General features: G+C 50.9%; 54 protein-coding genes, 1 other RNA gene and 1 riboswitch. Of the genes, 33 read left to right on the top strand and 22 right to left on the bottom strand.

Going from position 1 to position 57,671, the window contains the following annotated elements; genetic code table 11:
- Positions 1-127 precede the first annotated feature (127 nt).
- The 3 genes from ACQY8X_RS03345 to ACQY8X_RS03335 all read right to left on the bottom strand — a co-directional run bounded on the left by ACQY8X_RS03345 (position 128) and on the right by ACQY8X_RS03335 (position 3,423).
- A complete protein-coding gene (locus ACQY8X_RS03345) occupies positions 128-1,183 on the bottom strand; it encodes a PA2778 family cysteine peptidase (protein WP_428033725.1) in 1,056 nt (351 codons plus the stop codon).
- Positions 1,161-1,568: a PA2779 family protein gene (locus ACQY8X_RS03340; protein WP_428033724.1), complete on the bottom strand. Its 408-nt coding sequence runs from the start codon at positions 1,566-1,568 to the stop codon at positions 1,161-1,163. The genes ACQY8X_RS03345 and ACQY8X_RS03340 overlap by 23 nt, the downstream gene beginning before the upstream one ends.
- A 259-nt stretch (positions 1,569-1,827) precedes the next feature.
- Positions 1,828-3,423, bottom strand: a complete 1,596-nt coding sequence (locus tag ACQY8X_RS03335) for an ABC-F family ATPase (RefSeq protein WP_428033723.1) — start codon at positions 3,421-3,423, stop codon at positions 1,828-1,830.
- A gap of 142 nt (positions 3,424-3,565) precedes the next feature.
- Between ACQY8X_RS03335 and ACQY8X_RS03330 the strand changes: the two genes are divergently transcribed.
- The 4 genes from ACQY8X_RS03330 (at position 3,566) to ACQY8X_RS03315 (ending at position 7,189) form a co-directional block, all read left to right on the top strand.
- Complete coding sequence (locus ACQY8X_RS03330) at positions 3,566-4,048, top strand: transcription elongation factor GreAB (protein WP_428033722.1); 483 nt, start codon at positions 3,566-3,568, stop codon at positions 4,046-4,048.
- Between the two features lie 68 nt (positions 4,049-4,116).
- A complete protein-coding gene (locus ACQY8X_RS03325; RefSeq protein WP_428033721.1) occupies positions 4,117-4,599 on the top strand; it encodes an FKBP-type peptidyl-prolyl cis-trans isomerase in 483 nt (160 codons plus the stop codon).
- Between the two features lie 356 nt (positions 4,600-4,955).
- Positions 4,956-6,173 carry a bifunctional alpha/beta hydrolase/OsmC family protein gene (locus ACQY8X_RS03320; protein ID WP_428033720.1) on the top strand — a complete coding sequence of 406 codons (1,218 nt, stop codon included), beginning with the start codon at positions 4,956-4,958 and terminating at the stop codon, positions 6,171-6,173.
- An 89-nt stretch (positions 6,174-6,262) separates the two neighbouring features.
- A complete protein-coding gene (locus ACQY8X_RS03315) occupies positions 6,263-7,189 on the top strand; it encodes a sensor domain-containing diguanylate cyclase (protein WP_428033719.1) in 927 nt (308 codons plus the stop codon).
- 59 nt (positions 7,190-7,248) lie between these two features.
- Here ACQY8X_RS03315 and ACQY8X_RS03310 read toward each other — a convergent pair whose 3' ends face one another.
- Entirely contained in the window at positions 7,249-7,731 is a 483-nt protein-coding gene (locus ACQY8X_RS03310; protein ID WP_428033718.1) for a MarR family winged helix-turn-helix transcriptional regulator, read from the bottom strand.
- Between the two features lie 249 nt (positions 7,732-7,980).
- Between ACQY8X_RS03310 and ACQY8X_RS03305 the strand changes: the two genes are divergently transcribed.
- Positions 7,981-8,526 (top strand): VOC family protein, encoded by a 546-nt coding sequence (locus tag ACQY8X_RS03305; protein WP_428033717.1) that lies wholly within the window; start codon positions 7,981-7,983, stop codon positions 8,524-8,526.
- Positions 8,527-8,567: 41 nt separating this feature from the next.
- Here the strand turns inward: ACQY8X_RS03305 and ACQY8X_RS03300 are convergent, their stop codons facing one another.
- The 3 genes from ACQY8X_RS03300 to ACQY8X_RS03290 all read right to left on the bottom strand — a co-directional run bounded on the left by ACQY8X_RS03300 (position 8,568) and on the right by ACQY8X_RS03290 (position 10,894).
- A complete protein-coding gene (locus ACQY8X_RS03300) occupies positions 8,568-9,596 on the bottom strand; it encodes an ion transporter (RefSeq protein WP_428033716.1) in 1,029 nt (342 codons plus the stop codon).
- 195 nt (positions 9,597-9,791) lie between these two features.
- A complete protein-coding gene (locus tag ACQY8X_RS03295; protein ID WP_428033715.1) occupies positions 9,792-10,121 on the bottom strand; it encodes a hypothetical protein in 330 nt (109 codons plus the stop codon).
- Positions 10,122-10,162: 41 nt separating this feature from the next.
- Positions 10,163-10,289: riboswitch (SAM-I-IV-variant riboswitch) on the bottom strand.
- 89 nt (positions 10,290-10,378) lie between these two features.
- Entirely contained in the window at positions 10,379-10,894 is a 516-nt protein-coding gene (locus ACQY8X_RS03290) for a retropepsin-like aspartic protease family protein (RefSeq protein WP_428033714.1), read from the bottom strand.
- A 133-nt stretch (positions 10,895-11,027) separates the two neighbouring features.
- Here ACQY8X_RS03290 and ACQY8X_RS03285 point away from each other — a divergent pair, with 133 nt between their 5' ends.
- The 3 genes from ACQY8X_RS03285 to ACQY8X_RS03275 all read left to right on the top strand — a co-directional run bounded on the left by ACQY8X_RS03285 (position 11,028) and on the right by ACQY8X_RS03275 (position 14,294).
- The gene (locus ACQY8X_RS03285; RefSeq protein ID WP_428033713.1) at positions 11,028-12,308 is read left to right on the top strand and encodes a DUF3422 family protein; all 1,281 of its coding nucleotides are present in this window, start codon (positions 11,028-11,030) and stop codon (positions 12,306-12,308) included.
- 144 nt (positions 12,309-12,452) lie between these two features.
- Positions 12,453-12,549: signal recognition particle sRNA small type (gene ffs / locus ACQY8X_RS03280), an RNA gene on the top strand.
- Positions 12,550-12,818: 269 nt separating this feature from the next.
- Positions 12,819-14,294: an HDOD domain-containing protein gene (locus tag ACQY8X_RS03275; RefSeq protein WP_428033712.1), complete on the top strand. Its 1,476-nt coding sequence runs from the start codon at positions 12,819-12,821 to the stop codon at positions 14,292-14,294.
- A gap of 56 nt (positions 14,295-14,350) precedes the next feature.
- On the opposite strand, the gene ACQY8X_RS03270 is transcribed toward ACQY8X_RS03275, so the two are convergent.
- Positions 14,351-15,874 (bottom strand): tetratricopeptide repeat protein, encoded by a 1,524-nt coding sequence (locus ACQY8X_RS03270; RefSeq protein WP_428033711.1) that lies wholly within the window; start codon positions 15,872-15,874, stop codon positions 14,351-14,353.
- Positions 15,875-16,267: 393 nt separating this feature from the next.
- Here ACQY8X_RS03270 and ACQY8X_RS03265 point away from each other — a divergent pair, with 393 nt between their 5' ends.
- Positions 16,268-16,408, top strand: a complete 141-nt coding sequence (locus ACQY8X_RS03265; protein ID WP_428033710.1) for a hypothetical protein — start codon at positions 16,268-16,270, stop codon at positions 16,406-16,408.
- Positions 16,409-16,651: 243 nt separating this feature from the next.
- On the opposite strand, the gene ACQY8X_RS03260 is transcribed toward ACQY8X_RS03265, so the two are convergent.
- Positions 16,652-16,834 (bottom strand): hypothetical protein, encoded by a 183-nt coding sequence (locus ACQY8X_RS03260; protein WP_428033709.1) that lies wholly within the window; start codon positions 16,832-16,834, stop codon positions 16,652-16,654.
- Positions 16,835-17,050: 216 nt separating this feature from the next.
- Between ACQY8X_RS03260 and dnaX the strand changes: the two genes are divergently transcribed.
- From dnaX to ACQY8X_RS03230, 6 genes are all read left to right on the top strand, one after another.
- Positions 17,051-19,177 (top strand): DNA polymerase III subunit gamma/tau, encoded by a 2,127-nt coding sequence (gene dnaX / locus ACQY8X_RS03255; RefSeq protein WP_428033708.1) that lies wholly within the window; start codon positions 17,051-17,053, stop codon positions 19,175-19,177.
- 102 nt (positions 19,178-19,279) lie between these two features.
- Positions 19,280-19,606 carry a YbaB/EbfC family nucleoid-associated protein gene (locus ACQY8X_RS03250; protein ID WP_428033707.1) on the top strand — a complete coding sequence of 109 codons (327 nt, stop codon included), beginning with the start codon at positions 19,280-19,282 and terminating at the stop codon, positions 19,604-19,606.
- Positions 19,607-19,619: 13 nt separating this feature from the next.
- A complete protein-coding gene (gene recR, locus ACQY8X_RS03245) occupies positions 19,620-20,219 on the top strand; it encodes a recombination mediator RecR (protein WP_428033706.1) in 600 nt (199 codons plus the stop codon).
- A gap of 7 nt (positions 20,220-20,226) precedes the next feature.
- Positions 20,227-21,393, top strand: coding sequence for a ribonuclease D (gene rnd / locus ACQY8X_RS03240; protein ID WP_428033705.1), 1,167 nt, complete (start codon positions 20,227-20,229; stop codon positions 21,391-21,393).
- Positions 21,394-21,404: 11 nt separating this feature from the next.
- Complete coding sequence (locus ACQY8X_RS03235; protein ID WP_428033704.1) at positions 21,405-21,695, top strand: YcgL domain-containing protein; 291 nt, start codon at positions 21,405-21,407, stop codon at positions 21,693-21,695.
- Positions 21,695-22,135 carry a YcgN family cysteine cluster protein gene (locus tag ACQY8X_RS03230; protein ID WP_428033703.1) on the top strand — a complete coding sequence of 147 codons (441 nt, stop codon included), beginning with the start codon at positions 21,695-21,697 and terminating at the stop codon, positions 22,133-22,135. Before ACQY8X_RS03235 ends, ACQY8X_RS03230 begins: the two co-directional genes overlap by 1 nt.
- 135 nt (positions 22,136-22,270) lie before the next feature.
- On the opposite strand, the gene ACQY8X_RS03225 is transcribed toward ACQY8X_RS03230, so the two are convergent.
- Positions 22,271-23,041 (bottom strand): hypothetical protein, encoded by a 771-nt coding sequence (locus ACQY8X_RS03225; protein WP_428033702.1) that lies wholly within the window; start codon positions 23,039-23,041, stop codon positions 22,271-22,273.
- 19 nt (positions 23,042-23,060) lie between these two features.
- Entirely contained in the window at positions 23,061-25,145 is a 2,085-nt protein-coding gene (locus tag ACQY8X_RS03220; protein ID WP_428033701.1) for a carboxy terminal-processing peptidase, read from the bottom strand.
- Between the two features lie 191 nt (positions 25,146-25,336).
- Between ACQY8X_RS03220 and ACQY8X_RS03215 the strand changes: the two genes are divergently transcribed.
- Complete coding sequence (locus ACQY8X_RS03215) at positions 25,337-25,837, top strand: FKBP-type peptidyl-prolyl cis-trans isomerase (protein WP_428033700.1); 501 nt, start codon at positions 25,337-25,339, stop codon at positions 25,835-25,837.
- Positions 25,837-27,132, top strand: coding sequence for a M18 family aminopeptidase (locus ACQY8X_RS03210; protein ID WP_428033699.1), 1,296 nt, complete (start codon positions 25,837-25,839; stop codon positions 27,130-27,132). The genes ACQY8X_RS03215 and ACQY8X_RS03210 overlap by 1 nt, the downstream gene beginning before the upstream one ends.
- Before the next feature lie 105 nt (positions 27,133-27,237).
- On the opposite strand, the gene ACQY8X_RS03205 is transcribed toward ACQY8X_RS03210, so the two are convergent.
- Positions 27,238-28,797, bottom strand: a complete 1,560-nt coding sequence (locus tag ACQY8X_RS03205; RefSeq protein ID WP_428033698.1) for a methyl-accepting chemotaxis protein — start codon at positions 28,795-28,797, stop codon at positions 27,238-27,240.
- Between the two features lie 599 nt (positions 28,798-29,396).
- Positions 29,397-30,293: an NAD(+)--dinitrogen-reductase ADP-D-ribosyltransferase gene (locus tag ACQY8X_RS03200; RefSeq protein WP_428033697.1), complete on the bottom strand. Its 897-nt coding sequence runs from the start codon at positions 30,291-30,293 to the stop codon at positions 29,397-29,399.
- An 87-nt stretch (positions 30,294-30,380) separates the two neighbouring features.
- On the opposite strand from ACQY8X_RS03200, the gene ACQY8X_RS03195 reads away from it, so the two are divergent.
- The 10 genes from ACQY8X_RS03195 (at position 30,381) to ACQY8X_RS03150 (ending at position 39,615) form a co-directional block, all read left to right on the top strand.
- Complete coding sequence (locus ACQY8X_RS03195) at positions 30,381-31,310, top strand: ADP-ribosylglycohydrolase family protein (protein WP_428033696.1); 930 nt, start codon at positions 30,381-30,383, stop codon at positions 31,308-31,310.
- A gap of 187 nt (positions 31,311-31,497) precedes the next feature.
- Positions 31,498-32,814: a (Fe-S)-binding protein gene (locus ACQY8X_RS03190; RefSeq protein WP_428033695.1), complete on the top strand. Its 1,317-nt coding sequence runs from the start codon at positions 31,498-31,500 to the stop codon at positions 32,812-32,814.
- A 594-nt stretch (positions 32,815-33,408) separates the two neighbouring features.
- Positions 33,409-34,575, top strand: coding sequence for a homocitrate synthase (nifV, locus tag ACQY8X_RS03185; RefSeq protein WP_428033694.1), 1,167 nt, complete (start codon positions 33,409-33,411; stop codon positions 34,573-34,575).
- Between the two features lie 81 nt (positions 34,576-34,656).
- Positions 34,657-35,460, top strand: coding sequence for a serine O-acetyltransferase (cysE, locus tag ACQY8X_RS03180; RefSeq protein WP_428033693.1), 804 nt, complete (start codon positions 34,657-34,659; stop codon positions 35,458-35,460).
- 2 nt (positions 35,461-35,462) lie between these two features.
- Positions 35,463-35,987, top strand: coding sequence for a hypothetical protein (locus ACQY8X_RS03175; RefSeq protein WP_428033692.1), 525 nt, complete (start codon positions 35,463-35,465; stop codon positions 35,985-35,987).
- A 9-nt stretch (positions 35,988-35,996) separates the two neighbouring features.
- Positions 35,997-36,323, top strand: coding sequence for a nitrogenase-stabilizing/protective protein NifW (nifW, locus tag ACQY8X_RS03170; protein WP_428033691.1), 327 nt, complete (start codon positions 35,997-35,999; stop codon positions 36,321-36,323).
- A 6-nt stretch (positions 36,324-36,329) separates the two neighbouring features.
- Entirely contained in the window at positions 36,330-36,833 is a 504-nt protein-coding gene (locus ACQY8X_RS03165; protein ID WP_428033690.1) for a nitrogen fixation protein NifZ, read from the top strand.
- Positions 36,826-37,704, top strand: a complete 879-nt coding sequence (gene nifM, locus ACQY8X_RS03160; protein WP_428033689.1) for a nitrogen fixation protein NifM — start codon at positions 36,826-36,828, stop codon at positions 37,702-37,704. Before ACQY8X_RS03165 ends, nifM begins: the two co-directional genes overlap by 8 nt.
- Complete coding sequence (gene clpX, locus ACQY8X_RS03155; protein ID WP_428033688.1) at positions 37,701-38,993, top strand: ATP-dependent Clp protease ATP-binding subunit ClpX; 1,293 nt, start codon at positions 37,701-37,703, stop codon at positions 38,991-38,993. The genes nifM and clpX overlap by 4 nt, the downstream gene beginning before the upstream one ends.
- A 265-nt stretch (positions 38,994-39,258) precedes the next feature.
- A complete protein-coding gene (locus ACQY8X_RS03150) occupies positions 39,259-39,615 on the top strand; it encodes a DUF3135 domain-containing protein (protein ID WP_428033687.1) in 357 nt (118 codons plus the stop codon).
- A gap of 269 nt (positions 39,616-39,884) precedes the next feature.
- On the opposite strand, the gene ACQY8X_RS03145 is transcribed toward ACQY8X_RS03150, so the two are convergent.
- From ACQY8X_RS03145 to ACQY8X_RS03105, 9 genes are all read right to left on the bottom strand, one after another.
- Positions 39,885-40,541, bottom strand: coding sequence for a Bax inhibitor-1 family protein (locus ACQY8X_RS03145; protein WP_428033686.1), 657 nt, complete (start codon positions 40,539-40,541; stop codon positions 39,885-39,887).
- A 76-nt stretch (positions 40,542-40,617) separates the two neighbouring features.
- Positions 40,618-41,496: a DUF2167 domain-containing protein gene (locus tag ACQY8X_RS03140; RefSeq protein WP_428033685.1), complete on the bottom strand. Its 879-nt coding sequence runs from the start codon at positions 41,494-41,496 to the stop codon at positions 40,618-40,620.
- Between the two features lie 477 nt (positions 41,497-41,973).
- Positions 41,974-42,594 (bottom strand): LysE family translocator, encoded by a 621-nt coding sequence (locus ACQY8X_RS03135; protein ID WP_428033684.1) that lies wholly within the window; start codon positions 42,592-42,594, stop codon positions 41,974-41,976.
- A 63-nt stretch (positions 42,595-42,657) separates the two neighbouring features.
- Positions 42,658-43,488, bottom strand: a complete 831-nt coding sequence (locus tag ACQY8X_RS03130) for an AraC family ligand binding domain-containing protein (RefSeq protein WP_428033683.1) — start codon at positions 43,486-43,488, stop codon at positions 42,658-42,660.
- Between the two features lie 757 nt (positions 43,489-44,245).
- Positions 44,246-45,253 carry an MsnO8 family LLM class oxidoreductase gene (locus ACQY8X_RS03125; protein ID WP_428033682.1) on the bottom strand — a complete coding sequence of 336 codons (1,008 nt, stop codon included), beginning with the start codon at positions 45,251-45,253 and terminating at the stop codon, positions 44,246-44,248.
- A 165-nt stretch (positions 45,254-45,418) separates the two neighbouring features.
- On the bottom strand, positions 45,419-47,362 hold the full coding sequence (locus ACQY8X_RS03120; RefSeq protein WP_428033681.1) for a putative bifunctional diguanylate cyclase/phosphodiesterase: 1,944 nt from the start codon (positions 47,360-47,362) through the stop codon (positions 45,419-45,421).
- Positions 47,362-47,859, bottom strand: a complete 498-nt coding sequence (locus tag ACQY8X_RS03115) for a molybdopterin-dependent oxidoreductase (RefSeq protein ID WP_428033680.1) — start codon at positions 47,857-47,859, stop codon at positions 47,362-47,364. Before ACQY8X_RS03115 ends, ACQY8X_RS03120 begins: the two co-directional genes overlap by 1 nt.
- A gap of 210 nt (positions 47,860-48,069) precedes the next feature.
- Complete coding sequence (locus tag ACQY8X_RS03110) at positions 48,070-48,456, bottom strand: VOC family protein (RefSeq protein ID WP_428033679.1); 387 nt, start codon at positions 48,454-48,456, stop codon at positions 48,070-48,072.
- Between the two features lie 11 nt (positions 48,457-48,467).
- Positions 48,468-48,980 carry a DUF2937 family protein gene (locus ACQY8X_RS03105; RefSeq protein ID WP_428033678.1) on the bottom strand — a complete coding sequence of 171 codons (513 nt, stop codon included), beginning with the start codon at positions 48,978-48,980 and terminating at the stop codon, positions 48,468-48,470.
- A gap of 294 nt (positions 48,981-49,274) precedes the next feature.
- On the opposite strand from ACQY8X_RS03105, the gene ACQY8X_RS03100 reads away from it, so the two are divergent.
- The 6 genes from ACQY8X_RS03100 to ACQY8X_RS03075 all read left to right on the top strand — a co-directional run bounded on the left by ACQY8X_RS03100 (position 49,275) and on the right by ACQY8X_RS03075 (position 57,492).
- Complete coding sequence (locus ACQY8X_RS03100) at positions 49,275-49,772, top strand: hypothetical protein (protein WP_428033677.1); 498 nt, start codon at positions 49,275-49,277, stop codon at positions 49,770-49,772.
- A gap of 256 nt (positions 49,773-50,028) precedes the next feature.
- Positions 50,029-51,381 carry a TolC family protein gene (locus ACQY8X_RS03095; protein ID WP_428033676.1) on the top strand — a complete coding sequence of 451 codons (1,353 nt, stop codon included), beginning with the start codon at positions 50,029-50,031 and terminating at the stop codon, positions 51,379-51,381.
- Entirely contained in the window at positions 51,374-52,927 is a 1,554-nt protein-coding gene (locus tag ACQY8X_RS03090) for an efflux RND transporter periplasmic adaptor subunit (protein ID WP_428033675.1), read from the top strand. The genes ACQY8X_RS03095 and ACQY8X_RS03090 overlap by 8 nt, the downstream gene beginning before the upstream one ends.
- Complete coding sequence (locus tag ACQY8X_RS03085; protein ID WP_428033674.1) at positions 52,924-56,055, top strand: efflux RND transporter permease subunit; 3,132 nt, start codon at positions 52,924-52,926, stop codon at positions 56,053-56,055. Before ACQY8X_RS03090 ends, ACQY8X_RS03085 begins: the two co-directional genes overlap by 4 nt.
- 38 nt (positions 56,056-56,093) lie before the next feature.
- Positions 56,094-56,648, top strand: coding sequence for a hypothetical protein (locus ACQY8X_RS03080; protein ID WP_428033673.1), 555 nt, complete (start codon positions 56,094-56,096; stop codon positions 56,646-56,648).
- A gap of 313 nt (positions 56,649-56,961) precedes the next feature.
- Positions 56,962-57,492, top strand: a complete 531-nt coding sequence (locus ACQY8X_RS03075) for an REP-associated tyrosine transposase (RefSeq protein ID WP_428033672.1) — start codon at positions 56,962-56,964, stop codon at positions 57,490-57,492.
- The last annotated feature ends 179 nt before the right edge of the window (positions 57,493-57,671 follow it).

The raw sequence follows: 57,671 nt of genomic DNA, 5'->3' as shown, positions 1-57,671 counted from the left end.
GCTTAATAATTATCAAGTTATATATTGTTAATCGTTGTTACCAACTTTCTGGCTGCAGAGGGTAACAGGCTGTTACTGCTGGCCAGGCTTATTGCTTCCCAGGGCTTGGTGGGCATATACGCATTTTTTACTGCGCAACGCTACAGGAGGGGAGTGATGAGCAGTTGACCTTACCATTCTGTGTCGCGTTGACATTGCTGAGTTCGTTCAGACTATCGCGGTAGGCTGGTTGCTCCGGAGCAATTACAACCGCACAGTAGATCGACTCCATCGCCGCCTGGAGGCAGCCTGATTGCATCAGTGAATAAGCCAGATTATTCCAGCCTGCGGCGGGAGTGGTGCTGTGATTAATATAGCGGATAAAATAATCAGCAGCGGATTGGAAACGTTGTTGGGTATAGCTGATGTTGCCCAGCCCCATCAGTGCAGCAGCATTGTCGGGCCACTGCTTTAACGCGGTCTGATAGGCCTGGGCTGCCGCTTGCTGCAGCGCTGGGGTGCGTGAACCCAGTTGCTCAAGTTTGTTGACGGCGGCAGTATAACCCAGAGGTGTAGCGGTTGCGGGTAGCTGATCCGGAGGTAGTATCACTCTGGCCCAGTGGTCAGCCCTTGACCAGGTTTTTTCAAACAGGGAGAGGTCAGCTGGGTAGCGTTTCTCTGGTCCCGAGCGTAACAGTATCTGTTGTGCGTTCAGGTCATAACCGATAGCTACCGCGAAATGCCACTGGGGTAGCCAGCTAAATCCCAGGTTTTGCATCACCAGTACCGGATGTCCGGCATCCAGCTCCAGTAATATATTCGTCACTGCAGGCTTCAGCGGGTAGACAATCAGATTAAACTGTCGTGCGCGTGCTTCCATCTCAACCGCCAGCGTGCCGCCCTTTTTTGGTATGTAGAGCGAGGGACGCAGCTGTTCCGGCGTAATTGTTATCTGATTATAAGCCAGCATGGTTGCCAGTGAAGCGGGGCCGCACTGGTCATCCTGCTGCGGGAAATAGGCGAGCTCATCAATCTCAGTGGCTCCCCGGATGCCGGGGGTGGTGGTTAATGAGTCGATCAGTCGCTGGTTGCTGCTACAACCGGTTATCAGCACTGTGGCTGTTAGCAGAATGATTGCCAACAGCTCAGCGGATAACCGGCTAAACAGAGTGTCAGCCCGGTTAGCGATTAATGCAGTGAACAAAGCTGAACAGGTCGGTTGCACACAACATATCGGTGATGACAAAAATCACGAACACCAGGCCAACTAACCCCAGAATACCTTCGCCAGCAGGTTGCGAAGCAAGGTTAGCATTTAACTGGCTGATCTCATCCGGTGTCAGGCTGGCAACCCGTTGTTGCAGATCCTGAGGATCGACTCCCATATCGACAAGCTGTTGTTGCAGTTCAGTTGATTCCAGCTTCTGTAGCAGATCACTTTTCGTGTACTGTTGGTGTTCTGTCTGGATAATAGTCTCGGTTGAAACCATTGCGGCATTCACGGTCACGCTTTGAAAACTCATTATCAGCATCAATGCGATAACTATCCTGCCTATCCAGGTGCGCTTGAGAATGTTGTGTAGCATCATGATCTATATCCTTTTTATGAGCAGCTATTCCCCCCCGGCAAAGCGGCTTTATAAATAAACTGATTCAGCTGTTTTGCTAAATCGCCTGAGTTGACAAACAGTTGACCCTAGCAGTGTAGTTCAGTTTGTATGAAGTAGCCCGGTAAGTGTAAAACAGCAGGCGTAAATACAACAACCCGTATCGATTGCGCGCCTCTAAATAAAAAGCCAGCAGGATAACTGCTGGCTTTACGGCGCGGTAATTGGGAGAGGCTGTGCTTTAGCCAGCAATACCCTGCTTTTTCAGATACTCTTCGTAACCGCCGCGGAAGTCAGTCAGACCATCCTCTTTCATGTCGATGATGCGGGTCGCCAGAGAGGATACAAACTCACGGTCATGGCTGACAAAAATCAGCGTGCCATCAAAGTTTTCCAGCGCCAGGTTGAGGGCTTCGATCGATTCCATATCCATATGGTTAGTCGGTTCGTCCATCAGCAGGATGTTGGGTTGTTGCAGAATCAGTTTGCCCAGCAGCATCCGGCCTTTTTCACCACCGGAGAGTACTTTTACCGACTTCTTAATCTCATTCTGAGAGAACAGCATCCGTCCCAATGCCGCCCGGATAACCTGCTCATCAGAGCCTGATTTTGTCCACTGGGCCATCCAGTCAAACAGGTTGCTCTCTTCAGCGAAGTCGTGGGCGTGATCCTGAGCGTAATAGCCGATGTTGCTGTTCTCAGACCATTTTACCAGTCCACTATCCAGCTCCAGTTCGCCCAGCAAACTTTTCAGCAGCGTGGTTTTACCGATACCGTTGGGGCCGATAATTGCTATCCGCTCGCCTACTTCAACCATCATATCGAGGTCTTTAATCAGCGGCTCGCCACCGTAGCCTTTGGTCAGACCTTCCACTTCCAGAGCCAGACGATGCAGCTTCTTCTCCTGGTCAAAGCGAATATACGGGCTCTGGCGGCTGGAAGGTTTGATATCGTTGAGTTCGATCTTTTCAATCTGGCGTGCCCGCGAGGTTGCCTGCTTTGCCTTCGATGCGTTGGCTGAGAAGCGGCTGACGAAGCTGCGCAGTTCAGCGATCTGGGCTTTCTTCTTCGCATTGTCCGACTGCAGACGTTCCTGCAGGGCGGTGGAGGCGATCATATAATCGTCATAGTTGCCCGGATAAATCCGCAGTTCACCGTAGTCCAGATCGGCCATATGGGTGCAGACCGAGTTGAGGAAGTGACGGTCGTGGGAGATGATGATCATGGTGCTGTTACGGTCGTTCAAAACGCCTTCCAGCCAGCGAATCGTGTTGATATCCAGGTTGTTGGTAGGCTCGTCCAGCAGCAAGATATCGGGATCGGCAAACAGTGCCTGTGCCAGCAATACCCGCAGCTTCCAGCCGGGCGCGACTTCACTCATCGGGCCAAAATGCTGTTCTGTCGGAATATCCAGTCCCAGCAGCAGCTCACCGGCACGGGACTCGGCGGTATAGCCATCCAGTTCGGCAAATTCGACTTCCAGTTCGGCGACTTTAATGCCTTCCTCTTCGGTCATATCGGCCAGCGAGTAGATACGATCACGTTCCTGTTTAATAGCCCATAACTCGGCATGGCCCATGATCACTGTGTCGATAACGGTGAACTCTTCAAAGGCAAACTGATCCTGGCGCAGCTTACCGATTCGTTCATTCGGGTCTTTGCTGACGTTACCCGCAGAGGGTTCCAGGTCATTACCCAGAATCTTCATCAGGGTGGATTTACCGCAGCCGTTCGCGCCGATCAGGCCGTAGCGGTTGCCCTCACCAAATTTAACAGAGATATTTTCGAACAGTGGCTTAGCGCCAAACTGCATAGTGATATTAGCGGTAGTCAGCAAAACAGGAACCCATCAGTCTAAGCGTTGAGGTATAAATATGCGCAGTATTGTCCCACAGATCGGGCTTGAAGTGTGTGAATAGAGTGTTTCTTTTTGATAATTTAATGTAGATACTTCACCTGTTCTGTAACAGGTCGGGTATATGGATAAGAAACAGCTTATAGCACAGATCATCTGCAAGCTTCAGGCAGATCTCGATATCAACATAGCCGCAGCAAAAGAGGCTCATGACGCGGCGACGCACGAAGAGAGTGTGGCGGAAAATCAGTATGACACTCTCGGTCTTGAAGCCTCTTATCTGGCCCACGGACAGTCAAAACGGGTGCAGGCGCTGGAAGTTAATCTGGCGGATTACCGTGCTATGCCGGTGCGAGAGTTTACTGAAGACTCCGCTGCTGGTCTGGGGGCACTGATTACCCTTGAAGGGGTTCAAGAAGACAGTGCCAGCATCGTGAAACATCTGTTTATTGGTCCTGCAGGGGGCGGTATTCAGATTAACGATGGCACTTATACGGTTGTTGTTATTACCCCGGAAGCACCGATTGGTCAGGTGTTGCTCGGTCGCTATCTGGGGGATTTGGTTAAATTGCCGCAGGGTGAATTTGAGATTACGGCGATCCGCTGATGACGTATAATCGCCGTCAACTTTTAAGCGGGCTCAACAGCAGCCCTGAAGTACATTAAGGAATAACCATGAGTGTTACCAAAGATAAAGTTGTGCAATTTCATTACAACCTGACCGATGCTGATAACAGTGTTGAAGAAACCACCCGGGGAGGCTCTCCCATGGCATACCTGCACGGCCACGATAATATGATCAGTGGTCTGGAACAGGCGATGGAAGGGAAAGCGGTAGGGGATACTTTTTCGGTCACTCTGGAGCCAAAAGATGCCTATGGCGAGTTTCTGCCAGATTGTGAACAGCGGATTCCGGTAAAACACCTGCAAGGCGCGAAGAAATGGCGTCCGGGCATGGTCGGCACCGTGCATACAGAGCAGGGGCTACGTCAGGTTAAAGTGGTTAAAGTCGGTAAGTTCATGGTGACGGTGGATAACAACCATCCACTGGCGGGTAAAACACTGACCTTTGATATCGAGATCGTTGATATTCGTGATGCCTCTGCAGAAGAGGTATCCCATGGGCACGCCCATGGTGATGGTGGGCATCATCACTAAAACGCCTCTGGCGTTTTAGTGCAGAACGCAGCTGCGCTGCTTGCTAGACGCTACGCTTGTTAGTGGCTAGAACGGAAACTGCGTTTCCTGCTAGAAAAAGCCAGGACAAAATATAAACCGCCGCGAGGCGGTTTTTAAGTTTTTGTAGGAGCCCCTTTAGCATGCCCTCTGGGTATCAGGGGCGATGGAGTGTCAGGTAGTTAGGGCGCTAGCAAGCAGCGTAGCTGCGTTCTGGCAAGCGACGAAGTCGCGTCTGTGTTTTGATTTACCCGCACAATCCCCCCGATAGAGAAATTCTAATGGCTCCCTTCTGAAATCTGATTGATACTCGTTGGTAAATCAGATCAGGGGGATCTATGAAAACTGAACGTTTAGAATTTACCGGCCATGACGGCTCTTTATTAGCCGCAAGTCTTGATCTGCCCGTTGGTAAACCTGCGGCGTATGCGTTATTTGCGCACTGTTTTACCTGCTCCAAGGACTTACAGGCTTCGCGGCGTATTGCGCAGCGGCTGGCTTCTTTAGGTATTGCGGTGCTGCGCTTTGATTTCACCGGGCTGGGGCACTCTCAGGGAGAGTTTGCCAATACCGGCTTTAGCTCAAATATGCAGGACCTGTTGCTGGCGGTAGATTTTCTCCGGCAGCACTATGCTGCGCCACAGTTACTGATTGGTCACTCCCTGGGCGGCGCAGCCATTCTGGCTATTGCGGCTGAAGTGCCTGAAGCCCGAGCGGTCGTCACTCTCGGTGCACCAGCTGATCCGCAGCATGTGTTACACAATCTGGGTGAACAGTTAGAAACAATCTGTGCCGAAGGTGAAGCCCGGGTCAGCCTGGCGGGGCGCGAGTTTACTATTAAACGGCGGTTTGTTGATGATATCGCTTCGGTTTCTCTGGAACAGGCGGTTAAGAGTTTGCGCAAGGCGTTACTGGTGATGCATGCACCGCTGGATACGGTGGTCGGGCTGGACAATGCCGCCCGGATTTTTCAGATGGCAAAGCATCCGAAAAGTTTTGTCACACTCGATTCTGCCGATCATCTGCTGAGTCAGCAGCAGGACGCCGATTATGCTGCTGAGGTGATATCGACCTGGGCGCAGCGTTATATCGATGTTCAGGTTTTACCGAAATATATTAATGCACCGGAGGGGATTATCCGGGTGCGCGAGGCGGATCAGGATGGCTTTACTCAGGATATCAGCGCCGCCGGACATCATCTGATTGCGGATGAACCGGTCAGTTATGGTGGCAGCTATCTGGGGCCGACGCCTTATCAACTGGTGGCTGCGGGCCTGGGAGCCTGTACTTCGATGACTATCCGAATGTATGCACGGCAAAAGAAGCTTCCACTGGAGCATGTGCAGGTGGATGTATCCCACGCCAAAGTACATGCAGACGATTGCGCTTCATGTGACAAAAGCAATGGGAAAGTTGATCAGTTTGAACGACAGATTACCCTGACGGGCGATCTGACCGGGGAGCAGCGTCAACGTTTACTGGAGATTGCTGATCGTTGTCCGGTGCACAAAACCTTGGAGGGCGATATCAGAATAGTCACCCGTCTGACCGAATAGAGGTAATGCACTGGGAGGCTTATAGCCGTTCTGTCCTGACTATTGGGCTACACTTTTAAGCATCCTGGGATTATAGCGGTGGGGATGTTGTGCTAGAGGGCAGTTCAGACGATCTATTCAATTTACTGGATTATCTGCCAGTGGCGGCGATGGTGCTGCAGTTTCCCGAAGATAGGCATACCGGGATGGGTGAGCAAAAAATTATCTATGTGAATCAGAAGTATCAGCAATTGATCGGTTATCCACTTGAGTTAACTGCCGATACAGAAGCCTGGATGGAGGTTGTGTACCCGGATCAGCAGCAACGGGAAAAGTGGCAGATGCGTTGCCATACCTTTGGGGGATTACTGAGGAAAGAGGAGGCGACGCTTAAGGCCCAGATCCGGATTCGCTGCAGCGATGGTGTAATGCGCGATTTTCAGGTGATGGGCGAGGCGCGCTCAGCAACGCCAGGCCTCTATCTGGTTACATTTCATGAAATTACTCAGCTGACCGCAGAGATTGAACAGCTCAAGCAGCAGTCGGATATTGATCAGCTCACCGGCGTGTTCAATCAGCATCACCTGCTCAGGCGGCTGGATAAAGAGATCCGGCGGGCCTCTATTAGCGAAGCGGGTTTTACTCTGATGATGTTTGATCTGGATTTCTTCAAAGGGGTGAATGACCACTATGGGCATAATTGCGGTGATCAGGTTTTAATCACTACTGTCGGGATTATCCGGGCAGCCTTAAGTGGAGTGGACTGTCTGGCGCGTTGGAATGGTGCCGATTTCATCGTGCTGATGCATGAAGATAATCCGGGGATTGCCCGGCAGGTGATTCAAAAAGCCTGGCAGGGGGTCAGGGCTCACACGTTTCGCTGGGGTGATGCAACGTTTGCCATGACCACAGCGGTGGGGTTAACCGCCTATCGGCGGGGTGATACCCCTGAATCGATTCTGGAGCGTACTGATCTGGCACTGAAGCGTGGTAAACGGGTAGGTGGCGACTTTATCTCTGTTGATAATGCCGACTGAGGCCTCCAGGGTAACTGCGTCCAGGTTAAAGCGCGACAACCCCGAGAGGCTTCCCCCCCTCAGCCCCATTGTTGTAACTCCTGCGCTTTTTGACCAATCTTATTCATCAGATCCAGCATCTGTTGCAGCTCATCCTCTGATAGCGCTGAGAGAATAAACGCCTCCCGGGCAAGTAACAGTGGTACCAGTTTCCGGTAGATTGTCTTACCCTTTTCCGTCAGGCTGAGGCGGGTGTAGCGGCGGTCATCATTATCTTCCTGCTGAAGTATCAGGTCTGAATCTTTGAGGCGGGAGACTGTGCGGCTGACCTGCATCTTTTCCAGGTTACAGTGGGTTGCTATCTCTTTGGCTGTCATCGCATTTTTATTGCCGAGTGCAGCCATAACCCGCCACTCTTGCCGGTTGAGATTGAAGCGACCGGAATAGAGCTGCGACATTGAGCGGCTGACGGCGGTGTCCAGCGTCGATAACTGGTAGGGAAAGTATTGGCTAAGCTCCAGTTGTTGCTCTGCATTATCCTGAGTGGCATGTTTATCGTTCACTTAGGTCTAGTCTCTAATGGGCCAAAAATAACATATATTCTATATGGTTATTGTAGAAAAAGACAATTTCCAGTTATTGAATAATCTCTATTTTCTTAATTTATGTCATAAAAACAGTTACTTAATTGATTCTATGAATTGGGTGATAATAGTCACGGCTGTTACCTGTCTGGCCGGGCTGGAACGGAGCTGCTACTTTGGGGATAACTAACCACGTAACAATAAAGACAAGAGTCCTGAGGTTGACCCATGATCCAGATTGAACAGATTCATCACGTTGCTTACCGCTGTAACGATGCCAGAGAGACCGTTGAGTTTTATAAAGAGGTACTGAATATGGATTTTCTGGTGGCGATTGCGGAAGATCGTGTTCCCTCAACAAAAGAACCTGACCCCTATATGCACCTGTTTCTGGATGCGGGTAATGGCAATATTCTGGCGTTCTTTGAACTGCCAACCAAGCCCGAAATGGATCGGGACCGCAATACACCGTCGTGGGTTCAGCATATCGCTTTCCGGGTAAAAGATGAGGCTGCGCTACTGGCCGCGAAAGCTGAAATCGAAGCGAAGGGGATCGATGTCATTGGGCCTACCGAGCACGGCATTATCCGATCAATCTACTTCTTTGACCCTAATGGTCACCGTCTTGAACTGACCTACACCAAAGGTACTGCTGAACAGATGGCAGAACTGAAACGGGTGGCGCCGTTGATGCTGGAGGAGTGGTCGCAGACTAAAAAGGCTCCTAAACATGCTGCCTGGCTACATGAAGAGGAGTTTAACGGGCTGGATTAACTGTCTGCGGCGTTGATCAGAACGCGGAAGCCAGGCTTCCGCTATTCATCTCTTTTCTCGCTGCGTCGCTCCAGCCATTTGATGGTGTGATTACAGTGGGGGCAGCGATCATGCAGAACTGCATCGATCTCCTGACGTAACTGCCTCAGATCCTGATCAACCTCCTGCTCCATCTTCCGGTCGAGGTTTTCATGCAGAATATGTGCGGCATCTTCTTTGCTGATGCCCAGCGCTTCGCGCATCTGATTCAGCGCTTTTTGTTCGATTGAATCGACCATACCATCCTGAAGCGCCAGGTTGACCATTTTTTCATAGGTCCGGCGCCGCTCTCTGATGGCTTCACTAAATCCTGAGGCCAGTAAGCCCGCAGGGAGGGCGACAATACCCAGGCTCATGATACTAATAATCGAAGCCATTATTTTGCCCATGACTGTCACGGGTATGACATCGCCATAACCCACCGTTGTCATGGTGACAATGGCCCACCACATTGATGCAGGGATACTGCCAAAAAACTCGGGCTGAGCGCGATGCTCTGCATAATAGATCAGGCTGGAGGCAAGGATAATCAGCATCAGCAGGACAAACAGGGCGGCCCCGATAGACCGCGATTCCCGATGCAGCACCTGAAGCAGCAGTGACATTGAGGAGGAGTAACGGGTGAGTTTAAAGACCCGGAGCAGTCGCAGAACCCGCATAAAGCGAAGGTCGATAACCAGCATCATGCTCAGATAGAATGGCAGGATCACAATCAGGTCGATCAGCGCCAGCGGAGTCAGCATATAGCGCAGTCTGCCCCAGAACGGGTGCTTGTGTTTGCTCTCTCCGTCCTCGACACAACTCCACACCCGCGCCACATACTCAATAGTAAATATGATCACCGAGAACACTTCAAAGTCATAAAACCAGCGGTGTTCTGTTGCGCTGATGGAGGGCAATGTCTCCAGTATCACAAACAACACATTCAGTGAGATAAGTACTATCAGAAAGATATCTATCGCTTTGCCCAGGCTATGCTGTTTATTGCCGATATCAAGAATCTCATAAATCAGTTTACGTTTGGAGATCATTTAAAACCTGATGTCTGTATGGGTAATAAGCAATAGTATCGGCAAAAGGGTTTGATTTTAAAGTATTTAATTAATCTGCTGACAAAGGCTGAGCCAGTTTCTACGGGATTTCACCGGTTTTCCGGCAGAGGAGAGGGTGATCCAGCCGGGTCTGTAAGGGGCAGACCCGGCTGGATATTCAGGTTGATGCAGCGCTCAGAGTGACTGACACCACTGTTCGGTTTTGAGTGGGTCGAGTTGAACACTCAGGGACGAGCGGCAGATAATATCCTGCACCTGATCTACGCGGATATGACCTCCTGGCAGCTCTATCACTTTATAACCGTGGCTATTATCGCGGTGACGAAACTCCACATAGAGAAATAACCGTTCCCGTGACTGGCGTTTCCCCGAGGTAATCCAGTAACGAACATTACACTGGTAGTGAGTATGCCAGCAGCTGGCCGGAGTATTGAGTTTGACAGAACGAATGCCCAGACCTGCTTCGGTATGGCTGGATTCTGCATAGATATGTGCTTCAAACATGGATCTGCTCCCATTTTCATGAGAGCTGACGTTGTGCGTGGGGGTTACCTGATGTTTGTCGGTAATGACCACATCGTCTTGCTGCGTTTATTCAAGCGCTTGCAAAACAACCACCTTGCCCAGGCAGGCAGGTTGGCGAGGACGTCAGCCCTTCTCTTGATGTTAAAAACTGCGAAGCGCTAATAGTAAGGCAACGTCGGGTGGGACGCAACTGCTACCGACGGGATGTTATCAGAATGACATTCCAGGGGCAGATTTTAACGGGAACCGCTATTCAGCGTCAGCGTATCGCCCCGTTGAATCAGTTCCAGGTGTTGTAGAAAGCTCATACCCAGCAATACGGTGTCTCCCTGCATATGTGGGTTGATATGCGCCGCCACATCAGCCCGGGACAGGCCTCCCAATGCTACCGAATTCAGCCGGGTATCATAGACTTTGATCGTGCCATTGGCGGTGCTGGCATAGGATACCCGGCCAGGCGTCAGCCCCAGCTCTTCGGCCAGTGCGCCAGGAATACTGATATCAGTAGCGCCGGTATCGAGGAGAAAGCGCACCGGCTGGCCGTTAATTGTACCAGGTGCAATATAGTGTCCCTGACGATTGCGCTGCAGCACTACAGGCTGACTGTTGTGCGTTATCTGCAGAGCGTGGTTAGGGTCATTTTTCTCTAGCAGCCGATCCTGAAAGAACAGATAAAACAGGCCCAGAATAATTATCCAGGTCAGGTGGGTAAAGAGTCGGGCAATAGAGCGCCGGCTGCTATCCTGTTGCATAATGCTCCTGTATATTAGCAATGAAGTAGACTTTAGTCTTACGGGTGGTGATGCCCTTGAAAATATCCGCTGACACAATAGAAATACCCTTTGTCGCCGATTGCTGCAAGTCAGGTGAGTCAGAATAATCATAATGGAGAGTAAACAGGTGCAGTTTCATTCCCAACGCCAGATGATCGCTGATGAAGTTCACGCCCGGCCATTTCAACAGCTGAGCGCTCCACTGAAAGTACTCCACTTCGCTTTGATGCTGGGTGATAAGAACATAGCCGAGGTGCGGGATGATATCTCTGAGTTTTTTCTCCAATGTGGAGGGCAGGCTATGGAGCCGGAAGCCAGCTTCTGTTACCAGCAGCTGGGTTCCCTGGCGTTGCGCTGGGAGGCGCACACTGAGTTTTATACCCTGACGCTGTATCATGATCAGCTTGATAGTCACTGGCAACAAACCCTGCCGGGACTACCGGAAAACTGGAGTGATCAGCTTCCCGGAGAGCTTATGACCGGGGTGCAGATTCAGGTGCTTGAGCCCTCGCATCAGTCTGATGAGGAGGTCGTTGAGGCGTTATTCAGCAATCATCAGGTGATCGGTTCAAATGTTATGCGCGGTGCTGCCCGGGTGTGGACCGACTTTCGTGCCGAGGGGGAGTTCTTTCTGGACCGGATTCTGGTGAAAAATATTCATCTGCACGGTTATCAGTGTGGACGTCTGCTGCAGCGGCTTTGTGAAATCGATACTTACAGGGCGGTGGCGCTGCTGGCGTTAGAGCCTGCCAGATATGCAATGAGACAGGTTTCTCAACTGGATCGGGAGCTGGCCACCATCACGTTTAAGCTGAGTGAACTTGATAAGGGCGATGAGTCGGAGACGCTGGATGCCCTGATGGCGTTGTCGGCCAAGGCGGAGGAGATATCAGCGGATACCGTGAATCGTTTTTCTGCATCGGATGCATACTACGCCCTGGTGCGTATGCGCATCTCGGAACTGGAAGAGATCCGCATTGAGGGACTGCAAACTCTGGAGCAGTTCATTGATCGCCGTGTAGATCCGGCGATGCGTACCTGGCGGGCGGCTGCACTGCGACTGGAACGCCTGTCTCAGCGAATCGCCCGTGCCAGCAATCTGCTGCGATCCCGGGTTGATCTGTCCACTGAACAGAAAATTCATGGTTTGCTCAGTTCAATGAATAAGCGCACCCGGCGCCAGCTGAATCTGCAGGCGAAACTGGAAACCTTCTCTATTATCGTCGTTACCTACTATGTCTTTGATCTGGTGGAACGCACCATCCGCCACCTGACCTCCGGTGAACCGCGGGATATGGCGATCCACTGGCTGAGTTATTCATTACCCGGGGTCGTGCTGCTGGTCTGGTGGTATGTCCGACGCATCACCAAAGAGTTTGAGTCTGATGATTAATGGTTGTTTTATAAACATATTTTTCATCGGAATGCGGTAGTTTTCAGTCTTGTTTGCAATCCTGTTTGCATCTGCCGGACAGGCTGTTATACTGCGCGCCTGTCTCGTTCGAGACGACCTTCAGTGGTCACGTTATGGTGGCTCCATTGGTCCTCCCGCAACGATAAGCCGTGAACCTGGTCAGGCCCGGAAGGGAGCAGCCACAGCGGTGGATTCGTGTGCCGGGATGTGGCTGGTGGGGCTACCACCCAATACCGCCTCATCAATATCGCTTTTATCTATTTATGCTTCTGCCGGGCGTTTATCCTGTATGCCTGATTAATGTTTCTATTGTCTGAATGTTTCTATCAAATATTTTTCCGTGCAGAAGAAAGCCTGATTCACCGTGCGCTACTTGAATAGCGAATTTTCCCCATTACTCAAAATCACACCTTCACCCGCTCGTTTTTGAGTTCTCCTGTTTTACACTAAGCTGAGTTGTCAGCAGAGGCAGGATAAGGGGTTACAAATATGGTGCCTCAGGGAACACGCGCTTGGATTGAACGAATCAGTGAGCATGAGCTGCCCGCTTTGTGTTCGACTATTCGTGAGATTGAGAAAATTTCGAAAGATGATACCTCCTCACTGACCCGGTTGGGACAGGCGGTTTTGCATGATCATGCCCTGACAACCGCGATTCTTAAGGTGGCAAACAGTGCAGGTTATATGTTGCATAACCCCGTCACCACCGTCAGCCGGGCCTCCGTTGTGCTGGGGCTGACCCGAATCAAAAATATCTGTATCACCGCAAAGATGCTCAGCAGTCTGTTGAAAAACAGGAAGCTGACGCCTGCCGTGTATGAGCGGTTGTTGAAACTGATGGCGCAGTCGTTTCATGCGGGGATGATTGCCAGGATGATGATGCGCGACTATGAAGAAGATGTGCAGGAAGAGACCTTTATTGCGGCCTTGTTAAATCGTTTTGGCGAGAGTGCTTTCTGGAGTATGGGAGGGCCGGTCACCGTAGAACTGGATAAGCGGTTAAGACAAAAGCAGGCGGTTCGGCCTGAAGAGGTCGAGTTTATTGTCAGGCAGGCTCTGGGGACAACCTTTGAAAATATGAGCCTGGGGCTGGCGAGTTCCTGGAATATGGGCAGTGTGCTGATCAGTTCGCTGGAGGAGCCCGAACTGCGCACGCCGGAACTGCGGTCGGTGAATCTTGCCGTGCGTTTAAGTGCAACGCTGGCAAACCCTAAGCACAGTCGCAATGAACTGGAAAAGGAGCTGGCTGAGGCGGCTGAGATTACTCAGCGGGATAGGTGGGATCTGCTGAGTGGCCTTGAGGAGTGCTCTGAAGCAACGGTTGAGTTGCTGCGTTCCTATGGTGCCGGAGTATTAACCCGTTTTATCAGTCATGACCTGATCAGCCCGACAGCGAATAAGGAGTATACGCTGACTGAGGAGATCAGTGATCAGACACTGCAGCTGAGAATTCTGCGTGAAATGGCTTTTTTACCCGATGAATATGCGGATTTTAACATGGTTGTTCAGACCGCGTTGGAAGGCATACACCGGGGTATCCGCATGGGCCGAACAGTTATTTTTCTTAAGTCGCGGGAGCGGGGTTGTCTGGTGCCCCGGTTTATATCGGCGCCTGATTATAATCAGCTCAAGCGTGAATTTGTCGTCAGTATTGATGGCTCAGCGAATATCTTTACCCATGTGCTTAATAGCCGTCAGCCTGTTTGGGTAGATAATCTGAATGTGCCAAAGTGGCGGGCCTATCTGGATAGCTCATTACGGCAGTTGGTCAGTAAAGATGGTTTTTTCATCGCGCCGATTATCTGGGGGAAATACTGTGTCGGACTGTTTTATGCGGATCGTAATGACCCCGAAGGCAATGCGGCTCAGCGGGAGCTGAGTGAGGATGATTTTATGGCATTTACCCTGTTTGCCCAGCAGACCACTATCTGTTTAGCGGTGATTCTTAAGAACCCGGCACGATAAGAGAAAAAAGTGGCTAAAAACAGGTGTTTTTCTTTTTTAAAAGTTTAGAAACCGCTTTATTTTGCTCGTAGAGACTCCCAATGCGCGGATATTCGCTGGGCAATATCCTCCCGAGCAGATAGGTCTGTCACTGTAGACAGTGTGTTTGCGATGACCCCTTTAAGGGCTGGATCTTCCATCTTTTTACGCATTAATGCATCAAAGAGTAATTTTCCTCGGGCGTAATCTGTTTTCATCGTTAATGCGATAAGCTTATTTTCCAGGTGTTGGGGGGGCTCGGTAAATGATTGTAGTAACTCTAATGCCTGATCAGTGTCCCCCTGTTGGTCTAAGCAGTTTGCCAGTTGTATTGCTATTGAAGGTTGTTCTGGGAAACGGGATATCACCTGTTGGAGTATCTCTATTGCCTCGTTGCTTCGCCCCTGCAATAGAAAAAGTCCTGAAAGCTTAATATAGAACATAGGGTTATTACTGTTGAGCTTAATCGCTAGCTGGTAGCTATGCTCTGCTCCTGCAACATCCAGCTCAGCCTTGAAACAGTCTCCAAGCAACATAAATACATATGGAGGATATTGGCCACTGATCATCATCTGTGTCAGAGAGTGTTTGGCTCCTTCGGCATCGCTTCGGTTGAGTTGTGCCCTGGCAAGCTGCTCCCAGTGCTTACCTGAAAACCGAGCTTCGTTAACAATGCGTTTATTAAATTGAGACGAATCAAGAGGTAGCTGGGGGTTAGCTGCGAGCGTTTTTAATTGATCCAGCAAGCTTTCTGAGAGTAATGGTTCATCTTTAGCAATATTAAGCGGTTGTGACTCTACTAAATCGAGTAGTTCTTTTGCCTGCTTATTTCGCTGAGGGGATGTTTTATCTGTCCAATGGGGGGACTCATCTTCAGCGCGGTGATCGATATGTGCAAGCAGGCTGTGCCATACCGTTTCGAGTTCAGCTATCAGAGAGTCTGGCAGTAAGCTACGAACACTGTTATCAACGGAGTCCTGGCTCAGTTCATGTCGAATCGGGGATGGTGTGGTTGTATTCAGTTCAAGTCCGAAGACGCTGTTCACTTTGTCTATAAGGGGTAAACCGCCTAATAATGACCGGTGGGACACAACGAGGCACTGTTCAGGGGCATTTTCCAGTAGTGATAATATGCGCCGGTGATAAGCAAGCCACATCCGAGCCGCCAATTCGGGTGATTGCCAGAAGCGCAGATGTGCATTGCTCTGATCAAAGGCAAGCTCTTTACTGTGTCGATCCCACAATGATTGAATGTTTCCACTCCAATGGCGAAGTATCACCAGATATTGCCCGTGCTTGCCCAGTAGTTGTTGCCATGCGGGTAAAAAAAGGCAAGTTCTGGGGTCTTTGGCACCCCAGGGGCCAGGCACGCTATTCTTTCTGTGTTCCACATAGCGTGATAGCAGGTCCACTCGTAGAAACGGATCAAATGTGGTCTCATCACTGAAGCGCCAGTCAGTATTGTTGAGGCGTAATAGTCGATCATGGAGATTTACCAGCGGTATATCCTCAAAGTGTCCATCAGGATTTGAGATCGCTGGTGGCATCAGATCAGTTCCCATATTGAGCCCTGAACGATGAAGCCACTGAGCAGCTGCAGATGATAAAGATCTATGGAATGCAACTATAAAAAACATCGGTTTTGCTCATCTTCATGGTAGTAACTTTTCTCATGAGGTTGTCTCATGAATGAATTCTGCAATTCAGAGGAATGAGATCTAATAGGAAAAACTGGAAGACAGATTAAGTAAGATCGGGTCTGATTTTATTACATCCTCATAGAAATGACGAAAATTATCTTTCTTGATAATTATCTCTCGCGGTATCAATAGCTTAAAAAGTAGTTTTTTTGTCCATGACCGTTTGCATCAATAGGAGAAACGCTCAGATACTACACACTTTTTAGCTGTATCTTATCGGCTATTTATTGACCGTTTTAGTTAGGGATAATGATTATGAAAATGTTGCTTTCGGGTTTTGGTGCTGGTGCTGCGTATACGATGAGTGCTTTCTCTATCTGCACAGAAATTGAACGTTTCGAAATTGGTAAGAGTAATATGGATCTGGTCACTGTGGGGAAGGCGCTTAATTTCTAAATGTATAGATAGCCGCCCTGAGTTTGTCTTAAACGCTTATTTAAGGACTTATCAAAGGGCGGGTCGAGCCGGTATTAAATTTCTATCTTTCTTATCGTCATTGCCACTAAACAGAGGCAAACGGATAAACAATTAACGCATGATCTCAGTAACAGTACTGTCCCTCTCTGAATTATGGATAATCAGCTATGCCTGAACATATACCTGAGGTTATCCCGGCATAATTTAGTTAACTTGTGATTGTTAATGGGTAACGGAATCGCCGCCCTCCAGAGAAACCAGTTCCTCACTGGCTAGCCAGCAGGGGATCTCTTCGGTAATGATGCTGACCGGGCAGTGTGGATCCTGAAAGCGGATGATCTCTTGTTGTTCAATTAAGCGGTGTCGGCGTATCTCATACTGGTTTGCACTGTTTGCTTTTTGCATCTCCATGTCCTCGCAGGTTAGAAGATTGTTGTTGTCCATGTAAGTTAGACTATTTATTGAGAGTTAGCGAAAGAGCAGTTTTCATGCAAAACCTGAATCACTTGATAAATCGCAATTTAGTTGCCACTTAATCGCCGGTTTAGCTGGCGATATCAGGCGGTTACCGTTAGCATTGGAAGCCATGAATAAACACCCCTCCTATATAGATTTGCAGCGATGAGTTATCAGGTACTGGCGCGTAAATGGCGTCCCGCAAAATTTCAGGAAATGGTCGGCCAGGAGCATGTGCTCAAGGCTCTGGTAAATGCACTGGATGATGACCGGCTGCACCATGCTTACCTGTTTACCGGCACCCGGGGTGTCGGCAAAACCTCGATTGCCCGTTTGTTTGCCAAGTCTCTGAACTGTGAAGTTGGCGTCTCTTCCTCTCCCTGCGGTGAATGTTCGGCCTGTCGGGAGATCAGTGAAGGGCGGTTTGTTGATCTCATTGAAGTGGATGCGGCGTCCCGGACCAAGGTGGAAGATACCCGTGAACTGATGGAAAATGTCCAGTACGCGCCCACCCATGGACGTTTTAAAGTGTACCTCATCGATGAGGTGCACATGCTTTCAACCCACTCGTTCAATGCGCTGCTGAAAACACTGGAAGAACCACCTCCCCACGTTAAGTTTCTGCTGGCGACCACTGATCCGCAAAAATTGCCAGTGACGATTCTGTCCCGCTGCCTGCAGTTTAATCTCAAGAATATGATTCCGGAGCGGATTGTTGAGCACCTTTGTCATGTGCTGACGGCGGAGAATATCTCCTACGAAGAACCGGCATTATGGCTGCTAGCCCGTTCGGCTGATGGTTCGATGCGTGATGCACTCAGCCTGACCGACCAGGCGATCGCTTTTGGTGCCGGGTCTGTAGTTGAGGCCGATGTTCGGGCGATGCTGGGAACGATTGATCAGCGCCTGGTCTATCTGTTGGTGGATAGTCTTGCGGCCCACGATGCCAAAGGGTTGCTGACAACGGTGGATGAACTGTCCCGTTACTCACCCGATTACAATGCGGTGCTCGGTGATCTGATCAGCCTGATGCACCGCATCGCGCTGGCGCAGATTGTCCCGGATGCGGTGGACAATGGTCTGGGTGACCGTGATCTGGTGCTGGATCTGGCGGGCAAGCTTACCGCAGAAGATGTGCAGCTGTTTTACCAGACCGCTCTGATGGGGCGGAAAGATCTGCCCTTTGTGCCGGATGCCCGGGAAGGGTTGGAGATGACGCTGATGCGGATGCTGGCGTTCCGGCCGGTGTCGGTCAGCCCCCGTGGATTGAGCAAGCCTGCTACGGCAACTGCAGCCATACTGCCAGCGGCAGTCGATAGTGCTGCTGACACGGTTGTAGCAGATCAAGCTCCAACGCCGGTAGGGCAGGCGATGACGGAGCAATCACCGGTGATGTCATCGGCTTCAGACTCCAGCCCACAGTTGGCACCTCAGGAGTCGCCACCGGAGTATGATGAATCCTATCTGCAGGGTGATTATGAGGATCTGCCGGGAAAAAAGTCTGACATTGATTCAGCACCGCCGGCCGTTGCGGGGCCCTCAGCTGGAACAACAGAGATGGTTCGGCCAGCAGTTGATCTGCCCTGGGAGGACAGTCCCGCAACTGAGCCACAACAGATGGCTCCGCCTCGGGAAAACAGCCTTGAGCGGAAAAGCAGCCCTGAGCGGGAAAATAGCCCTGAGCGGAAAAACAGTCCTGAGCCAGACAGCAGTCCTGAGCCGGATGATCTTGAACAGCAATATCGTCCTGAAGCGGCCAAGAGCGCAGAGCCCGTTTCTCGTTCTGTCCCGCAAAGCGACCCCAGCCCTGAAGCGTCTATCGCGGCTCCCGCGGGCGTTAGTAATCCGGTAGTCGCTGAACTAACGCCAGTTGTTGATCCCGAGCCTGAAGTCAGCACCTCGATAGCGCAGTTCAGCCCCGATCAGTGGGTACTGTTGGTTGAACTGATCGGTCTTACAGGGATGACCTACAGTATCGCTTCGAACACCTCGCTGGAGTCGGTTGGGGATTGCTGGCGCTTTCATTACACTGAGGAGCAGAAAGCGCTGCTGAGTGAGACCCATATTGACCGTATTCGTGAGTCGATTGGTCGTTATTTTAATGCCCCGGTTGAGGTAGAATTTACCTTAGGCAGTTATGGCCGGGAGACCCCCAGCCAGTATCGTGACCGAAAACGGGCTGAGCGGCTGGCCGAAGCTGTCAGTTCAATCCAGAATGACCCGGTTGTGCAATCGGTGATAGAGAGGTTCTCCGCCAGTATCGATCTGCAATCGGTTCAGCCGATTGATTGAAACCGTGTGATTGATAAGCCAGAGCACTGTGAAATCAGCGCGCTGTTGAAGCAGAGTATTACGTAAAAATTTAGCCAGTAATGTAGCAGAGGCGAAACGACTATGATGAAAGGTGGCATGGGTAACCTGATGAAGCAGGCCCAGAAGATGCAGGCTGAGATGCAGAAAGCGCAGGAAGAGATCGCTAAAGCAGAAGTCAATGGCGAGTCCGGTGCCGGTCTGGTGAAGATAGTGATGAATGGTCGTCATGATGTTCGCAGTGTGGCGATCGACGACAGTCTGATGCAGGAAGATAAAGAGATTCTGGAAGATCTGATCGCTGCTGCGATTAATGATGCGGTGCGTAAGGTTGAAAGCACCACTCAGGAAAAAATGGCAAAAGTAACCGGTGGTATGGGTATGCCTCCGGGTTTTAATATGCCGTTCTGAGGCGTTTGAAACTATGTCATTTAGTCCACTGATTCAGGATCTGATTGATGCATTTCGCGTGCTGCCAGGTGTTGGGCCGAAAACCGCGCAACGAATGGCGTTTCACATGCTTGAAAGGGACCGTAGCGGGGCTACTGCGCTGGCGGCTGCGCTGACGGTAGCGGCAGAGAAAGTTGGCCACTGTCGCAGCTGCCGAACATTGTCAGAGAATGAACTCTGTTCGATCTGTGCTGATAGCAGCCGTGATGAAAGTCAGATCTGTGTGCTGGAATCGCCGGTGGATATGCTCGCAATTGAGCAGACCGGGGGGTTCAATGGTGGCTATTTTGTGTTGATGGGGCATCTCTCGCCTATCGATGGTGTTGGTCCGGATGATCTCGGGCTGGACCAACTGTTTAAGCGGCTGGAATCCTCAGCGGTAAAAGAGATAATTCTGGCAACCAACCCTACGGTTGAGGGCGAAGCGACCGCTCACTTTATTGCCGAGCAGATTAAACACCTGGATATTCGGGTAACCCGTATCGCTCATGGTGTTCCGGTGGGTGGTGAACTTGAATATGTCGATGGCGGAACTCTCGCCCATGCAATGGCCGGTCGCCGGTCGATGAACTGAGGTACAGATGACACAAGCGTATAACTGGCAGTTGCTTGAAGCGGCCGCTGAGCAGCCGGTCTGGATTACTGATGATGCGACGCTTGTCCGTTATTGCAACGAGTGGCAGAAACTGCCGCTGATTGCGCTGGATACCGAGTTTATCCGGGTGGATACCTTTTATCCGGTTCCCGGCTTAATTCAGGTTGCTGATGATCGTCGCTGCTATCTGATTGACCCCCTGAAGATCGAAAATTATGCACCCATGGTGCAATTGTTTCGTAACCCCTCGGTGCTTAAAGTACTGCATGCGGGAAATGAAGATCTGGAACTGTTTTTCTATATGTTTGGTGAACTGCCGGTACCGTTCTTCGATACTCAGGTGGCTGCGGGTTTTCTTGGCTGGGGGTTCTCTATGGGCTATCAGCGGCTGGTGGAATATGCGCTGGATGTTCGGCTGGACAAGGGGGAAACCACATCCGACTGGCTGCAACGTCCGTTAACCCCATCCCAGGAGCACTATGCCGCTCTGGATGTGGCGTATCTGCCGGTGTTATGTCAGCAGCAGATGGCTGAGCTTGATGCGCGGGGGATGACTGAATGGGCGCGGGAAGAGACCGCTCTGTTATTGGAGCAGACGCGGGACAGTGATCCGGACGGTGTAACTTATTATCAGCGTTTTAGTCAGGTCTGGAATCTGCCTGCAGAAAAAATTGCCGGGCTGCGTGACCTGACCGCCTGGCGCGAACGGATCTGTCGGCAACGGGATGTTCCCCGCAACCGGGTGCTGAGAAACCATGCGTTGCTGGATATCATCAATAAATGGCCAAAAGATCTGCAAGCACTCTCCCGGGTGGAGGATATCCGCCCGCAACAGGTCAGGCAGGATGGTGAGGTCATACTGGGCTATCTTAAAACAGCACCCCAGTCGGCGGCGGCAAAACCGCCTGAACCGATTCAGCGGCCGTTGAGTTTTAAGTGGAATAAACCTCTCAAAGTACTCAAAGCGATGGCGCGCAGTAAAGCCGAAGAGCTGAATATTGCGCCGGAGATTTTGTTACGCAAGAAAGATCTTGATGCCCTGATCAGAACGGAACATCAGGGGCAATTCAGCTTACCGCCAAGCCTGTCAGGCTGGCGTAAAGCGGTGATTGGCGATGCGCTGCTGGAAAAGTTGCAGAGCCTGGAAGTATAAACAGAGTGTCTATGAAAAAGATTTGCAGTGTGTTTCGCAGTTCCAAGAAAGATGAGATGTATCTTTACGTCGATAAAGTGGAAAAAATGAAGCGGGTGCCCGATGCGTTGAAAGAGATGTTTGGCGCACCGGTGCATGTATTCGATATGTTGCTGACCCCGGAAAAAGAGCTGTCCCGGGTTGATGCGGCGAAGGTACTGGAAGATATCCGTGAAAAAGGCTATTTCCTGCAGATGCCGCCGCCCAAAGATGACTACCTGCTTGATCTGTTTAAGGACCGGCCACAAACCGGAGTGCGCTAGTGGCACATCAGGTTTTCTGGCGCACTAAATCGCTGCAGGAGATGTCGGCCCCTGAATGGGAATCTCTCTGTGACGGTTGTTCGCTCTGTTGTCTGCATAAACTGGAAGATGAAGATACCGGTGAGGTGTATTACACCAGCGTCGTCTGTCATCTGCTGGATATGGAAACGCTCTACTGTACCAAATATGAAGAACGCTGCTCGCTGGTGCCACAGTGTGTCAAACTGCGGCCAGAGGACGTTAAAGCGTTTCACTGGTTGCCGCCGAGCTGTGCCTACCGGCTGATCCATGAGGGTAAAGAGCTGCCAGAGTGGCATCCGCTTGTCAGTGGTCGCCGGGAATCGGTTAAAGAAGCTGGGGCTTCGGTGCTCGATTGGTATGAGATCACCGATGATAAGATCAAAAGTGACGATGACTATTTCGATTACCTGATTGAGTAATCATGAGTTTGTGGTTATCTGCATGACAGAGACTAAAAAGGAGCGCATTGCGCTCCTTTTTTATGGGGGCTGGCTAAGCTGCTTTTTTAATGAGGGGGGCATTCCGTTTTCAGCCCGGTTTCCCGCGCATCAGGATTACTTGCTAAATACCTCCATGCGCTGGGCAAACAGTTCCTGACAGGGTTCAATTATGGCCTTAAGATCGCTCTTCAGCCGACTGCCCATCAGATCTGTTTTTTCAGTTTTGAAATACTCGATGACCAGCTGTTCTTCTTCACGATTATTCGCCGCGATATCCATACCATCCCCGATACAGTAGGCATATACCGGCAGGTGGACGTTAACCACTGTATCGATCTGATCCTGGTCGAGTAGCAGTTTATGCATCGTCAGATAGCGGCGGTACTCTTGAGCCGCGGCCGCCGCCATCCCTTTTATCTGGTTGCCGGTAAAGCGTTTGGATTCCTCCTGGCTGGCTAACAGCTGACGCATGCGGGTATGAACGGTGGAGACCTCCTCATCGAAGGTATGGGGGGCATAACGCTCATTGGTGCGCTTATAATGCTCCAGCTCTGTGACCTGAGCCTGCAGGTTGGCGATCTGTTCCCGCATCACCTCCGCTTCATTCAGCAGTTTAAAGCGTTCATCTTTCAGCGTCGTAATAATCCGTTGTGTCGGTGTCATATCCTCTTTGGCAATCGTCGGTGCCTGGCTGTTGAGAATATCGGCATCTGTTACTGCAGAGTCCAGTGGAATAACCAGCTCGCCAAAGTTTTCAACTTTTTTGCGGTTCTCTGCCTGCTGTGCGCTGATGGTGGAGTAGATAAAATAGCCAGACAGTCCAGCGATAATCAGCAATAACGGCCCACCAATCAGCAGTGCAAGTTTGAGTCTGCTTAACTGCATCAGATCTATCCTGTCAGCGTCAGTTCTTGATAGCCATATAGTTATGGCTTAGCTCAATCATATCAAGCAGCACATTACCGGTTTCGGTGAGAATCGCTTCCTGCTCCGGACTGATGGTTTTACCCTGAGCATCTTTCTCCAGTAGTGTATCGAGTTCTGACAGCGCTTTGATGGTGGGCAGATGCTTGGCTGTCCGGCGCTGATTTTCCTGATCCAGTAACCACTGTTCAGAACTGTCCCGTTCTGCCTTCAGCGTCGCTTCATTGAGTGACAACTCTTTATCCTGCTTATTCTCATGCATACGTTTGATCTGAGCGTTCATAAACAGAAAATCAGGGTCGAACTTTGTCCGTTCAATGTGGCGGCTGTTAAGCTCTGGAAGAATAGCGCTGAAGTTGAAATAACGCTGATGGGGAATTTCGTGCACCATATCCCAGGGAAGCGCTCCTTTCAGTGCGCTTTCGCCGATCTCGTCCGTGTCATACAGGGTTGGCAGGGTCACGTCTGGCACAACGCCCTTATGCTGAGTACTTTCACCGGAGATACGGTAGAACTTAGCATGGGTGAGTTTAATCTGGCCGTGGTGCAGGGGCGAGAGCGTCTGCACTGTACCTTTACCGAAGGTTTGACTGCCAACGATCAGGCCGCGCTGATAATCCTGAATCGCACCGGCAAAGATTTCCGATGCGGAGGCGCTGAGACGGTTAACCAGCACTGCCATTGGACCGTTATAAGCTATTCGTGGGTCAAGGTCGTTCTGGGTATCGACTCGGTTAGATGCGTATTTGATCTGCACCGTGGGACCGCGGCTGATAAACAACCCTACCAGTTCATTGGCTTCGCGCAGTGAGCCACCGCCGTTGTTGCGCAGATCGATAATCAGGCCGTCAATCCCCTCGGCTTTGAGGCCCGCGATCAGTTTTGCTGTATCCCGGGTGGTGCTTTTGTAATTGCTTTCGCCCCGCTGCAATGCGGCAAAATCGATATAAAACGCAGGAATGGTGATGACGCCCAGCTTGTAAGGTTTGCCCTGATGTTGCAGCTGGATTATTTTGCTCTGGGCTGCTTGCTCCTCAAGTTTTACCTTGTTGCGGGTAATCTTAATAATTTTGTGTTGTGTGTCGTCGCCATCGGCAGGAATAACATCAAGGCGCACGACGCTGTCCTTCGGCCCACGAATCAGTGCTACCACTTCATCCAGGCGCCAGCCAACCACATCCTCGATCTCACCCTCTTCACCCTGCCCCACACCGACAATCACGTCGGCCGGCTTCAGCTGGCCAGTTTTATCGGCAGGCCCGGATGGCACCAGACGCACCACCTTGGTATTGTCGTTTTCACTTTGCAGCACTGCACCTATGCCTTCCAGCGACAGGCTCATATTGATATTAAAGTTCTCCGACAGGCGGGGTGAAAAGTACTGCGTGTGGGGGTCAAACTGCATTGTCAGTGCATTGGCAAAACTTTGAAACACATCTTCATTATTGGTTTGTAGTGCCCGTTTCAGCTGGCTTTTATAGCGTTTGATTAACAGTTTCTTGGCTTCGTCGACCTTTTTGTCGGCCAGTTTCAGGCCCAGCAGCGCGCTTTTAAGCCGCTTGCGCCAGAAGTCATCCATCTCCGCTTTGCCTGCTGGCCAGGGGCTCTCTTTGCGGTCAATCTCGATGCTCTCATCACGACTGAAATCAACCTTATAGTCCGGGCTTTCGAGGGTTGCAATCAGTTGTTCCAGACGTTCCTGAGTGCGTTGCTGATAGCGATTGAAAATAGCGTAGGCGGCGGTCAGGTCGCCGTTGCGGATCTCATCATCGATCTGTGAACGGTACTTCTGAAACTCATCAATATCGGCTTGATAAAAAAAGGCTTTGGATGGATCAAGACTATCCAGATACTGATCCAGCACTTTGCCCGATAACTCATCATTGAGTACGATAGTGTTGTAGTGATCCTGATTAAGGGATGTGACAATATCGGTGATTGTCTGACTGTGAATTATATCCGGCTGCAAAACAGAGTGTGTCAGTGCGCTTGCCGGCAGTGAGGTCATCAGGCCTAATGCGAGAGAAGACGCGGCGACCAATCGACGTAAGTTACATGTGTACATCAAGCTGTATGTTCCTGTTTTGCTACTACGTATAGACTCTGAGACAGACAAATAAACAGCTTGGTTCCGTAACTCAGAAAATCTGAGTGTAGTCTTGTCGCGTGCTGATGTAAAATCAACGGCTTATCTCATGTTTATTAATTGAAGCGGGTACAGCTATCGTGGTTATGCGAGTTCTGGGAATTCTATTTTTGTCGCTGTTAGTTACCATAACCAGCGGATGCGGGGAAAGTGAAGAGAAAAAACAGTTTCGTCAGGAGTTGCTGGATAAAGCGCTGAACGATGACACGAAAAAAGAGGGGGAGCGGTTTCTACAAGAAAATGCTCATCGTGATGGGGTTGTGGTAACCGCCTCTGGTCTACAATATGAGGTTCTGCAGGCGGCGGAAGGGCCTAAGCCAAATATACTCAACCGGGTGCGGGTAAGTTACACTGGCTGGACAGTGAACGGAGAGCAGTTTGAAAGCTCTGTTGGGAAAGCGGAAAATCCGGTGTTTCCCATCAGAGATGTGATTAAAGGGTGGCGTGAGGCGCTGCTGAAAATGTCTCCGGGGGCGCGTTGGAAGATCTATCTGCCTTCCGAATTAGGCTACGGTGCGAGAAGTCCCGGCGGTATGGTACCGGCAAATTCAGCACTGATTTTTGAAATAGAGTTGTTAGAAATCCTGCCGCAGGAAAAGGCTGACCAATAATGCAAAAACACGATTTTAATGAACAACTGTTTGATTTTCTCGCGGCGTCACCGACTCCGTTTCATGCGGTGTATGAGATGCGTGGACGGTTGCAGGAAGCGGGTTTTATTGAACTTGAAGAGCAGAATGTCTGGAATGTCTGGCCGGGTGGACGCTATTTTATTGTTCGCAATGAGTCATCTATTATCGCCTGGACGCTGGCCTCCAGTGCCAATCTCGCTAATACCGGTTTCCGTATGGTGGGGGCTCACACCGATAGTCCCTGTCTCAAGGTTAAGCCGAATCCGGAAACCGTTAGTCAGGGTTGCCTGCGTCTCGGTGTTGAAGTGTATGGCGGAGCGCTGTTAAACCCATGGTTTGATCGGGATCTGTCGCTGGCCGGACGGGTGAGTTATGTCAGTACCGCTGGCGGTATGCGTAGTGAACTGGTTAACTTTGAGCGCCCGGTGGCGGTGATCCCCAGTCTGGCTATTCACCTGGACCGCGAAGTCAATCAGGGACGCAATGTTAATCCACAAACCGAGATGCCGCCGGTGATGGCACAGCTGCAGGGTGATGGCAAAGCGGAACTGCGGGAGATACTGAAAAACGAGCTGTTAGCGCAGCATATTGATGATGTCGCTGAGATTCTCGATTACGAGCTGTTTTTCTATGATGTGCAAAAACCATCCTATATCGGTCTCAACAATGAGTTTTTCGCGTCAGCCCGACTGGATAACCTGCTGAGCTGTTTTATCGGTATGCAGGCACTGATCGGGTCCAACTCAGATCAGAACACACTGCTGGTGTGTAATGACCATGAAGAGGTGGGCAGCCTGAGCGCCGCAGGTGCGCAGGGGCCGATGCTGAAGCAGTTGCTGGAGCGTTTGGCTCCCGATCCCGAGGCCCGCAACCGGATGATCGCCAACTCCATGATGGTATCAGTGGATAACGCCCATGCGGTGCATCCTAACTTTGCCGATAAGCATGATGGTAATCATGGCCCGCGGATGAATGCTGGTGCGGTGATTAAAATTAATGCCAACCAGCGTTATGCCTCCAGCAGCGAAACCTCTGCACTGTTCCGGCATATCGCCCAGCAGGAAGACGTAACGCTGCAATCCTTTGTGGTACGCAGCGATATGGCTTGTGGCAGTACTATCGGCCCGATAACTGCTGCTAATCTCGGTGTGAAGACCGTTGATATTGGTGTGCCGCAATTAGCAATGCATTCGATTCGGGAACTGGCGGGCAGTGATGACCCGGTTGGTCTGGCGAAGGTGCTTAGCCGCTTCTATTGTCAGGCGCGGGTGTAAGGTCGTAGGGTATCAGCAGTCTCATTTCCGTTCTGTAACTGAGCAGACCTGATTGTTGTGGAGGCGATATGAGGTGTCATATCGCCTTCACTAGAGCAGTCAGCTTTAGCTTTCCGGCTGATAAATACCACAAGCGATATAACAATCGTCTCCGAACCGCCGGACAAAGGTATGCTTAGGTTCATCTTTTCCCGTATGGGGGTTCAGGTAGGCGTAGCTATACCAGCCCTGGCCCTGCTCCCGGGCAATCGCCACCAGTGGCGGGCACAGTGGTTTATCGCTGGCATCTCTGGCCTCAGCTAAATTCTTGCCGACCAGCGTAGGGTTACCGCCATGGGCCAGCATGTTACCGTTGAAATCCTGTACCAGCACGTAGAGCTCTCCCTTCACAAAATCACCTTCGTGATCATTAAAGGCGGTAATCGCCTTGTCACGGCCATGTTTCTGGGCGTAATCGTGGGCACGCTGCACCAGGGCTTCTGCGTCTGCCTTGTTAACCAGCCGAAACTGACCAATCAGGTGTTTCATCTCTTTGGCAGAGACTGACAGTCTGGATACGATCTGACCGTTATGGTTGACGTTACCGGCGGTTTCATCCATCAGCTTTGCTACCTGATGCAAACTGCTGGACAGTTCTTCTGTGGTTGCGGTGGTTTGCCTTGACGCTTCAGTGATCTGTTCGACTTTACTGACGAGCGTAGCAATATGACTGAGAATATCGCTTAGCGCCGTTTCAGATTGTTGTGCAGACTCGGTACCGCTCTGAGTGATAAGCACTCCCTGATCCATTATTGAAACGGCGTCTTCAAGCTCTTTCTGCATGGTTTCTACCGTCAGACGGATCTTGTTGGTTGCCTCAGAGGTCTTCTCAGCCAGATCCCTGACTTCGCTGGATACCACGGCGAACCCCCGTCCCTGATCACCGGCTCTTGCGGCTTCTATCGCTGCGTTAAGGGCTAACAGGTTAGTCTGAGAGGCAATGTTGCTGATGAGATCAACGATCAGTCCAATCTCGCCGGAACGCTCGCCCAGCTTACGAATAATCCCCGCCGAATCCACAACGATCTCGGTGGTTTTGTGCATCGTGTCGATCGTGTGGTTTATGATTGACTGTCCCCGCAGCGCCACTTCATTGGCCTCATAGGAGTTTTCTGCAGCGTTTTTACAGTTCATCGACACTTCGGCTGCTGCGGCCGAGAGTTCTTCACTTGCGGATGCGGAAGTATTTAACTGATTGACTATCTCATCCGTGGCCCGGTCTATATTGTTCAGATTGGCGTCAAGCCCCTGGGCGGAGTGGGCCAGCAGAACACTGTTATGGGAAAACTGCGTCAGGGTATGTTTCAGCCTGTCGATCGCCCGGCTCAGATCAGCCGCCGTTGTGTTGTTGGCTGGGTCCAGACGACCGGTATCCCGTGTCAGATCACTTCTGACCAGCCGCTCAACCATCGCCTCCACTTCAGGCTGAAGCCGAAGACCTTGCCGTTCTCTGAACCAGACTACAGCGCAAAGCAGGAGTGATATCCCCCACACCGCTGAGCTGATCATAAATCCGCTTGCTATACCCTTATTGTCTGACGTGGCGCCGTTAATCCGATAAGCCAGAAAACACCATGCACCGATAAACAGCACTGCTGCCGCAGCAGTCAGAAGCCTCTTCGACATCATACTTCCCACGATGGTAACCTCTGTTATTGTTGTAATTTGATAATGAATATAATCATAACTGTTTATATTGGTAAACGTTTAGTTGATAAACTAGTTGTCAGTGTGGGTATAAAACTGATGGGGATGCGAAGTTCTTCTGTTCAGGAACACTTTCTTTTGAACAGGGGCTGGGTAGATATAACCTTGTCTCGTTCCCCCGCTCCTGCGTGGGAATGCATATGTCAGGCAAACGTTGGATACCTTGGCTTTTTGTAAAAAGCACATAAAATGATCAGGGTTATCCATTCTGGCGGAAAGGCGTTCATCGATAGCTGACTCAAAGTGAGGATATGATGCGGCAAAAGATTATGGCGTAATAGCTGAATTCCTGAAGGTTTGTCGAGCGTGGTAATAAGGTATGCATTCCCACGCGGGAGCGTGGGAACGAGTAAACTACAGGCTTCAGGATTTTCATAACCGACCGGTGCGATTGTATCGGATGATGCAGGAAGACTGGCATTGCATGCCCTATAGGATCTATCCCTGTCCGTTCTCATATAAACAGTCATAGTCATTCAGGTCTGTTCTTTGCCAGGTCCGCTTGGATTCAATATAACTTAAATCGAAATCTTACTAACCTGATACAGCCCGCCGAGCACAATATATTCACTCTCACATCTGAATGCGCCGGGCAGCAGGTCGGGGAAGAACAGGATCTTACTGAAGGGCACCTGGCATTGCAGCAGAGTGTCGCCAAAGCTGTCGCACTGCTCCAGGCTGCTGCTGAAGGAGGTCAGGTTATTAAGAATCACCGCTGAACGGGTTTTTGACCCCTGAAACAGGGTATCGTATTCATCCAGCCGGTTAGTGGCGCGATAGAGCTTGTAATGTCGGCGGTCCGGGAAACGCTGGTGCAGTTCATACTGGCAATAGCTGTACAGCAGATCCAGCTGGCTTTCCAGACTGTTGGTGTTGTACAGACCGGCACTGCGTTCCTGGGTATAGTTGAAGTAGATCTCTGATTCGAAATCCCGCAGCGGGCCTTTGTGATTGCGGGCCAGTAAGCCAAAGCGGGACTCTACCCAGCCTTTCATCACGGCGGCTTCACGACTGTCGGAATCAAATAGCCAGCCACGTAATAAGCGCCGGTAATCAGCCTTGTGGCGTGCTTTTTTGTTGTTTTGTCGAACCGCGTTTACTGCACCAGATGCCCGTTCAGTTTGTTGATAGCCCGCTTCTTCCGGGGCGGAAAGCAGAAACGATGCCTGCATATAGGTTTCAAACGCCATTGCTCTGTCAGCGGGCGCTTCAATCTTATCCAGACGGTTAAACAGGGTTTGATGAAAGGTTGCCACATTATCGAGAAAGATCGCTTCGGGATAGCGTTGAAATGTCAGGCTGCCCAATATGATGGCAGGGTAATTGCAATGGTTCACCGGCAGGCGTGCGTAAGCGGGCAGTGTCGGTTCACCAGGGGCTATATGTTGGATCAGTTCTAAGGGTGAGTCTGCCATGCGTTACAAAATCTTCATCGACACGTGTGGCACTATTATATGGGCGATGATCACTTGCCGGGTGATCTGCGTCAATAAGGAGGGAAAATGGTTTCACTCAATGAGCGTTATCAGGGCTGTCTACTCGGGCTGGCGGTGGGCGATGCTATCGGTACCACGCTGGAGTTTAAGCCTCCCGGTAGTTTTACGCCGATTGACGATATGGTCGGTGGCGGCCCGTTTTATCTGCAACCGGGGCAGTGGACCGACGATACCTCGATGGCGATCTGTCTGGCGGAGTCACTGCTTGAGTGTAACGGTTTTGACGCCCGGGATCAGATGCAGCGCTACACTCGCTGGTGGAAGGAGGGGCGACACAGCAGCACCGGACGCTGCTTTGATATTGGCTCCACGGTGGCGAATGCACTGCATCTGTTTGAGTCTTGTGGTGAACCGTTCAGTGGTGATGATCATCCGATGTCTGCCGGTAATGGTTCATTGATGCGGCTGGCCCCGGTGGTGCTGTATTACAGTGAACACCCGGGGCTGATGGACTTTGTGACAGATGCTTCCCGCACAACCCATGGGGCGCCTGAGTGTATTGACGCCTGCTGTTATTTCGCGGCCATCATTGCCCGCTGTATTCGTGGTGCTAATAAAAATATGCTGATGTCTTCTGCCGGTTATCTGCCGCAGAGTAAGAAGGTCAGGCTGATTGCAACCGAGGAGTTTCTGCAGAAACCGATTACCGAGATCCGCGGCAGTGGCTATGTGATCGATTGCCTTGAGGCGGCACTGTGGTGCTTTTTCCATACCGAGAGTTTTGATGACGCAGTGTTGATGGCGGCTAATCTGGGGGATGATGCAGACACCACTGCGGCAGTGTGTGGCCAGATCGCCGGAGCGTATTACGGTGTCAACGGTATCAGAACCTCCTGGCTTGATCTGCTGCATGAGAAAATATTTTTGCTGTCGCTGGCGGATCAGCTCTATCTGCAGACAACCGAAGCCAGGCTTAGCGCTGAGCTGATGAGTTAACCATTGATGATTGACGTTGAGTGACGAGAGTAATTGTCACAAACACGACAAACCGCTGGTGTGTCGGATAGCTTTGTTTTTGTAGTGCATCTGACAAGGCAATGCAGATCAAGCAGTTAACTGTGTTTCGGTTGCTGGCGTAGGTTTTGCAATCAGACAATGATCAACTCCTGACAGAAAGCGATCTATGAAACCAAATTTAGACTGGTCAGACTACGAAAGCGCGGGGCTGGGCGATGCCTACGCGGATATCCCCAAAACCGGCGGCAACTTTGCCAAAGCGGTGTCCGTGTGTATCAACAGCCTGGTGTGCCTCAGGCCAGTGACAAAAAGTGTTATGTGCCCCAGCTTTCGGGTGCGGCAAGACGCTGCATTCTCTCCCGGTGGCCGTAGTCGGCTGCTAAAACGGCTGCTGAATGATGAGATTACCGCTGCAGAGAAGCAACAGCTAGATGAAGCGATGCGTGCCTGTGTCGGCTGTAAGGGGTGTAAACGGGAGTGCGAAAGTGGCCTGGATCTGGCGGCAATCCGCGCGGAATATCTGGCCCAGCCTGACAATCGCAGCCCCTATCAACTGCGTGACCGGTTATTTGCCAACTTGCCGCTGTTACTCAGGTTCCCTAGTTTGCTGCGCGCAGGCGTTGCTTTACGCAATCGCAGTCCACTCATCAGTGGCTGGCTGGAACGCTATCTCGGTATCAGCGCCAGAGTGGCGCTGCCTATACCCAGCCGCCATCGGTTGGCAGAGGTAACACCGGGCAACGCGGTTGCTATCAAAGAGAACACAGTCCTGATGCTGACAGACAGTTTGTCCCGGGGCTTTTCCCCCGAGATCTTTATCGCCGCCCAGGAGGTGATGGCCAGAGCGGGTTATGATGTGCGCTTTCTCGGCGCCCGGGGGGGTGTAATGGAAGGGCGTAGCTGGTTTTCATCGGGCAATATTGATCAGGCCCGACAGCAGGCATCCCGGTTGTTGGATGAACTCACCCCATATATTGCCAGTCATACGCCGATCATCGGTCTGGAACCCTCATCAGCACTGATGTTGCGGGATGAATATCTACAGCTGGGTCTGAATGAAAACGCCACCGCGCTGGCGAAAAATGTTTACCTGTTTGAAGAGTTTATCGCCCGGGAGATCAGCGCTGGACGGTTTAATCTGCCACAGCGTACACCAATTGGGAAAAAGGTGTTGGTGCATGGTCATTGTCACCAGAAAGCGGTTGGTGCGATGAAGTCTGTGCGCAAAGTTCTGAAGCTGATTCCGGAGCTTGAGTTTGAGTTTATTGATGCCAGTTGCTGCGGTGGTGGCGGTAGTTTTGCCTATGAAAAAGAGCATCAGCAGGATTCTGAAAAGATGTTTAATCTGGCGCTGCAACCAGCGCTGGCAGCCGAGCCGGACGCGCTGGTGGTTGCTAATGGTTTCTCCTGCCGCTCGCAGATCTTGCACTATGCCGAGCGCAAAACGCTGCATCTGGCTGAACTGTTGCAGATGACGTTATAGCCGCTGACTTTGATAACAGATGCGCATATCACCTGCTTCAGAACGTCTGGCCGGGGCTGTTTCCACTCCACAATCTAAAAGAGATTCACCACAGAGAACACAGAGAGCACAGAGAAAACCTGATGAATCGCTTTTCTCTGAATCCTTAACATGCCTTTTGGGTTCTGTGGTAAAAGTTTAGCCTCAAGTATCCTGGCCTCCGCCGTGAAAATATCAACGTTTTCTCTATCCTCCCCCATAACCCGTGAGTAACCAAAAAAATGTGTAATCGTTGTTTTTCAGCGATTCAGATTTGCTCTCCTGATGATAGTCATGCGGTTACACCATGATACGTTTTTCTCCTTCACAACATCCCCGGGTAAACCCGCTTGTTGAGCGCTCATCTCACCGGGAGCACACCCTCCTGCTTATGTAGTCTTTCTGACAAAGACTCAGTTTTGTTGTGCGTTGTTGTCTGCTGTTTTTTATAACTATATGTTTATAAAGAAGTTATTACTTGGAATGTAGTTTGCAATATCCCTATGCAATAAAGGCGAATTAACACATTTTCGCTTAGTACGCTCAGTCATACGATAAGGTCCAGTGAGGTTCCTGATGTCTGCAAACAGAGTAGTGACAATCAACGATACAACGCTCCGTGACGGTGAGCAGACTGCCGGTGTTGCTTTCAATGCGGATGAAAAAATTGCCATAGCGCAGGCGCTGCATCAGGCGGGTGTCCCGGAACTGGAGATCGGTATTCCGGCGATGGGCGCTGCTGAATGTGAGGTGATCCGCTCGATTGCTGCGCTGCCTCAGCGTCCGCAGTTGATGGTCTGGTGTCGGATGTGTGACATCGATATTGCAGCGGCTAAAGCGACCGGTGTCGATACCCTCAATCTTTCAATCGCTGCGTCAGCACAACAGATTCGTTATAAGCTGGGTAAAACCCCAGAGTGGGTGTTGCAGCAGATCGATTACTACGTAAAAACCGTGGTTGATCTGGGCTTCAGCGTCAGTGTTGGCTGTGAGGACTCTTCTCGGGCGGAGCCTGATTTTCTGAAAACCATGTTTGAAGTGGCAGCCAATGCCGGTGCTAAACGGGTTCGCTATGCAGATACTCTGGGGTTGATGGAACCCTTCTCTCTGTTCAGTGTTATCAGCGACCTGAGGGCATCGACCGATCTGGAGATTGAGATGCACGCCCATGATGATCTGGGTCTGGCCACCGCCAACTCAATGGCTGCCGTCTGTGCCGGGGCCACCCATGTGAATACCACCGTCAATGGCCTGGGCGAGCGGGCAGGTAATGCGGCGCTGGAAGAGGTTGTTATCGGGTTATCGCAGCTTTACGGCATCGATTGTGGTGTTGATTTCACTAGTCTTCCAAGCCTTTCAGCCCGGGTTGAACAGGCATCCGGGCGGCTGGTTCACTGTCAGAAAAGTGTGGTTGGCAGCCATGTCTTTACCCATGAGTCCGGCATTCATACCGATGGCTTGTTAAAAGATCAGCGCAATTATCAGGGGCTTGATCCGCTTAAGCTGGGTCGCTCACATCAGTTGGTTTTGGGTAAACATTCCGGGGTTAACACGGTTAAACATGTCTATCAGGAATTGGGAGTCTCACTCAGCCGCGAACAGGCGGAGATCCTCCTGGCCGAGATCCGTCAGCGGGTCACCCTGAGTAAACAAAGTCTCTCTTCGATAGAGCTGATCCGTCTCAGTGAAGAGCTTTTACCGGTTGCGGGGGAGATCTATGCACCATCTATTGTGGCACTTTGAAGCCGCGCTCAGATCTGGCATGCAGTGTGCTGTAGTTTCAGATGTAGTGGTGACTACAGTGGTTAGTGCAGGGGGACGCGGATGAACATGAAAATGGAGGCTATTCCGATGATAACCAGCAGTCCTAAGGGGCTTTGGGCGACCTGGAAAGAGGATGTGAACTGCGTCTTCGACCGTGATCCTGCGGCACGAAACTACTTTGAAATTCTGCTGACTTATCCCGGCGTTCATGCAGTTCTGATGCATCGGCTTGCACATAAGTTATGGAAAGCTAAATGGTTTTTCAGTGCTCGTTTACTGGCGTATCTGGTGCGCCTGCTGACCAACGTTGATATTCATCCCGGTGCCCGTGTCGGTGCCCGGCTGTTTATTGATCACGGTGCCGGTGTTGTTATCGGTGAGACCGCTGAACTGGGTGATGATGTCACCCTGTATCACGGCGTCACTCTGGGAGGCACCAGCTGGAATAAAGGTAAGCGGCATCCAACCCTGGGAGACCGGGTGCTGATCGGTGCTGGCGCAAAAATTCTGGGTCCGATCATCGTTGGTGCAGATGCAAGGGTAGGCGCGAACTCTGTGGTTGTCGGCAATGTACCCGAGGGTGGCACCGTTGTGGGTATTCCGGGACGGGTGGTCACCGATCAGAAAGTCAACGCCGGGCCGGGCGGCATCAATCTTAACCATCATATGATTCCCGACCCTGTCGGCCGGGCGATGGCCTGCATGCTGGAGCGGATAGACAAGCTGGAAGCGCAACTGGAAAAACAGGGCGCGCTGGAGGTCGGCTATCAGTTTAAATTTTACAGTCAGTGTGGGCCGAACAGCGATATTTGTGACAACGAGTGCCCTGACGGCAACAAATATGCGCATGCGCATGGAGAATGATTATGGACCTGCATAGTTTTGAAGACGGTGATCTTTATTTTGAAGCGCCTTTAGCGCCAGAGGTGATGACATTACTGAATCAGGCCGCAGAGGCGTATGGCAATGGCGGGGCTGAATCCTTTCTGATGAAAGCGCGCTTTATGGCTCCTGATAACCTGATGGTGCTGGTGGCGTTGTACCGCTTTTATTACTACCAGCATCGTTATATCGAGGCGCTGGGCATTGCTGAGGACGCGCTGGATGTTTCCGGGCGGATGTTTGGCTTTGACCTGGGCTGGCGGCGGATGACGTTGCAGCATCTGTCTTACGGTATGGTTGAGTCATTTGGCATGGTGCGTTTTTATCTGCTGGCGCTGAAAGGCAGTGGTTATCTGTGCCTGCGTCTGGGAGAGCTTGAAGAGGGTATCGACCGGCTGGAAAAAGTGGTTGAACTGGATAGCCCTGACCGCCTGGGCGCCCGCTCGCTACTGGAAGTGGCTTACAACCAGAAAGGGATCTATTCGCTAGATCAACGAATGAGTGCATGAGGTGAGACGATGAGTGATATGACATTTATGGATGACCTGGAAGAACTCAGTTCAGCTGAAGATTTTCTTGAGTATTTCGACATTGAATTCGATAAGAGTGTGGTGCAGGTGAACCGGTTGCACATTATGCAGCGTTTCCACGATTACCTTAAAGATCTGCCCGACGTGGATCAGGTCGCCGATATGGACGGCTATAAAGCGGCGTATAAAGAGTATCTGACAAAGGCCTATGAGGATTTTGTCAACTCCGATGCACTGACGGAAAAGGTGTTCCGGGTGTTCCATATGAAAGGCCCACAAACCACCTTTGTGCCGCTTGATCAGATTCTGGAGTAATGCCTTATGCGGCCAAAATATGAATACGGCAGTGAAGTCAGATTAATCCGAAATGTACGTAATGATGGCACCTATCCGGGAACAGAGGTGGGTGAACTGCTGATGCGCCGGGGTGAAGTGGGCTGCGTTTACGATGTGGGTACATACCTGCAGGACCAACTGATCTACCGGGTTCATTTTTTAGAGGCCGGGCGCACCGTCGGCTGTCGTGAAGAGGAGTTAATTGCCGCCGATGCTGAATGGATTCAGAATCGTTTTGAGTTCAGGGACAAGGTGTTGATTCTCTGTGATCTGCGCATGGGTGAGCAACTGATTGCGAGTAAAGGTGATCAGGGTGAGATTGAGGGCGTTCTGCGGGATGACCAGCGTGATATTCAGTACAACCTCTATATCAACGGCCACAGTATCTGTATTCCTGAACGTGCGTTGGCAGCGGCACCGGCAAGGACGGAAGCCGATGACTCTGTTGACGCAGCCACCGAAGCGGCACGAGGAGGAGACTATGGTTAATTCCGATGCTAAGACCGAAGCGGTTTATGCGCTGTTCAAACTGTCGTGGAGTCAGTTTGAGTGCGCACCTGAGCAGCTGGATGCAAAACAGAAAAGAGAAGCAGCCGGGCTGATCGCCAACCAGCTGGAGATCGAACGGGCGGTATTGAGTTCTGAGATGAGCCAGGGGGTGGTTATCTCCGCAGGCCAGGTGAAGAGATCGATAGAAGAGATTATGGCACGCTATGAAAGCGAGATCGCCTTCGACCATGCACTTGAACAGGCGGATCTGACGCTGGATTTTCTTCGCGAGGGGATTCGCCGGGACCTTCTGGTCGAGGCCACACTTGAGCGGGTTTCCGCCAGCGTGCCTGAGGTCAGCAATGCTGAAGCCGAGCTGTTTTACTACTTTCATCCGGACCGGTTTGCGGTCAAAGAGCGGCGTACGGCGCACCATATTCTGATTACGGTCAATGATGATTATGCTGAAAACAGTGCGGATCAGGCGTTTGCCCGTATCTGTGAAATTCGTGACCGGGTGTTTAAAAAACGCTCGCGCTTTAAGGAGCAGGCGCAAAAACACTCCGAATGTCCGACCGCGCTGCATGGCGGCAAGATAGGCGAGGTTGAACGGGGGCAGCTCTATCCAGAACTGGATGAGGTGCTGTTTACGCTGCCAGCAGGGCAGATCAGCGAACCGGTGCAGTCGTCGATTGGCTATCATCTGCTGTATTGCACGGAGATTAGCCCGCCCCGCACCGTCCCGCTTGAAGAGGTTATGCCCAAACTCAAAGCATCACTGCGTGATCGACAGCAAGCGATCTATCAGCGGCAGTGGATTAAAGAACAACTTACGCATCAGACCGAGATGCCACAGGTGGTGAACTCATGAGTGATAAAGAAAAAATCAAATGTTCTTTTTGTGGTGTTCAGCAGTCTGCCGAAGTGCCGCTGATATCCGGTAATGAAGGCTTTATCTGTTCTGCCTGTGTTGAACTGGCCTATAAAGTTTCCAGCAGCTGGGGACAGAAAGCACAACAGCATGACCTGTCTGAATCGCTGATGACGCCAAAAGAGACCAAAGCGCATCTGGACCAGTATGTGATCGATCAGGAGGGGGCCAAAGAGATTCTCTCCATTGCGATCTATAACCATTACCAGCGGCTGCTCAACCTCAACAGCAACGATTCGATCACCGATATTGATGGCGGCGTCGAGCTGGAAAAATCCAACGTGTTGATGGTTGGCCCATCCGGCACCGGTAAAACCCTGTTGGTAAAAAGCCTGGCCCGGGTGATTGGTGTGCCCTTTGTCGTGGCCGATGCGACCACCCTGACCCAGGCCGGTTATGTTGGTGAAGATGTTGATGTCATTATGCGCCGCCTGGTGGATGCTGCCGATGGCGATGTGCAGCGGGCTCAGTGGGGTATCGTGTATATCGATGAGGTGGACAAACTGGCGGATAAAAGTGGTGGCGCTGCCTCCACCCGCGATGTCTCCGGCGAAGGTGTGCAGCAGGCACTGCTGAAAATGGTCGAAGGCCATGATGTCAAACTGCCGAAAAGTGGTCGTCGCGGTGATAACGGCGATGAGATGATCAACACCACCAATATTCTGTTTATCGTGGGTGGCGCGTTCCCCGGTCTGGAAGAGCATGTTAAAGGGCGGTTACGCCCCGATGGTGTAGGTATTGGCTTTCAGGCGGCATTTGTGGCGGACAAAGAGCACACCCATGATGAACTGCTGGCTGAACTGAAACCGGAAGATCTGCAGAAATTTGGTCTGATCCCTGAATTTGTCGGGCGTTTCCCGGTGGTCACCTTCCTCCATGAGCTGGATGCCGAAGCGCTGGTGCGGGTGTTGACCGAGCCGAAAAACTCGCTACAGAAACAGTATCGACAGCTGTATTCCTATCAGGGGGTTGATCTGGTGTTCACCGATGATGCTCTGACACGGATAGCGGAACTGGCCTGTGCCCGTGGCAGTGGTGCCCGGGGGCTGCGTTCAATTATGGAATCGGTGCTGCGTAAAAGCATGTACGAGATGCCATCGAATCCGCAACTGAAACAGGTGATTGTTGACCGTGAAGGGGTTGATGATGCCAGCGAACTGATCGTCAGAGAGGTTCTGCTGGACCCTTCTGAAGAGACGTTTTCTACTGCTGAAGCTGCGGATGGTTAACTAAAAGCCGTGGCTCGCTGTCTGTGACTCGGAAAAGTGGGACAGTCAGAAGGCTGTCCCGGATCTCGGTTTTCTGCGACTGGCAATAGGGGATTATCTTCTCCTTAAAGGCCAGTAATAGCTTACTTTAGCCCAGTCAGTGACGGGGCCAAAATGCTACTTCGCTGGCACGATGGATGAAGAATTTTCATAGTTTTCCCATTCGGAACACATTGCTGCAGAGGGCTGCCATACTGTAGTTAAAGTGTTGTAACAGGGGAGGCGTATGAGTCGTCAGTATAAACCACTGGATTTTGATCGTCTGGTCTCTCTTGCCGTGAATAAACCGCAGGTGCTGGAGCGTTTTTTACGTTTCTGTATCTATCAGCTTATTGTTCAGGCAGATTCAAGCCAACAGCTATCTTTAAAGCAGCTGCAGTTTCGTATTGATGCAGTCAGATACCGATCTAAAACTCATTTAGCCGCTTGCATTCGCATATCCTCAATGATGCAGGACGAGCTGCTGCGACTTCATCAGGCAGCAATAAGGGAGAATATCTCCCCTCCAGGCAAGCCGGCATCAACCGGGTTGAGCCCCAGAGGGGAGATAATATCGATTAACCGTGCGGCCAGAGGTAAATAGAACCGAACATCTTAACGGGGTTGCATGCAAGGCGTCACAATCAAGAGCAATCCACAATCGGATTCATCAGGTCAGAGTCATTGATTGCGGCAGAGTTTCTTAATTGCACAGAAGCCGATTTTATTACTCCTGCTGTTAAGCAGGCTTTGCGAGCGACGAGCCGCGGCTCTTATCGTCCGAACTACGAGCTACGCCGCTGCTTTTCCTAACAAGCGACGCAGTCGCGTCTAACCACTAGCAAGTCACGCAGTGACGTCTGGCTGCTGCTCTTACTTCCTCCCCAGTATCCGCAGAATCCGCAGGAACAGGTTGATGATATCCATGTACAGGGCTGCGGCGCTGTCGATGGCATTGTCCATCGTTTTGGGAATTTGATTAGCACGGCCCCAGTCATAACCGATGTAGCCGCAGAAGATCAGTACGACGATCCAGTCGATAATGCCGTGGTGTATTCCAAAAATAAACGCCTCAACGAGTTCGACTACTATGACCAGTAACAGGGCGATGGTGAGTGCGCCGACGATCTTTTTAAAAAATGCAGGGAACAGTGAGCCTAAGCACATCATGCCGATGGTCACCAGGCCGGTGAGTCTGATCGCTTCGGAGACAATCGCTGAATCATAACGGCTGACCACGACATTGATAATCAGTCCGAAGGGCACCACAACAAAGTTATAGCCGATAAAGCTGACCAGAGGGTTGCTGGAGTTCTTGAACAGATAGATGCCAAAGAGGCATGAGGCAAAATAACCGATAAAGAATATGATGGGATTGATTTTGGATATTGTTACCGGGTCAATGTTGTTTACCATCAGCCAGTTAATAGCAAAGCCCCAGCACAGGGTTAAACCGATGGTCAGATTGTAGGCTGTAGCGCTGATAATTGTGTCGGTGGTGTCTCTTCTGTCAAATACATCGACTTCCATGTTTTTACCTCGATTGATTTATAGGGTGCAGTGTCACTTTGTGGCATAGACAAGGTTGGGAGATTGTACTGCCAACTCAGGTATTCTTCTTTTTAAGTTTTAGCAGCACTGCGAGGCCGCCAATAGCCAGTGCGATAAATTTGCCGAATTTGGCAAGGAGCGCGAGGATGACTGCAAATAGCCCCAGCTTCTTCGCTGCGACACCGCCGACTAAAGCGGCTAATCCCAGGGTAGAGTCCTTATCGATACCTGCCTGGTAATCGTCATACTGATGGTGTGGGTTAAAGCTGGCGGAATCTAACAGGGTGTGAATCATGACCAGATTGTTACTGCGATTGATCGAAGGTGCAATAATTGAGAACCCCATGATGTCGGAGCGACCCAAGACTATATTTTGGTATACATCGTAGTTTTCATCTTCAAATGTATTGATGTTGAAAGACCAGCTGAGATTGTGGCTGGCTTGCGAGTAGTTGGGTTTTTCAACCCAGCCCAGCACTTCATTTCCCCGTTCTGACTGGTCGTCTGTAAGATATTTCATGATGCGATCATAGTCCCAGTCAACATCGTCTGATATATGCCCACTATCTGCATATTCGACTTTAATGACGTCCCAGCCGCTCTCGGTGCTTGTCTCGTCGGGCGTCCCCGGTATTATCCAGCCAGCGACGTTCTTTTCAGGCTCGGTTCCCAGAAGACGGGAGATATCTTCTATATGTTTTTTGTTAAGAAAGGCCTGGCCATATGCAAGCTGAAATGTGGCAGCGTCCTCAATAAGAACAGTACCAGGGCCGTAAACTATTTCGGATTCAATGTTAGTAAAATAGTTTTCCAGATCCTGGTCAGAATCAGCAAGCAGCAGGGTTGAGAAAAGCAGCATAGTCAGTGCTAATAAATAACGCATTTTTGTGTCCTTACGATGGTTATTATCCTGATTTACTCTGCTGTCAGTCATCGCTACTGTCGTAACGGCAAGATGATCTGACAGACAGGTCATTCAATCAGTGTGGTGAAAGATCCATTGGCCCTTAACGGGAACCGTTTCTGATGTTGTCATTCAGAAAGAGCTAAGAGATAGCTACTACATTCTCGTCCACTGAAAATAGGTAAACCATGTGATCAGTTGTGTGGCGTTGCCACGGGTTTCCATAAGGTTTGATAGTGTCAAAAACTGCCGTCAATCTCAATAACAAAAAAGTGGATATTACCCAGTCTGGGATTTTCTGAATCAAAGGGTCAGAGTAATTTATTGGCCCCACACTATGCTTAATAGCACAGAAACCTGCTCCATTACGCTGGCTGTTAAGAAGGCTTTCCGAGCAAGCCGGGAACCGGCGTTCGCACCACGAGCTGCTCTAACGTTTCTCCTAACAAATGCCGCAGTCGCGTCTAACCACTAGCAAGTCACGAAGTGACGTCCAGCGGCTGCTTTTTAAACTGCGACGCCTGCCAGCTGGGTTAACGCGAGCTCTATGGCGACATAGAGTAGTAGCAGCGCCATCGCGTTGTTGAGCCAGCGGAAATAGCGGGGCTGGCTGATCAGTTTACTCAGTCGTACTCCCATAAACAGGTAGCTGCCCGGTGCGCCAAAGGCTAACCCCGCCAGCAGTAATGACCAGAAAAAAATAGCTATACCGGAAATATGCGCGGCTGGAAACTGTATGGTGACGATAGGTAAGATGGCGATAAAGGCTTTAGGATTGAGTAACTGCAGCATGAGGCCTGAACGGAATCCGGCTCTTCTGGTGCCGGGCTGAACCTTATCAGCGCTGATCTCGTCGCTGATATGTTGACTACTTCGGGCGATTTTATAGGCCAGATAGGCGATATAACCACTCCCCAGCAGACCAATGACAAGCTGAGAGTCAGGTGTGATCAGCCAGGCACCGGTATAACCAAAAAGCAGAAACAGTATCAGCATGGCGCACGCGACGCCCATACAGAAGCGCAGAGTATTTCTGATTTCACCGTTGATACCTGCATTCAGACTGAGCAGGTTTGCCGGACCGGGGGTGTACATAACGCCAAAGGCATACAGGAGGATCTCAACCATGATGGCTATCCTGAAAAGTTAAGTGGCTGGAGTTAATGTTGCGGGGAGATCCGCTATCTCTGTCTAAGAGATCAGAAAGTGCTTCTGATATTGACGCGGGGTCATACCAAACACCGGCTTAAAGCGCCTGTTAAGATGGCTCAGATCACTGAAGCCAAAGTCAAACACGATATCTTCCAGCACGCAACCTGCCTCTAAAGCCTGCCTGACGCGGTTTATCCGGCAGTTCAGAATGTACTGGTGAGGCGTAATGCCAAACTGCTGCCGAAACATGCGGATGAAATGATATTTCGACAGGCTGACCTGACTGCTGATCTCATCGAGGGTGATATCTGTGCCAATATTCTCATGAATATAGTGTTGTGCCTTTAATAGCAGAGTGTCATTTTTGTTCGATTGACGCGCTGGCAGCAGGTCTCCATGTCGTCGGGCAATTCGTTCTGCCATCTGATACAACAGATTCTCTAACTGCAATTTATCGTTGGCATTATTCTCAATATGGGCGGCTATATTGAGAATATAGTGTCGTAACTGGGGGTCATCCAACAGGGTGTCTTTAATCTGATAATCCTGGCACTGTTTAACCCCGGCGCTGCCCAGCATCGGTTCTAACTGGTGGGGGTGAATATAGATCATCCGGTACTGTAGGGCGTTGTCATCACCCGAGTGACCATCATGAAACTGCCCCGGATTGAATACAATAATGTTACCCGGGTGGCTTTTATGAAACTCACCGTTGGAGAAAAAGTCCTGTCGGCCTGCCTGCGTTACGCCAAATGAATACTCCTCATGGGCGTGTTTGCCATAGGAGAAATCATGCATAGTCGCCTGTAATGCTGTCACCTGATCAAGGTGCTGGCTTTTGACAAACTGGAACTGGTTTTCGAACTTCATCTTCACTCACCGTCTGCAGGATTTAGACGTTACTGACTAAGCGTCATTCTAGGATATAGCCGAGTATTTTACTTGGATGAAATTGCGCATTTACGGCAAGAAAATGATGTTCTGCGGTTGAGGCAACTTTTGAATATTCGCTGAACAAGTAACAAGCAAGCCGGGAACCGGCGTTCGAACCACGAGCTAGGTTGAGGATTTTTCTAGCAAGCGACGCAGTCGCGTCTAACCACTAGCAAGTCACGTAGTGACGTCTAGCGTTTTTGTGAGGTAATGTCAGTCGGGCACAACGAAAAGAGATCCTACACAGCCGGGGGGACGATGACGGAGTTCACAAAGCGGACTTTGTTCAGCCCGACTAACGTTGCGAATAGTGACAAAAGCGCGGTCTGTTAACAAGCGAATACTGGCAACCATTACCCATTTTGGGTAATGGTCATAAAAATCCATGGACAGAGGGCCAAAACCGGAGTTCACACATATGATCGTCAGTGGTTCCAGAGCCACTTTCAGTGGCCTGGTGGCAGCACGATCCAACTACCTGCAACGAGAGACAGGAATAGATTAGTCTGACTGATGCGGATCTGATATCCGGGGCGAGCGGACCAACTGGCGGGTATAGGCTCTTTTGAATATCAATACGCATGGTTCATGTGCTCAAAGCCAATAAAAGATGCTGGGGTGCGGGATTTTACAAGCACATTAACGCTGTTTTAGTCTGTTTTGTCGCCATTGGTTTTTTGGGCTGCAAGCATAACTAAAAGCCTTTGATCAGCTGCGTATAACTATCGATTCGGTCTGCCTGACTATGGGTGACCGCGACGGTGGCGACCTCGTTACAGTTAAAGGCGCTAGCCAGTTGGGTGATCTCTTCGGCACATTGCTCCGGTGTGCCAACAGTGTAGCCGTTGAGGATGTGATCATATTCGGCCTGGTGGGCTGCCGGGAAGGCGTTATAACGATCCTGAACCTCGGCCGGGGTGAGAAAAGCTTCGCGCATCCCCAGTTGAGCGGCCAGTTTGCGATACACCGCTGTACCCGCCCGCAGCTTTGCTTCCTCTTCGGTATCGGCACAGATGCAGGCGATGGCCAGCATTCTGGTGGGGGTGCCTGGGTGCTCTGCCTGTTTCCACTGTTCCAGATATTCGGTGAAGATTGACGGGTGGCAGTTGTCCGGGTCGATAAAGCGAGCCAGGGCAATATTATACCCCAGATAACCGGCTAATCCCGCGCTGCCGCCGCTGGAACCCAGCATCCATAGTTCTGGTTGCGGGCTGTTGTCGGGCATCACGTTTATCTGGCTAAACGCGTTATTTTGCGGCAGATTGCCTTCGATAAACCCTTTCAGCAGCTGGGCCTGTTGTGCATACAGATCGCCATGATGAGGCTGATGGGGGAAAGCCAGTGCCTGAGAGGTGAGACCGGTGCCGCCGGGAGCGCGGCCAATACCCAGGTCGATGCGGTCGGGGAAGAGGGTGGCCAGCATTTTAAAACACTCAGCTACTTTTAATGGGCTGTAATGGCTGAGCATGACGCCACCACTGCCGACGCGGATGTTTTTGGTGACACTGGCAATCGCCGTGGCCATGATCTCCGGACAGGGATTGGCAAAGTGGATACTGTCGTGATGTTCAGCAACCCAGTAGCGGTAGTAGCCCAGTGCGTCACACAGCTGTGCCAGTTCTATGGTCAGATGTGGGGCGTCAATAGCGGCATGGGAACCGTGGACGGGGGACTGATCAACAACGGACAGTTTTATACTCATTAGAATCTCCTGTAATTATTAATATGTTAATTATTTTGCCGGGAGAGATCAATGTTAAGGCGCGCTTCCTGATAACCGCACCTTTAAGAGAGCGACCCCGACACGGGCAGTACTGACCGGCTACGTCTGCGATCGGCTCATGATAAGTGCGTAACTGTTTATATCTCAGGTCGCCATTTCTGTAAAATATTCTGTCGCAAGTCTGTTGCAGCACTCAGGAATAAGGTGGGGGGCTAAGGGCTTGCTAAACAGATAGCCCTGGCCATAGTCGCACTGGTAATCGGTGAGCAGTCTGGCCGCAGCTGTGTTTTCGATCCCCTCGGCAACAACCCGCATACCCAGGTCATGACCGATGCAGATAATGTTTTTGACCAGCAGGCTGCTGGTGTGGTCTTCGGTGATCTTGCTGATAAAGCAACGGTCTATTTTAAGCGTTTTGATCGGAAGCTGCTGCAGGTGGCTGAGTGATGACAAGCCGGTTCCAAAATCATCCAGAGCGATACTGATGTTCTGACGGGCGAGTTCCGGCAGCATATTCTGGGTCTCTTTGAGGATACGCATACTGGTATCTTCTGTGACCTCTATCCTGATCAGCCCTTTGGGCAGGTCGTGGTCGGTCAGTGCCTGGTTAATAATGCTGGCGAGATCAAGCTGATGCATTGACGGCGATATATTCACGGCTACGGGTAGCGGCTTAAAGCCCGAGGCCTGCCATTGAGCTATCTGGGAACATGTCTGGTTTATAACCCAGCAGCCGAGTTGGTTTGCCAGTGAGTATTTTTCGGCTATCTCAATAATTTCCAGTGGCGGGATAGCGCCAAAGGTTTCGTGATTCCAGCGCAGTAACGCTTCCAGTGAGGCAACACATTGCGTTTCAAATGACACTATTGGCTGGTACACCAGCTGCAGTTTTTCCGCATCAATTGCCTCCCGCAGATCCCGCTGTAATTGTTGTCGCCGGTTGATCTGAATATCCATATCAAAGTCAAACAGCATCTGTTTTGACTCTGGAGCCCTCTCTTTGGCCGTATACATGGCGATATCTGCCCGGGTCAGCAAAGTGCTGGCATCGTTCCCATGTTCTGGATAGGTGACACTGCCGATACTGACGCCAATAAAACAGCTGTGCTGGTCGATCACAAACGGCCTATCAAACAGACTGATGATTTTATCGGTAACAGTGTTCAGGCTCTGTTTTCTGCCAATGGTTGTCTGGATAATGGCGAATTCATCACCGCCCAGGCGACAGGTGACCGAGGCGTAGCATTTATCAATCTCGTCAACCAGACGTCTGGATACCGCTTGTAACAGGGCGTCACCCACATGGTGGCCCAGCGTATCATTGATTTCCTTGAAGCCATTCAGATCAAGCAGATGCAGGGCGAAAGGCTGTGTTTTATCGTTGTAGCGGGTGATCTCTCTTTTCAGGAAAGCCCGGTTGGGGATATCTGTAAGACTATCGTGTTCTGCCTGATAACGGTTAAGTCTGCTCTCCCGAATAATCATGACTAATAACAGGCTACCGGTAATGATCAGGCCAAACATCAGTAGAATGAGTTGCTGTTGCAATCTGAGTATGTGGCTGTCACTGCGGTTAAAGATAGCGTTGGTGCGGTAATAGTCTTGCATTGAAAGGGTATCAATAGCGCTAAACTGGGGCGCCAGTGTCTGCTGTATCTGGACGCTATAGTCAGGGTCGACAGGTAACTTGTTAAACACATCATGCTCAAGCGATTTAACTGTATTGAAGGCCTGGTTTAAGGTGCTTTCAGCCGTTTCTATAATGCGTATCTGTGCGCCATCATCCCCCTCTATTAACACGGGAAAGCGGCTCCAGAGTATCTCATAACGTGATTGCAGTTGACGCAGGTGCCCGGCGTTCGGGGCTGCCTGATAGAGTGTCAGGGCATCATCAAAGCGGCGCAGTTCCATTTTCAGCTGAAACATAGAGAATACACTGGTGCCGTAGTGTTCGTTGATGATTGTAATTGACTGGCGCAACTGGAACAGACTGACTGCGGCACTGATAAAAAAGATTAATATCAGGGTAATCAGCAAAGCACGTTTCTGATGATATTTTCTGCGGATAGTCTCCAGACTCTCACTCATCAGTAAATCTCAATCTGCGACAGCTGCCAGATCATCCTTCCGGTATGAATTTCGCCAAGCAGCTCCGGGAATTTATGGTGTGGCAAGATTAACCACAGCGGCCCTTTGTTGCGTATAGAGAGCTGCTGGCCATCTTCACTCCAGGCCAGGATCGGTTCGAACTGGTCGACATAATCCAGCTCAATCTCAACGCTATAGTCATTCAGGGCGGTTAATCGGATCTGTTTCCCTGCAGCGCCAACATAGTTTAAAACCGCCGACAGGAGTGGACCGTGATAGCTTTTAACGCTATCTGACCAGCGGGTTTGCAGGGTAAAGGTATCACTCTTCAATTGCTGCAGTTGAGCCAGATCCAGTCGGGCGGTCTGGCCGTCCTGAGTATTCTGAATATTACCGCTGATGGTGAGTATTACCGGCCCCTCGGGTTGAGGCAGGGAGCCGGCCAGGCTGAACGACATTGTAAAGCAGGCCAGTAGAACAATAATCCACTTCGTCATGGGGAACCCTTCATACAAAGAATCAGCAAGCGCTGATCTCTGGTTTACTTATTATTGCAAAGAGTAGCGCTGATCAATCACTCTCATGTCTCAGTCGCTGACGCGGAGTTTTCCATAACTTGTTTATATGGCTGTAATTTACAGGCCGCCGCAGAATAAGTCAGGGACCGGTTGAGGCTGGATTACCCATTTTGTGTATTTTAGGTTTATTTAGCGGTCTATCGAGTTGGCAACCTCAATCAGGTTGCCATCGGGGTCTCTGAAATAGGCGGATAAAATTTTCCCCGTCGCTCCTGTGCGTAACACCGGACCTTCGATGACGGCAACATTACAGCGCTGAAGATGCTCGATTGCCTGTGCGATGGGCTGGTGGATAATAAAACAGAGGTCGGCACTACCCGGTTGCACATGGGCCGCTTTAGGTTCGAATTCGTTACCCTGTTGATGCAAATTTATCTTTTGCTGACCAAAGCTTAAGGCGATGCGACCTTCACCAAAAACGACTTTTTCCATCCCCATCACCGAGGTATAAAAATCAACCGTTGTTTGAATATCTGTCACGGTAAGCACCAGATGATCTAGCTGTTCTACCTGCATACGGAATCCTTTTAAATTATTTGGCGCGGTTGTCTGCGTCTTAGTCGCCGTGCCAGGAAGACGCAGGGTTGTGTCAGCATAAGATTGAGCAACAGTCCGGTGATAACGCCGAAAAGCATCCCCTCGGTTGTCAGCGGTATACCCGGCTTAAAGTTATCCAGAGTTTTTTCCAGCAAGTGATAGCGGGCGGGGTTAAACATATAGAGTGATTTAGACAACAGGTCGCCGTTGGCAAAAACTGCTATGCCCTGTTGTAATTCATCGTAGAGTTCCAGCGTTGCCAGTTTTTGCTGGGCATCTGCTCTGACACTGGGTTCGCTGTTTTGCTGATGCTGTTTAATCATCGAGCGGATATCGGCATAGCCAAACCGTTTTGCAGTGGCTTCGTAGCTCTCAACCTGCCACTCTGTTGATTCGTACATGCCTGCCAGATACTGCTGATAATGATCGGCCAGTTGCGGTATCTGCAGAGCCAGTAGCAGAGTCACACCAAAAATCAGCTTGTCTAATAGTCTTCCAATCAAGGGAGTATTCCTGAGGAGGTGTTGTATGTTAATTAATATACCGCACCAGAGATCGATGTAAAAACGAAGCTTTTTAAACAGATAGGGAGAGACTGAGGCGGGCAGAGGAGGAAGCGCCAGGCGGTAGTCCTTGCTATTCGCTGTCGGTATGGTTAAATTTCCGGAGTTATTTATTCAGGTTAGTTTCAGAAAACCTCTATAGAATACTCATCAGCTGTTAATGGGTGGCCGGTGTATTGGCGGGCCTGTTAATAAAAAAGCGGATATTTTTTAACAAGGTAGCAGATGCACACAGTGGCGAAAAAGCTTGTGTTGGTATTGTCTATGCTGGCGGTGATAACCGCGCAGCTGTTCAATGCTGCCTTCGCTATGCAGATGAGTCAAAGCGGTTCTGCGCCTGAGTCAGTTATGGCTCATGCAGCCCATGACGTCGCTCACGTTCCGAAGCAGAGGTCGACAGACACTCGGCTTAATACAATCCATCTTTCGCACCTTACCCAGCACACCCTGTCTGCATCGGTTGGCGCTGATGTTGGCAGTGGTTGTTGTGATCAGAGTTCACAGAGCATGTCTCACTGCGATGATAGCGTTGAAAGCAGGCATCACTGTGATAACCATGCCGATTGTGCTCAATCCAGTTGTGCCCAGTCCCATTGCGTCAGCTCGGTTGGCTGTGGGCTGTCGCACTATATTCTGGATATAGAGCCCTCTTTAACGGTTTCTTTTTCCGTTAGTCATCTGCTATTACCTCAGAACAGTCTCTCCCTGTACCGTCCTCCCATATTCCGTTGAGAACATAAGCCGCTAAGCCGGTCTTTTTTTCAGCGGGAGAACAGAATAGATCTCCCAGGTTTTCAGAATGTTTCAGACATCATCATGGATGAGTCTGATTCCAGTGGGTGTATCTATGTCACCAGTACTTACTTTTTTAATACTCAGACCTTCAAGGCTTAGGTTTTTAAGGCTTAGGTCTTCAAAACTTAGGCCTTCAAAACTTAGGTCTTCAAAACTCTATATCAGAGCAACCCTGTACCGCTTGATAGCGGCTGTGCTGCTCAACGCTACGGTTGCTTCAGTTGCCCTGGCCGAGGCAGAAAATGACCTATTAACCCTGGATCAAGCGGTCACCCTTGCGCTGCAAAATGATCCCTGGTTGTTGGGCAGTCGCTATCAGCAGCGGGCGACAGAGGCGCTGGCAGAGTCCGCGTATCAGCTACCAGACCCTAAGTTTTCTCTGGCACTGGCAAACCTGCCAACGGATACCTTTGATTTTGAACAGGAGGCGATGACACAACTGTTGGTCGGTGTGTCGCAAATGTATCCCCGGGGCGATAGTCGGCGTCTGAAGCGCGAGCAACTGACCTTACAGAGTGCCAGCCAACCGCTGATGCGTCAGGAGCGCCAGGCAAAGTTGAGGCTGACAATAACTCAGCTATGGCTGGAGGCTTATCAGGCTAAACAGTCAGTGCAACTGATTCAGCGGGACAGAAAGCTATTTGATCAACTGGTGGATATTTCCCAGGCCAGTTACTCCTCCGGACTGAGGGGAACAGGACAGCAGGATCTGATTAAGGCGCAGCTGGAGCAATCCCGTATCGAAGACCGGCTGACGCTGTTGTTGCAGAAGCAGGATATGGCTGAACAAAAACTGTTGGAGTGGTTGCTGCCTGCCTTGAGTGACGCGTCTATGCCAATGACTGGATTTCACTATGCGACTGAACTGCCGCTGCTGCGCATCGATTATAGCAGCGATTACCCGGATGGCTTGCAACCTCAGGCGCTAAGTCATACCACGCTGGCCAGCCATCTGACCGGCCATCCTTCGATTCAGATTGTGGATCAGAGTATCGCCGCAGCAGCCACCGCTGTGCAGCTGGCGAAACAGAAATACAAACCGGAGTGGGGGGTGAGTGCCAGTTATGGTTATCGCGGTGAAGATGCGATGGGGCGTGACCGGGCTGACCTGTTCAGTGCCGGTGTCAGCGTCACTATGCCGCTGTTTTCAACCGTCAGTCAGGACAAAGAAGTCGAAGCGGCAATCGCCAGTCAGGAAAAGATCCGTACCGAACGCAGTCTGATGCTCAGACAGATGATCGCTTCATTTAACTCCGCCCGGGCGCAGTTGAGTCGTCTGCAACAGCGCCAGCAGATCTTTGATGACAAACTTCTGCCGCAGGTGAAGCAGCAGGCGGATGCGGCCTTAAATGCCTATGAGTCTGATAACGGTAGTTTTATTGAAGTGGTGCGCGCACGTATCGCTGAACTTAACACCCGAATCGATTACCTCGACATAACGGTGGCGCGGCTGCAGCAGATTGCTCAGCTGAACTATCTGCTTACGACCACTGAATCAGCGACCGACAGTTTCACGCTTAGCCAGCCAGGAGTGACCCATGAGTAATATCGTTAAGGGATTTGGATTAGTTTTACTGGGCGTTGTGGTAGGGGCTGCAGGTCTTGCTGCAGTCGTAAAAACCGACACTTTCTCAATGGGAGCAACCGCTACAGTGTCTGAAACGTCTGCACCCGCCAGCGATCAGCCACTTTACTGGGTAGCGCCGATGGACCCAAATTATCGCCGGGATAAGCCGGGTAAGTCGCCGATGGGGATGGATCTTGTGCCGGTTTACAAGGAGGCCGGTTCTGCTGCGGATGAAGGTCCCGGAACCATCAAAGTGTCCCCTGAGGTGGTTAACAATCTCGGAGTAAGAACTGCAGTATCGGCGATGACTCAGATGCAGTTCGATGTGCGTACCGTGGGTTATGTGGATTATAACCAGGACGAAATCATCCATGTTCACCCCAGGGTTGAGGGCTGGGTTGAAAAGATCTATATCAAAGCGGAAGGCGACCCGGTGGTGAAAGGTGAGCCGCTTTACGACCTTTATGCCCCGGCGCTGGTTAATGCGCAGGAGGAGTATCTGTTTGCCCTGGCACGGGGTAACCGAGATCTGATTCGGGGCGCGGAAACCCGTTTGCGGGCGCTTCAGGTACCCCAGCAAACACTGGATAAACTGAAAACAACAGGTAAACCCAGCCAGAGTGTGACCTTTTTCGCTCCACAAAGTGGTGTAGTGGATAACTTCAATATCCGTCAGGGGGTTTATGTAAAGCCGGGAATGACGCTGATGTCGATTGGGGCACTGGATGAAGTCTGGGTTGAAGCTGAAGTGTTTGAGCGGCAGGCAAGTCTGATTACTGCGGGGCTGCCGGTCTCCATAAAACTGGATTTTCTACCGGGAGCAGCACGCGAGGGGGTGGTTGATTATGTCTACCCCGCACTGGACGCCGGAACCCGGACGCTGAAAGTGCGCATGCGCTTTAACAATCAGGACCGTCAGCTCAAACCGAATATGTTTGCTGAAGTGATTATCCATAAGCAGGACACACAAGCCTCGCTAACGGTGCCTAAAGAGTCGGTGATCCGCGGGGCTGAAGCCAATCGGGTAGTGCTGGCGCTGGGCGACGGTCGCTTCAAATCGGTCACCGTCAATACCGGCCGGAGTGACGGCAAACAGGTAGAGATATTAGCTGGGCTGAAGGCCGGTGAAGCGGTGGTTACTTCGGCGCAGTTTCTTCTGGATTCCGAGTCGAGCAAAACGTCTGACTTTATGCGCATGCATATTGATCAGCCGATGGAGGCTGACTCAGCTGCTATGAGCATGGACGGCATGAGCATGGATAGCATGAGTATGGATAGTCTGAGTCTGGACAGTATGGCTCTGGATAGTAACAGTCTGGAAACCCCGCAGAGCGATATGAAAGAGGGGGTTAACCGTGATTCTCAAGGCCAGATGCCAGAAAGTCAGAAGCCGGAAAGCCAGGACCATGATGGCATGAGTCCGAATCAGGAAACGCTTAAGCAGGGCCAGGTAATGCCTTTGGCCGCTGAGCCTATCGCGTTGTTCAACCGGTTGCAGTCCACCACTGCGAGGGCTGTTTTATGATTGAGTCGATTATTCGCTGGTCGGTCGGCAATCGTTTTTTTGTTTTGCTGGCCACGGTGATTTTGGTGGGAGGAGGTTTGTTCTCCCTGAAGAATACTCCGGTTGATGCTATTCCGGACCTGTCCGATGTTCAGGTGATTATTAAAACCAGTTATCCGGGCCAGGCGCCGCAGGTGGTTGAGGATCAGGTGACCTATCCGCTGACCACGGCAATGTTATCGGTGCCCGGCGCGGTAACGGTGCGCGGTTATTCATTTTTTGGTGACTCCTATGTCTATGTCATCTTCAACGAAGACACTGATATGTACTGGGCTCGCAGCCGGGTGCTGGAATATCTGAGTCAGGTGGCTCCCTCGTTACCGGCAAATGCCCGGCCACAACTGGGGCCGGATGCGACCGGTGTTGGCTGGGTATATCTATACGCGCTGGTGGACAAAACCGGTAAGCATGACATCAGTCAGCTGCGCAGTCTGCAGGACTGGTTCCTCAAGTATGAGCTACAAACGGTGCCGGGGGTGTCTGAAGTAGCACCGATTGGCGGGATGGTGAAGCAGTATCAGGTGCGGGTGAATCCGGAAAAACTGCGGGCGTTTAATATGCCGCTTTCACATATTCAGAACGCGATCCGTCAGGCCAATCAGGAAGTGGGTGCCTCGGTTGTAGAGATGGCTGAAGCGGAATATATGGTGCGTGCCACCGGCTATATTCAGGGCGAGGATGATCTGCGGAATATACCGCTGGGGGTGAATAAGAACGGTACCCCGGTGCTGTTACAGGATGTTGCAGAGATCGGCACCGGGCCACAGATGCGCCGTGGTGTGTCTGAACTTAATGGTGAGGGCGAAGTGGTCGGTGGCGTGGTGGTGATGCGCTTTGGGGAAAACGCGCAGAAAACCATTGATGGTGTTAAAGCCCGGTTGGAAACGTTGAAAAAAGGGCTGCCGGAGGGGGTTGAGCTGGTGACGGTGTATGACCGCTCCGGCCTGATCGATCGTGCGGTTGAGAACCTTTGGCATAAGTTGCTGGAGGAGTTCATCGTCGTTGCCCTGGTGTGCATTGTGTTTCTGTTCCATGTGCGCTCGTCACTGGTGGCTATCGTCAGTCTGCCGGTCGGAATTCTGACCGCGTTTATTATCATGAACGCTCAGGGAATCAACGCCAATATTATGTCTCTGGGGGGCATTGCGATTGCGATTGGCGCGATGATCGATGGCGCCATCGTGATGATCGAGAATATGCATAAGCATATGGAACGTACCCCACTGACGAATGAAAATCGTTGGCAGATTGTCGCTGAATCCGCCAGTGAAGTAGGGCCTGCACTGTTTTTCAGTCTGCTGATTATCACCGTGAGTTTTGTGCCGGTATTTACCCTGGAAGCACAGGAAGGGCGGATGTTTGCGCCGCTGGCCTTTACCAAAACCTACGCAATGGCAGCCTCAGCGGCACTGGCGATTACGCTGGTGCCGGTGCTGATGGGGTATTTTATCCGTGGCAAGGTGTTGGCGGAGCATAAGAACCCGGTAAACCGCGTTCTCACTGCACTCTATATGCCGACCCTGCGTAAAGTGTTGTCCTTCCCCAAGCTGACATTAGCCTTTGCTTTGCTGGTCTTTCTCGTCGGATTGTGGCCATTGGATAAGTTGGGCAGCGAGTTTATGCCACCGTTGGACGAGGGCGATCTGATGTATATGCCCACCACCTATCCGGGCATATCGATTGGTCAGGCGCGTCAGTTACTGCAACAGACGGATAAGCTGATAAAGACGATACCCGAAGTCGAAACGGTGTTTGGCAAAGTCGGGCGGGCCGATACTGCCACCGATCCTGCGCCGCTGACCATGATTGAAACCTTTATTCAGTTAAAACCCCGGGATCAGTGGCGCGAAGGTCTGAGCACCGATGATCTGCGTAAAGAACTCGATAACCTGGTAAAAGTGCCGGGGCTAACCAACGCCTGGGTGATGCCGATCAAAACCCGTATCGATATGCTGGCAACCGGTATTAAAACCCCGGTAGGGATTAAGGTCGCCGGACCGGATCTGAAAGTGATTCAGCAGATCGGCCAGCAACTGGAAACCATTCTCAACGATGTGCCGGGTACCGCTTCCGTGTATTCCGAACGGGTAGCGGGTGGTCGTTATATCAAGGTGGATATCCAGCGACAGAGTGCCGCCCGTTATGGCCTCAATATCGCCGATATTCAACAGGTCGTTGCATCCGCTATCGGCGGGATGAATGTATCGCAAACCATCGAAGGGCTGGAACGTTATCCGATCAATGTCCGTTATCCACAGGATTATCGTGACTCACCGGAGCAGCTGGCGTTGCTGCCGATTGTTACGCCCATGGGACAGCGCATTCCGCTGGGTGATGTGGCTGAGATCTATATCGAAGACGGGCCTCCAGGCATTAAGAGTGAAAATGCGCGCCTTAACGGCTGGACCTTTATCGATATTGAGGGCATGGATATCGGTAGTTATGTTGAACATGCGCAGCAGGTCGTGGCTGATCAGCTGCAACTGCCCGCCGGTTATTCGGTCAGTTGGGCAGGTCAGTATGAGTATATGCAACGGGCGAAGGAGAAGCTGGCCTACGTGGTTCCGCTGACACTCTCGATCATTGTGATTCTGCTGTTCCTTAACTTTCGCAACTTTATTGAGGTCAGCATCATCATGGGTACTTTGCCACTGGCGATGGTTGGCAGTGTCTGGCTGATGTACCTGCAGGGCTTCAATTTCTCGGTTGCGGTGGGTGTCGGGTTTATCGCCCTGGCCGGGGTCGCGGTAGAGATCGGCGTCATTATGCTGGTGTATCTGAATCAGGCGTATCAGCAGATGCTGGATCGCTGCGAAAAACAGGGCCTGATTCCACGGGAAGAGACTCTGCGACATGCCGTATTGCAAGGTGCCGGGTTGCGGGTGCGCCCGGTAATGATGACCGCTGCGGCGATTATCGTCGGTTTATTACCGATTCTTTACGGCAGTGGTACCGGCTCAGAGGTGATGAGCCGGATCGCCGCGCCGATGGTGGGCGGTATGGTCAGTGCGGTAGTGCTGACGTTGCTGGTATTACCGGCGGTGTATTTCCTCTGGCGGCGGCGATCTATCGCCGCTCTGGAACATTAAAAATTTAATTCAGTAATTTAACGAACGGAGAAAACAATATGACATTTAATAAACTTATCCTAGTCAGTAGCCTGAGTGCAGTGATGCTAAGTAGCGGATTCAGCGCAGGTGTCAGCGCTGCAGGTAACACTGCAACGCAACAGGGCGGCATGGGTCATAGCGCAATGCAGCATGGTGATATGAGCCAGAGCGGTATGTCGCAGGAGACGATGTCCCAAGAGATGTCCGGCGAAATGAACCACGATACGATGTCTCAGGGGATGTCTGACAATAAGATGTTCCTGGAGCAAAAGGATATCGACGGTTATACGGTCAGCTTCCATGTGATGGCTGCTGAAGAGGGGATGAGCCATGGTGGCTCACACAACCTGATGATAAAAGTGGAGCAGCAGGGTGCTGTCGTCAGTGGCGCACAGATAAACTCTAAAGTGATCTATCCTGATGGAACCGAGGAGAGTAAACCGCTGATGGCGATGGGTGAGTGGCAGATGGCGGGTTATGACCTTAAAGAGAGTGGTAAACACCAACTGATGGTGCTGTTCAAAACCCCGGATGGTAAGAAACATTTTGGCGGTTTGTATTATTCAAAATAACGTTTAATGGTCGGGAGGGGGAAGCGAAGCCGTGTTGGGGTTCGTTCCTCACCCCAACCTACCAGCCGAATATTGTAGGTTGGGATGAGGCACGAATCCCAACATCCATTAGCACAGTGAAGTAACCATTATTGTTCATTCACCGATGTTTGATCGGTCTATCCTGTAGGTTGGGATGAGGCACGAATCCCAACATCCATTAGCGCAGTGAAGTAACCATTATTGTTCATTCACTGATGTTTGATGGTCTATCCTGTAGGTTGGGATGAGGCACGAATCCCAACATCTAATCGAATGGCACAGGGAGGTGACCATGTATTACCGGCGGGCTTTGCAACCAGGGGGTTGTTATTTTTTTACGGTGAATCTCTATGATCGTGATAAGGATTTGCTCGTTAGCCATATCGATCTGCTGCGTGAATCCTTTCGACAGGTTAAATTACGTCATCCTTTTCACATTGATGCGCTGGTGGTGCTACCGGAACATCTGCATGCTATCTGGTCCCTGCCTGAAGGAGACTCCGATTTTTCTACCCGTTGGGGGCTGATTAAAGCGAATTTTTCCCGAGGTTTGGCTAAGGACGAATTGATCTCTAAGAGCCGTATATCGAAGGGCGAGAGGGGGATCTGGCAGCGGCGCTATTGGGAGCATCTTATCCGTGATGAAAATGATTTTCGCAGGCATGTGGATTACATTCACTTTAATCCGGTTAAGCATGGTTTAGTTCAGCGATGTATTGACTGGCAATATTCCAGTTTTCACCGTTATGTTGCGCGAGGGGCATTACCCATTGATTGGGGTGATGGGGTAACAGACCTTTCGGCGGAAGGGTTTGGTGAGTAGGGATTTTCAGGTGTTTTCGACGTTATTGGGTCGTAGAGTTGGCTTTTCAAAGAGTTGTTGGGGTGTGTGCCTCACCCCAACCGACGTTCTAGCCATTTTTCTGATAGCGTCTTTCAGGGCGTCCGACTGTTCCATAGCTAACATCTGCTGAGAGTTCGGAGCAGCTGACCAGGTACTCC

It is taken from the genome of Amphritea sp. (assembly GCF_050300915.1).
Lineage (GTDB): Bacteria > Pseudomonadota > Gammaproteobacteria > Pseudomonadales > Balneatricaceae > Amphritea.
This window is presented reverse-complemented; position numbering and strand designations above follow the sequence as displayed.

Bases quoted from the DNA above. Each gene is read 5' to 3' on its own strand.
- ACQY8X_RS03340 (WP_428033724.1), bottom strand. From the start codon at position 1,568: ATGATGCTACACAACATTCTCAAGCGCACCTGGATAGGCAGGATAGTT.
- ACQY8X_RS03330 (WP_428033722.1), top strand. From the start codon at position 3,566: ATGGATAAGAAACAGCTTATAGCACAGATCATCTGCAAGCTTCAGGCA.
- ACQY8X_RS03325 (WP_428033721.1), top strand. From the start codon at position 4,117: ATGAGTGTTACCAAAGATAAAGTTGTGCAATTTCATTACAACCTGACC.
- ACQY8X_RS03320 (WP_428033720.1), top strand. From the start codon at position 4,956: ATGAAAACTGAACGTTTAGAATTTACCGGCCATGACGGCTCTTTATTA.
- ACQY8X_RS03305 (WP_428033717.1), top strand. From the start codon at position 7,981: ATGATCCAGATTGAACAGATTCATCACGTTGCTTACCGCTGTAACGAT.
- ACQY8X_RS03300 (WP_428033716.1), bottom strand. From the start codon at position 9,596: ATGATCTCCAAACGTAAACTGATTTATGAGATTCTTGATATCGGCAAT.
- ACQY8X_RS03295 (WP_428033715.1), bottom strand. From the start codon at position 10,121: ATGTTTGAAGCACATATCTATGCAGAATCCAGCCATACCGAAGCAGGT.
- ACQY8X_RS03290 (WP_428033714.1), bottom strand. From the start codon at position 10,894: ATGCAACAGGATAGCAGCCGGCGCTCTATTGCCCGACTCTTTACCCAC.
- ACQY8X_RS03285 (WP_428033713.1), top strand. From the start codon at position 11,028: ATGGAGAGTAAACAGGTGCAGTTTCATTCCCAACGCCAGATGATCGCT.
- ACQY8X_RS03275 (WP_428033712.1), top strand. From the start codon at position 12,819: ATGGTGCCTCAGGGAACACGCGCTTGGATTGAACGAATCAGTGAGCAT.
- ACQY8X_RS03270 (WP_428033711.1), bottom strand. From the start codon at position 15,874: ATGGGAACTGATCTGATGCCACCAGCGATCTCAAATCCTGATGGACAC.
- ACQY8X_RS03265 (WP_428033710.1), top strand. From the start codon at position 16,268: ATGAAAATGTTGCTTTCGGGTTTTGGTGCTGGTGCTGCGTATACGATG.
- ACQY8X_RS03260 (WP_428033709.1), bottom strand. From the start codon at position 16,834: ATGCAAAAAGCAAACAGTGCAAACCAGTATGAGATACGCCGACACCGC.
- dnaX (WP_428033708.1), top strand. From the start codon at position 17,051: ATGAGTTATCAGGTACTGGCGCGTAAATGGCGTCCCGCAAAATTTCAG.
- ACQY8X_RS03250 (WP_428033707.1), top strand. From the start codon at position 19,280: ATGATGAAAGGTGGCATGGGTAACCTGATGAAGCAGGCCCAGAAGATG.
- recR (WP_428033706.1), top strand. From the start codon at position 19,620: ATGTCATTTAGTCCACTGATTCAGGATCTGATTGATGCATTTCGCGTG.
- rnd (WP_428033705.1), top strand. From the start codon at position 20,227: ATGACACAAGCGTATAACTGGCAGTTGCTTGAAGCGGCCGCTGAGCAG.
- ACQY8X_RS03235 (WP_428033704.1), top strand. From the start codon at position 21,405: ATGAAAAAGATTTGCAGTGTGTTTCGCAGTTCCAAGAAAGATGAGATG.
- ACQY8X_RS03225 (WP_428033702.1), bottom strand. From the start codon at position 23,041: ATGCAGTTAAGCAGACTCAAACTTGCACTGCTGATTGGTGGGCCGTTA.
- ACQY8X_RS03220 (WP_428033701.1), bottom strand. From the start codon at position 25,145: ATGTACACATGTAACTTACGTCGATTGGTCGCCGCGTCTTCTCTCGCA.
- ACQY8X_RS03210 (WP_428033699.1), top strand. From the start codon at position 25,837: ATGCAAAAACACGATTTTAATGAACAACTGTTTGATTTTCTCGCGGCG.
- ACQY8X_RS03205 (WP_428033698.1), bottom strand. From the start codon at position 28,797: ATGTCGAAGAGGCTTCTGACTGCTGCGGCAGCAGTGCTGTTTATCGGT.
- ACQY8X_RS03200 (WP_428033697.1), bottom strand. From the start codon at position 30,293: ATGGCAGACTCACCCTTAGAACTGATCCAACATATAGCCCCTGGTGAA.
- ACQY8X_RS03195 (WP_428033696.1), top strand. From the start codon at position 30,381: ATGGTTTCACTCAATGAGCGTTATCAGGGCTGTCTACTCGGGCTGGCG.
- ACQY8X_RS03190 (WP_428033695.1), top strand. From the start codon at position 31,498: ATGAAACCAAATTTAGACTGGTCAGACTACGAAAGCGCGGGGCTGGGC.
- nifV (WP_428033694.1), top strand. From the start codon at position 33,409: ATGTCTGCAAACAGAGTAGTGACAATCAACGATACAACGCTCCGTGAC.
- cysE (WP_428033693.1), top strand. From the start codon at position 34,657: ATGAACATGAAAATGGAGGCTATTCCGATGATAACCAGCAGTCCTAAG.
- ACQY8X_RS03175 (WP_428033692.1), top strand. From the start codon at position 35,463: ATGGACCTGCATAGTTTTGAAGACGGTGATCTTTATTTTGAAGCGCCT.
- nifW (WP_428033691.1), top strand. From the start codon at position 35,997: ATGAGTGATATGACATTTATGGATGACCTGGAAGAACTCAGTTCAGCT.
- ACQY8X_RS03165 (WP_428033690.1), top strand. From the start codon at position 36,330: ATGCGGCCAAAATATGAATACGGCAGTGAAGTCAGATTAATCCGAAAT.
- nifM (WP_428033689.1), top strand. From the start codon at position 36,826: ATGGTTAATTCCGATGCTAAGACCGAAGCGGTTTATGCGCTGTTCAAA.
- clpX (WP_428033688.1), top strand. From the start codon at position 37,701: ATGAGTGATAAAGAAAAAATCAAATGTTCTTTTTGTGGTGTTCAGCAG.
- ACQY8X_RS03150 (WP_428033687.1), top strand. From the start codon at position 39,259: ATGAGTCGTCAGTATAAACCACTGGATTTTGATCGTCTGGTCTCTCTT.
- ACQY8X_RS03145 (WP_428033686.1), bottom strand. From the start codon at position 40,541: ATGGAAGTCGATGTATTTGACAGAAGAGACACCACCGACACAATTATC.
- ACQY8X_RS03140 (WP_428033685.1), bottom strand. From the start codon at position 41,496: ATGACTGACAGCAGAGTAAATCAGGATAATAACCATCGTAAGGACACA.
- ACQY8X_RS03135 (WP_428033684.1), bottom strand. From the start codon at position 42,594: ATGGTTGAGATCCTCCTGTATGCCTTTGGCGTTATGTACACCCCCGGT.
- ACQY8X_RS03130 (WP_428033683.1), bottom strand. From the start codon at position 43,488: ATGAAGTTCGAAAACCAGTTCCAGTTTGTCAAAAGCCAGCACCTTGAT.
- ACQY8X_RS03125 (WP_428033682.1), bottom strand. From the start codon at position 45,253: ATGAGTATAAAACTGTCCGTTGTTGATCAGTCCCCCGTCCACGGTTCC.
- ACQY8X_RS03120 (WP_428033681.1), bottom strand. From the start codon at position 47,362: ATGAGTGAGAGTCTGGAGACTATCCGCAGAAAATATCATCAGAAACGT.
- ACQY8X_RS03115 (WP_428033680.1), bottom strand. From the start codon at position 47,859: ATGACGAAGTGGATTATTGTTCTACTGGCCTGCTTTACAATGTCGTTC.
- ACQY8X_RS03110 (WP_428033679.1), bottom strand. From the start codon at position 48,456: ATGCAGGTAGAACAGCTAGATCATCTGGTGCTTACCGTGACAGATATT.
- ACQY8X_RS03090 (WP_428033675.1), top strand. From the start codon at position 51,374: ATGAGTAATATCGTTAAGGGATTTGGATTAGTTTTACTGGGCGTTGTG.
- ACQY8X_RS03085 (WP_428033674.1), top strand. From the start codon at position 52,924: ATGATTGAGTCGATTATTCGCTGGTCGGTCGGCAATCGTTTTTTTGTT.
- ACQY8X_RS03080 (WP_428033673.1), top strand. From the start codon at position 56,094: ATGACATTTAATAAACTTATCCTAGTCAGTAGCCTGAGTGCAGTGATG.
- ACQY8X_RS03075 (WP_428033672.1), top strand. From the start codon at position 56,962: ATGTATTACCGGCGGGCTTTGCAACCAGGGGGTTGTTATTTTTTTACG.